A 53757-nucleotide genomic window follows, 5' to 3' on the forward strand; every position below is an offset into this window, starting at 1 on the left:
TAGAGCATCTCCCTTTTAAGGAGAGGGTCCTGGGTTCGAGCCCCAGCCAGGTCACAAAAGTTAAGTCACGTACTTAACTTTTTTTGTTTATATTACTTTCTGATAGATTGCGCACGTGGCGGAATTGGTAGACGCGCCAGCTTGAGGGGCTGGTGGCCATTAGGTCGTGGAAGTTCGAGTCTTCTCGTGCGCACTATAAAGTACTTTCTTCTTTTTTTTCTTGTATAAATCTAGCTTCATTTCTCCCGTACATTTTACAGTAAATCTTTATCTTTAGGCTTCAACTTATTTTAATTGAAATCCTATGAGTGTAGAATGGAAAGGTGTTATGCCAGCAGTTACCACAAAGTTCACCAAAAACGATAAATTAGACCTGGCCATGTTCCAAACCAATATAAAAGCACAATTGGATGCAGGTGTAGAAGGAATTATTCTTGGAGGCACATTGGGAGAGGCTAGTACCCTTAGCCCAGAAGAAAAAAGTATACTGGTAAAAGAAACTTTAAACTTGGCGAAAGGAATAGTTCCTACAATCATAAATATTGCAGAGCAAACTACAAAAGGTGCCATTGAAGCTGCACATATAGCAGAAAAAGATGGTGCACAAGGACTTATGCTACTACCGCCTATGAGATACAAGGCAGATAATAGAGAAACTGTTACTTATTTCTCTGAAATAGCAAAAAATACAGGGCTTCCAATTATGCTTTACAATAATCCCATTGACTATGGTATTGAAATTACTTTGGGTATGTTGGATGAACTAACTTCATACAAAAATATTCAAGCAGTTAAAGAATCCACTAGGGATATTTCCAATGTTACCAGAATTAGAAATAGATTTGGTAACAGATATAGTATTCTTACTGGTGTAGACACGTTAGGAATGGAAAGTCTTTTAATGGGTGCCGATGGTTGGGTAGCTGGTCTTGTTTGTGCTTTTCCGCGTGAGACAGTTGCTATTTACAAATTGATAAAAGCAAATAGAATTGAAGAGGCTCTTAAAATTAATCGTTGGTTTCTGCCATTGTTAGAATTGGATGTAAGTACCAAATTGGTACAGAATATTAAACTGGCAGAAGTACATACCGAAATTGGTACGGAAAACGTAAGGGCACCCAGGTTACCATTGGTAGGAGAAGAAAGGAAAAGAGTTTTAGAAATTATTGAAAAAGGGTTAAAAACAAGACCTTCCCTCCCCGATTATAAATCCATATAGAAACAATACTTTTAATAGCAACAAACCACATACAAAAATGATATCAGGAAAAAATTATATTGGCAATAAACTAGTCAGTTCTAAAAAACCATTTAAAACATTTAATCCAAAAAGCAACACAGAAAATCCTTATGAATTTTATGAGGCTTCCTCAGAAGATATTAACGAAGCCGTTGCTTTGGCATCTAAAGCTTTTTACGAGTACAAGAACATCAGTGGTGCTAAAAAGAGTGATTTTCTAAATACTATCGCTGATGAAATTTTGGCTCTTGGAGATGAATTGATAACCACTTACACACAAGAATCTGGTTTACCTGAAGGTAGAGCCATAGGTGAGCGTGGTAGAACCATGGGGCAGTTACGTCTTTTCGCAAATTTGGTTGCAGATGGTTCATGGGTAGAAGCATCTATTGATACCGCACAACCCAATAGAGAACCACTTCCTAAGGCAGACATTCGCAAAATGATGGTGCCAATAGGTCCAATTGTTGTTTTTGGGGCTAGTAATTTTCCATTAGCTTTCTCTACCGCAGGAGGAGATACAGCTTCAGCATTGGCTTCTGGTTGCCCAGTGATTGTTAAATCGCACCCAATGCATGCTGGCACAGGTGAGTTAGTTTCTTCAGCAATAATAAAAGCTGCCGAAAAAACCGGAATGCCCAACGGGGTTTTTTCCAACCTAAATAGTAGCGGTATTGAAGTAGGTGTTGAACTAACAAAGCATTCAGACATAAAATGTGTTGTTTTCACAGGTAGTTTTAGAGGTGGCAAAGCTTTATTCGATATTGCCAATAGCCGTCCAGAACCTATTCCTGTTTTTGCAGAAATGGGGAGTATTAATCCAGTTCTACTTTTACCTGAAGCTATTAAAAGTAACTCGGAAACCCTTGCGAAAAATCTTGCAGGTTCTATAACATTGGGAGCTGGCCAATTTTGCACCAATCCAGGCCTAATTTTAAGTATAAAAAGCAGCGAGCTAGATAATTTATCCAACGAATTAGCATCTCTACTTCAAGATATGGATGCTTCATGCATGCTCCATCCAAATATTAAACGCACCTATGAACAAAATCAATCTGAAGTAACATCACAAGACCAAATTTCAGTTTTGACTAATTCGTCTGGAGTTTCTGAAATTAATTTTGTGGAACCACAATTGGCAACAGTTGAAGGAAAAGTGTTTTTAAAAAACCCTACCTTACATAAAGAAGTATTTGGTCCTTTTTCATTGATTGTTCAATGTACTGATGAAAATGAGCTTTTACAAGTCGTTAAATGCCTTGAAGGGCAATTAACTGCAACTCTTATGGCCAATGATAACGAACTCTCCAAGTATCCAAAACTTATTAATCATTTACAGGAAAAAGTAGGACGATTAATACATAATGGCATGCCCACTGGTGTAGAAGTATGCCCATCCATGCAGCACGGAGGGCCCTATCCATCGACCACAGATAGTAGGTTCACTTCTGTAGGAACCGGAGCTATAAAACGTTTTGTTAGACCTTTATGTTATCAAAATTGGCCACACGATCTACTCCCGGATGAGCTAAAAAATAGTAATCCTATGGAAATTTATAGAATAGTGAATGGAGAATATTCTCAAGGCAGTGTTTAAAATTTAAATTTGGTATATGAAGAAATTCCTGTTGTTGTTTTTAATTGTATGTGTTGGTTGCAAAAATGAACATTCCAATCAATCAGATTCAGGAGATTCATTGACCCAAGTCATAAATAAATATCAAGACTATAAAGGATACAACGAAAAAGAATATCCATTGGGTCTATATACCAAGGAACATTACCAAAAGAGAGCTGAATTTGCCAAAAGTATTTTAGAAAAACTTACTGGGATTCCAGTTGATGATTTAAATGAAACAGAAAAAATATCGGCAGAGCTTTTAAAATTTGTGCTGCAAAATCAAATCAATTATTATGAATATGAAGAGTATTTAAACCCCTTACTTTCAGATTCGGGATTTCATGTAAGTTTCCCCTATATGGTTAGGCCGCTTACCAACTATGAGCAAACCAAAGAATATTTATCAAAATTAAATGCTATACCAGTTTGTGTTGATCAACAGCTAATAAATATTGCTGCAGGATTAAAAAAAGGGGTATCTCAACCCAAAATTATTTTCAAAGGGTATGAGTCGACTTATAATACTCATATTGTCAATAATTTTGAAGACAGCTTTTTCTATTCTCCCTTTAAAAATTTGCCCGAATCATTGACAACAGAACAAAAGGATTCGGTTCTTTCGGCTGCCAAACTGGCTATTGAAAATAATGTAATTCCTCAATTTAAAAGAATTAAAACATTTTTTGAAGAAGAGTATCTACCTAATACAAGGGAAACCATTGGAGTTTCAGAAACCCCTAATGGCTCCGCATACTATCAAAATAAAATTAATTTTTATACTACAAGCACGACATATACGGCGGATGATATTCATAAAATTGGATTGACTGAAGTAGCTCGTATTAAATCAGAAATGGAAAAAATAATCCATGAGCTAAATTTTAAAGGCAGTTTTTCTGATTTTTTAGAATTCCTAAGAACAGATGAACAATTTTATGCAAAAACCCCAAAAGAGCTATTAATGATTGCAAGGGATATGGCAAAAAGAGTAGATGCCCAACTCCCAAAATTCTTTAAAACACTTCCTAGGAAACCATATGGAGTAGCTCCTGTGCCAGATGCAATAGCACCAAAGTATACTGGGGGGAGATATGTGGGGACCAGTGCAACAAGCACTGACCCAGGTTATTATTGGGTAAACACATATGACTTGCCCAGTAGAACTTTGTATACACTTCCTTCTTTGACCGTTCACGAGGCTGTCCCAGGGCATCATTTGCAGGGTGCTTTAAATTCAGAATTAGGAGATAGTATTCCCCAATTCAGAAAAAATCTCTACTTATCCGCATATGGAGAAGGTTGGGGGCTTTATAGTGAATTTTTAGCAGAAGAAATGGGTATGTACACAACACCATACGAGCATTTTGGTAAACTAACTTATGAGATGTGGAGAGCTTGTAGACTTGTTGTTGATACAGGAATACATGCTAAAGGTTGGACAAGAGAACAAGTTGTTGACTATATGGCTTCTAACTCCGCATTATCACTGCATGAAATAAATACAGAAACAGATAGGTACATTTCTTGGCCTGGGCAAGCTCTTTCCTATAAAATGGGTGAGTTAAAAATTAGGGAACTACGTAAAAAAGCAAAAGAAGAACTAGGTAGTAAATTTGATATTAGAGCATTTCATGAGGTAGTTTTGGAACAAGGCACAGTAACTCTTGCCACCTTAGAGAATAGAATCAACGCCTATATAGCCAAAACAAAAGATGAGTAGCTACACCTTTAGTTGTATTGATGCACATACCTGTGGAAACCCTGTCAGATTAGTGAAAATGGGTGGCCCCAATCTTGTGGGGAAAAGCATGAGTGAAAAAAGACAGCATTTTTTAAAGGAGTATGATTGGATACGAAAAGGATTGATGTTTGAGCCTCGTGGACATGACATGATGAGTGGGAGTATTCTGTACCCGCCATCTAACCCAGAAAATGATTTTGGAGTATTATTTATTGAAACTAGTGGTTGCTTACCTATGTGTGGGCACGGAACCATTGGCACAGTAACTATTGCCTTGGAAGAAGGCCTTATCCATCCTAAAAAGAAAGGAGAACTTCGGATGGAAGCTCCTGCCGGATTGGTGAAAATAAGGTATACCCAAGAAGGAAAAAAAGTAACATCGGTAAGGCTCACTAATGTAAAGTCATATCTGGCACAAGAAAATATTGAAGTTGATTGTCCTGATTTAGGTAAAATTATTGTTGATGTTTCCTATGGGGGGAATTTTTACGCCATTGTAGATGTACAGGAAAATTTTAAGGGCTTGGAACATTATAAAGCGGAACAATTAATTGGTTGGAGCCGGGTACTAAGAGACAACATTAATGCAACGCATTCTTTTACACATCCGGAAGATGAGACCATTAAAGGCCTAAGCCATATTCTATGGACAGGAAAAACCATATCTCCAAATGCTACAGCTCGGAATGCTGTATTTTATGGAGACAAAGCTTTGGACCGTTCCCCATGTGGCACAGGAACCTCAGCACGTATGGCCCAATGGCATGCAAAAGGAATGCTTAAAAAAGATGATGAGTTTATACATGAAAGCATTATTGGGAGTCAATTTATAGGCCGTATTGAGGAAGAAACAACTATTGGAGGAAAAAAGGCTATTGTACCCAGTATTGAAGGTTGGGCAAGAATATATGGTTATAACAACATATTAATTGATGAGGAAGACCCTTATGCTAAAGGGTTCCAAGTAATTTGATGCCAAAGAACATCAAATTATATTGAACTTGTTTCAATATCTCATTAAAGTAAAAATATATGAATAAACATATTATCATTGTAGGAGGTGGAATTGTAGGCTTAAGTTGTGCCTACTACTTATTGAAGGAAGGGTTTGAAATTACTGTTATTGATAAGTCCAATTTAAACGATGGTGCTTCTTATGTAAATGCAGGTTATTTAACCCCCAGTCATATTATTCCTTTAGCATCACCAGGGATGATGGCAAAAGGTATTAAATGGATGTTCAATAGTAGCAGTCCATTTTATATGAAACCAAGATTGGATATGGATTTTATTAAATGGGCATGGAACTTTAATAAATCCTCTTCCAAAGCCAATGTAGAAAAAGCCATTCCTTTGATTAAGGATATTAATCTTTTAAGCAAAGAATTGTATACCGATTTATATGATTCTAGTGAATTGGGTGAATTTCAATTGGATAAAAATGGATTGTTAATGCTCTACAAAACTCAAAAAGAAGGGAGCCATGAAAAAGAAGTTGCCAAAAGAGCAAAGGATATAGGTTTAGAAGTAAAAGAACTAACATTGAAAGAGCTAGACCAACTACAGCCTAATCTAAGTGATGAAATTATTGGAGCGGTACATTATGAGTGTGATGCTCATACAACACCGACGGAGATTATGGAAAAATTGAAAACCTATTTAAAAGCAAAGGGCGTAGTTTTTAAAACCAATGAAAAAGTTATAGATTTTAATTTAAACAACAATTACATAAAAGAAGTAATAACTAACAAAGGCATATATGCTGCAGAAGAGATGGTTTTAGCCTCAGGTTCGTGGAGTCAAAATCTATCCAAAAAATTAAACTTGAATATTTCTGTACAACCTGGAAAGGGATATCGAATTAATGTACCTAGAGAAACCCCTGTAAAACTGCCTGCAGTTTTAATGGAAGCCAAGTGTGCGGTCACACCCATGAGAGGTTTTACTCGTTTTGCAGGCACTATGGAACTTTCTGGTATCAATAATAAAATTAGGAAAGAACGTGTTGAAGCAATCGCAAAGGCAGCAAGTGCCTATTATAAGGATTTAATAATAACCGAAGATGAAAAAGCAGGGGCACAATGTGGCCTCCGGCCAGTTTCCCCAGATGGCTTGCCCTATATTGGTAGAACATCTAAATATAAAAATCTGAGTATCGCCACAGGTCATGCCATGATGGGATGGAGCTTAGGGCCAGCAACAGGAAAATTAATTTCTGAAGTGATTACAAACAAAAAACCATCTATGAACATAGACGGTTTTTATCCAGAACGAAAGTTCTAATTTATAATTCTCTCACTTTTACATTTCTAAACCAGACACCAGCACCATGATCTTGCAATGCCAAATAGCCGCTATTGGTCTTTCCATAGTCAGGATAATCGTTCCATTTACCACTATTCCTTTTGGTGTTCCAATCTTCAGTAAACTTATCAAACTCTACAATCTTAGCGCCATTGAGCCAATGTTCTACTTTTCCATTGTTAAAACTTATTTTGGTAGTGTTCCACTCCCCAACTGGTTTCAAAACTTTTTTGTCATTAGCTAAATGCATGGCATAATTAACGCCTGTTTTTTGCCAGTTCTCTAATGGTTCTGGAAAGCCCACATCATCCAAAATTTGATACTCCGGAGCTGTTTGGTATGGAGAATGATAAATAGTGTCTTCCACAACATGGTAAAAAATACCGCTATTGCCACCTTCACTAATTTTCCATTCCAAGCTCAATTCAAAATTATCATATTGTTTTGTGGAAATAATGTCGCCGCCCATATCACCAGCCTTACCAAAGCATTCTATAACACCATCGGAGATTTTCCAATTATCTGGTAAATGGTCCATATTATAGCCACGCCAAAGCGCAGCATCCATTAAGGAAACCCATTCATTGGATTCTGACACTACTTCTTCAGATACTACATCATCTACTTTTACTTTCTTTGCCACTTTACATGCAAAGACCAATACTGATACACATAAAAGTGTTGTTAGTTTTTTCATTTTTCATTCAATATTATTAATTGGTATGCGGTTAGTCATATTAACATCAATTTATCCAAAAAAAATGGATTTACCTAATGAATTTAATAGCATCATTTTAATAGTACATCTAGCAATATTCTGGTTTTATCACTATTCCAATTTGCAGCGCCAGTCTCTGCAATTACAATATGCCCTTCTTTATTAATTACATAAGTTGTTGGAATCACTTTTGACTCCAATACATCTGGTGCCCTATTTCTAGCAAAATAAACGGGAAAACTATACTTTTTTTTAGCAACAAAATTTTTAACCTTTTCTATTCTATCCTCAGCTACCATAACAAAACTCACTTTATCACCGTAGTCATTATATAATTCTTGTATACTAGGCATTTCGGCCACACAAGGTGGGCACCATGTTGCCCAAAAATTCACAAAAATCACTTTGCCCTTTTCATCCTCAAAACTGATTTTTTTTCCATCCAAATCTGTTAATTGCCATTGGTAAGTGTCCAATGGAACCTGCATTTCTTCCTTTAAAGTAGTCGCACTTCCTGCTAGAAATCTATTTAAATACACTTTTGCTTTAAAACCAATGGGCGTAAAAAGAAAAAGTATTACCCCAAGAATGAGCAATCCATTTACAATTTGTTTCTTTTCCAGTTTCATTACCTTTCAGAAATCAAATCATCAATCAATTTGTGTATTTTACTCCTATCCCAACTAGCAATCTCTTTTTCATAAATTACAATGCCCCCCTTTTTATCGATTAGATAGGATGATGGAACAACCGCAGAATCTATGGGCATTTTATCACCAATAATAAGATAGGTGACAGGAAATGTAAACCCATGCTTTTCCATAAAAGTTTCTACAGGCTCCCTAAGTTCATTGGTAATGATATAGAAATCCACCTTGTTCCCATACGTATTATATAGTTTTTGAATGCTTCTGAGTTCTGCAAAAGAAGGCAGTTTCCAAGAAGCCCAGAGATTGATAAATATAACTTTCCCCTTTGATTGTTCAAAATTGAAGAAATTCCAATCTGCATCTTTCAACCTCCAATCGTAATCTGTAATTTTCTCTCGTTTGTTTTCTGCAATGACTGTAGGGCTAGGTGCAAACAATCTATGCAATAAAACCTTGGCATAGAATCCCAGAGGAGTAACAAAAAAGGACAGGACAAAAGCAATAAGGAGTATGTTAAAAAATGTTTTCCTTTTAAGTTTCATTTAAAATTTAGGTTTCCCCAAAACTAAAAAACTCCCGAAGAATTTCGGGAGTTTTGATTACTTATTTTATACTTAGTCTAAGCTGCGTTCTCTTTCTTGATTACATTAAGAGCAGAACCTTCCTTAAACCATTCTATTTGAGGTTCATTATAGGTATGATTCAACATAATGGTATCCACAGAACCATCCGCATGAATAACTTCTAAAGTTAATTGCTTACCTGGAGCAAATTCATTTAAATCTATAAAGTTGAAGGTATCATCTTCCTGAATTAAATCATAATCCGTTTCATTAGCAAAAGTCAACCCAAGCATTCCCTGCTTTTTAAGATTTGTTTCATGGATACGAGCAAATGATTTTACAATCACAGCAGCCACTCCCAAATGACGAGGCTCCATAGCAGCATGTTCACGAGAAGAACCTTCCCCATAGTTATGGTCACCCACAACAATAGACTTAACCCCTGCTGCTTTATATGCACGAGCGGTATCTGGCACAGGAGCAAATTCTCCAGTTAGTTGATTTTTAACTTTATTGGTTGCCATGCCAAAAGCATTAACAGCACCAATTAAACAGTTGTTAGAGATATTATCCAAATGCCCACGGAAACGCAACCATGGTCCAGCCATAGAAATGTGGTCCGTTGTACATTTTCCAAATGCTTTTATTAACAACTTAGCTCCTTCAATTTTTGACCCTATAGGTTGAAAAGATTCCAATAACTGTAACCTTTCTGAAGTTGGAGAAACAACAACTTGTACCCCACTACCATCTTCCATTGGAGCTACAAAACCTGCATCTTCAACATCAAATCCTTTAGGTGGTAATTCCATTCCCGTTGGTTCTTCCAACATTATTTCCTCCCCATTTTTGTTGATTAGCTTATCGGTTAGAGGGTTAAAGTCCAATCTTCCAGAAATTGCTACTGCCGCAACCATTTCTGGTGATGCTACAAAAGCATGTGTATTAGGGTTACCATCCGCTCTTTTAGAAAAGTTTCTATTAAAAGAGTGAATGATAGTATTTTTCTCTTGTTTGTCTGCCCCTTCTCTAGCCCACTGACCAATACATGGTCCACAGGCATTTGTGAATATTTTAGCATCCAAATCTTCAAAAATCTCTAATAAACCATCTCTTTCAGCAGTAAAACGAACTTGTTCAGAACCAGGGTTAATACCAAATTCGGCCTTGGCTACCAATCCCTTGTCCACTGCTTGTTTTGCCACAGATGCAGCTCTAGATAAATCTTCATACGAAGAATTTGTACAAGAACCTATTAATCCCCAGTCCACTTTTAAAGGCCAATCGTTTGCTTTGGCCTTCTCAGTCATTTCACCAACTTTAGTAGCTAAATCTGGCGTAAATGGTCCATTAATATGTGGTTTTAACTCATCAAGGTTAATTTCGATTACTTGATCAAAATACTGCTCTGGGTTTGCATATACCTCATCATCACCAGTTAAATACGGAGCAATTTTATTTGCTGCATCTGCTACCCCATCTCTTCCCGTAGCACGTAAATAACGCTCCATAGAAGCATCATAGCCAAAGGTTGAAGTAGTTGCTCCTATCTCTGCACCCATATTACAAATGGTTCCTTTCCCTGTAGCTGACATAGATTTGGCACCTTCTCCAAAATATTCAACAATAGCACCTGTACCTCCTTTTACAGTTAAGATACCTGCAACTTTTAAAATAACATCTTTAGGAGCAGACCAACCTGATAATTTACCTGTTAGTTTAACCCCAATTAATTTAGGAAATTTTAGTTCCCAAGCCATTCCTGCCATTACATCCACAGCATCTGCACCACCAACACCAATGGCAACCATACCCAATCCGCCTGCATTTACAGTATGGGAATCCGTACCAATCATCATTCCTCCAGGAAATGCGTAGTTTTCTAATACTACTTGGTGGATAATCCCAGCACCTGGTTTCCAAAAACCGATTCCGTATTTATCTGATACAGAAGCCAAGAAATTAAAAACCTCGCTACTTGTATTTATCGCATTTTGTAAATCTTTATCAGCGCCTATTTTAGCCTGAATCAAGTGATCGCAATGAACGGTAGTTGGCACAGCTACTTTAGATTTCCCTGCTTGCATAAATTGCAACAAGGCCATTTGGGCAGTAGCATCTTGACATGCAATACGGTCTGGCGCAAAATCTACATAATCTTTTCCTCTATTAAAAGCTTTAGTCGCTTTACCGTCCCATAAATGTGAATATAAAATCTTCTCTGAAAGAGTCAAAGGTTTTCCAACCACCTCACGTGCCTTGTCAACTCGCTCAGCCATGTTGGCATATACCTTTTTAATCATATCAATGTCAAATGCCATTATTTAGTCTTTTAAGTTTTGAGTAATTCTACAAATTTAAGAAAATCCGTAGTGCAAATAAAATAATTTGATATGGTAATATGGCAATTTTAAAGAAGAAAAGCTAATAGAATCTTAAAGCAATTTTGTAATAATATCTTCTTCTGATATTCCTTCTGCTTCTGCCTTATAATTTTTAATAATTCTATGTCTTAGGATTCCCATAGCCACAGCTTTAACATCCTCAATATCAGGTGAAAATTTTCCTTGAATGGCCGCATGCGCCTTTGCTCCCAAAACTAAATTTTGTGATGCTCTTGGTCCCGCTCCCCAATCTATATACTGCTTTACAAAATCCGAAGCAGTAGTTAAATTAGGACGGGTACTATTAACTATATTTACAGCATAGGATACCACATTATCTGGCACAGGTATTCTACGTACCAAATGCTGAACATCAATAATCTCTTTTGCATTGAACAAAGATTTCACCTGAACTACATTGTCTGAAGTTGTTTTTTTAACTACTTCTATTTCTTCATCTATAGATGGGTATTTTAGCTCAATAGCAAACATAAAACGATCCAACTGTGCCTCTGGTAAAGGATAGGTTCCTTCTTGCTCTATGGGATTCTGCGTTGCCAAAACAAAATAAGGAAGTTCTAACTTAAATTGTTGGCCAGCAATAGTCACGGCACGTTCTTGCATTGCCTCCAATAAAGCTGCCTGTGTTTTAGGTGGTGTTCTGTTGATTTCGTCCGCAAGGATAATATTGGAAAAAATAGGCCCTTTGATGAATTTAAAATTTCTGTTCTGATCTAAAACCTCACTTCCAAGAATATCACTGGGCATTAAATCTGGAGTAAACTGAATGCGTTTAAAATCTAACCCTAAAGTCTGTGCAATAGTATTTACCATTAAGGTTTTTGCCAAACCCGGTACTCCTATAAGAAGTGAATGACCTCCTGTATAAATGGATAACAATATTTGATCCACTACCTCATTCTGACCAACAATTACCTTAGCTATCTCTTGCTTTAAGGACACATGTTTTTTAACCAGGTTTTCAATAGCAGTAACGTCTGACATATACTATTTCTTTACCCAATTATTAGCAAAATCACAATCCTTGTTAGCATCATTTACACTAATGTAGGTGTCTTTTATATGCTCATCCATCCATTCTTTAATGGTATTGAACTGTTTTTCCCTAAGTGCCAGCTCTTGAATTTTTAGGTAATCTTGAGCAAAATCCGCTTTATGCTCGTCGTATCTATTAGAAATTTTGAGGATTTTATATTTTACTCCTGCTCCCCTTTCATCTTGCTCCATAATAGGTCTGGAAATTTCATTGTCCATTAAATTTCTTACTTGGTTGTACAATGTTGGGTCCATTTTCGTTAATTCAAAGCGAGCGCTAAAATCACTAGGGTTACGCAAGACACCTCCATCAAATTTGGTTTCTTTTTCATCGGAAAAATTAAGTGCAGCCTCCGCAAACGTAAATCTACCATCTAGTACACTTTGACGAATACTATCCAATTCTCTCTTAGCTTCATCAATTGCATTTTGTGGTACTTCTGGGGACATTAATATATGACGAATATCTCTTTCTTGCCCTCTTATTTTTTCCACATATATAATATGATACCCAAAAATGGTTTCAAAAGGTTCAGAAATTTCCCCTTCATTAAGGCTAAATGCAACATCTTTAAATTCTTTTACAAAACCTGTTTCCTTTGTAATGCTATAAAACCCACCATTTGGCTTAGACCCAGGGTCTTGGGTATATAAAATTGCTTTCACCTTAAAACTAGAACCATTGTCTAACACATCTGCTCTAATGGTGTTTAATCTATCTATTACCTTTTGTTTTTCCTCTTCTGTTGCTTTAGGGGTTTTTACAATCTGAGAAATTTCCAATTCTGCACCGATCATTGGCCTTTCATCTTCTGGAATTTTACTAAAAAACTGTCTAATTTCTTCTGGAGTAACCTGAATTTCCCCAACAATTTTTGACTGCATTTTTTCAGAAAGCATTCTCAACTTATTAATTTTATATAGTTCTTCCCTAAAACTTTCAGCATCTTCCTTTTTATAGAACTTAAGTACTTTTTCCATGGAGCCAATTTGTGCTACTAAACCCTGTATTTGTCTATCACTTGTGGCATTCACTTCATCATCAGACACAAGAATACTATCCTGTACAGCTTGATGAGCGTATAAACGGTCTTCCATTAACTTACCCAAAAGACTACAATGGGTAATATCTTCAGTTGACACTCCTTGGCTTTTAAGATCAATCAATGTCTTTTCTATATCAGAATCCAATATTACATAATCCCCAACAACAGATGCAATACCGTCTAATTTTACCTTTTTAAAATTATTGGTGGAGTCTTTTTTAAAATTTCCTTTTTCTTCTACAACCACGTCGTCTGGTTCAACCTGTGTGTCAGGCATTACATTGGTTTCTTGAGAAAAACCAAGAGTGGTACAAAATATCCCCAGGAGATATATGATGGTTTTATTTGTCTTTTTCATATACTTCAAATTCTTTTTCTTTAATAGCTTCATCAATAATTTCGGTTTCCAGTTTCCTTCCGTATTCCAGCTTTCTTCTGTTCAAAAGGACTTGTTTAATAGTGGGTTCTATATATTGCAACGGAGCAATATCATTTACTTCCAAAACATCATTAACCTTTGCCAAATATACCCCTAATGAATCCTGCAATTCAAAAAATTGTGATTTTTTTAAGTATCGCTTCTCGTTTTCATAGGTCAATGGAGGTATCTCATCTATGACTCTGGAAGAAGCTACCCAAAGAGAATCATTAAAATTCAATTTCCTAAATTGTACCCCAATTGAATCCAAATATGTAATATCATCCTCTTCAAAATCCTTTAATTTTTGGACAACTATGTTTTTATCCAAAAACTGTAATGGTAGCTCTATAAACCTAAGTCTTATAATTTTCTCCTTCAACTTAAAATTCTCTTTCTCCTTTTCGTAAAAACTTTGCAGCTCTGATGAGCTAATTGCAGTATCCTGAGCTTGTAAGACCAATGCTTCTTTATAGGCCCTAGTATATAAATCGCTCCTGTAATTATTCACTAAACGATCGTACTCCACTAATTTTTCTTCTGGTAAGTTAATTTTAGCTTTGGTCATCAATAATTGCTTGGCCGCCCAGTTATTAATGTAATTGGTTACAAATGATGCACTATCTGCTTTGGACATATTAGTATTTAATAGTGCTTGCACATCTTCTTTATAAAGATACGTTTCACCAACACGGGCCAAAGGTTCTCTTTCTGGTTCCTTTCTAAAAAAAGAACTACATGATCCCATAAGAACCATCCACATAATGGAAAATAAAGCCAATAGGGAACTATGTCTCTTTCTTTTGAAAAATTGCATCCCGCAAAAATAGCAATTACATTATCTTGCACAAGGGATAAAATAAGGGATTAACACATTTTTAGCACCTAAACAATGCTTAATTTATTAAATTAGTAAGAAATAAGGGGCAAAATGAAATACACTACAGAAATTTTAATAAATCTGCCTAGAGAAGAATTTGTTGAAAAATTGGATAATGCCGATAATATGAAGCACTGGCAACGTGGATTGGTGAAATATGAGTTGTTATCTGGAGAAGCCGGACAGGAAGGCGCAAGAATGAGTTTAAATTATAAAATGGGCAAGAGAGAAATGTCATTAATTGAAACCATTATCAAAAGGGGTTTCCCCAATGAGTTCCATGCAACATACGATACCAAAGGTGTGCACAATATTCAAAAAAATTATTTTGAAGAGGTAGATGAGAATACCACAAAATGGATTTCTGAAAGTGAATTTCAATTCTCTAGCTTTATGATGAAAGCTATGGCATTTCTTATGCCTGGGGCTTTTAAAAAACAATCCTGTAAATATGCCGAAGATTTTAAGAACTTTGCTGAAAAAGGAATATCTGTTTCTAATTCCTAAAAAATAGCAAACTTGAATAGAAAAATAAAATTAATATGGGATTTTAAGGGACCAACTGCAAGCATGACAGCTCTACACCATGAAAAACATTTAAAAGAATATATTAGTTTAGAAAAACTGGAATGCGAACTAACAGGTTGTAATGACTTAAGTGATATGCACAGCATTGCATATATGGTTGTAAATGAACAACAAATGATTACAGTACGAGATTCCCTAAAACCACACAGAGGCGAAGTATATAAGAATTGACCTAACCACACTAAGCTTGAAAAAAACCATATTCTTTCTTTTTGGATTTAGTCTTTTATGGGCATCCTGTAGAACTAGTACTTCAAAAAATCCTTTGGAAACAGTTTTGGCATCCAATGACTTAAGAATTAAAAGGGTTGTGGATAGCATTGCTCAACATGAGGTGCAAATAAGATACACTCAAATTGAACGTAGAGATGATAGTATATTCTTTAAGGACTATGATTTCCAGGTAGACAGCAACAACTATTTTTATCCAGCAAGTACGGTAAAGTTTCCAATTAGTGTATTGGCTCTGGAAAAACTCAATAGAGTTGATTCATTGAACATGAATACCCGTTTTTATGTGGAAGGCGATACTATTGAAACAACCATTTCCAAAGAGATTACCAAAATTTTTGCAGTAAGTGATAATGAAGCCAATAATAGATTGGTAGAATTTTTGGGTCAGAATGAAATCAATCAAAAACTCAATGAAAAAGGAATTCAAGGAGTGCGTATTTCTCATCGTTTATCCACGGACAATGCGTATGATATTACCACCAAACCTTTGGTCATTTATTTAAATGATAGCACTACGGCAACAAGCGATCCCATCATCAACACATCAGCTACCCCATTAGAAATAAAAGGCGTTCTAAAAGGAATAGGATTTATAGATGAAAATATTCTAATTAACAAACCTTTTGATATGAGTCTTAAAAATTACTACCCCATTGATGCCCAGCATGCCACATTAAAGCGTGTGATTTTCCCTGAAAAATATAATGTCGATAAGCAATTTAAAATTAGTGATTCTCAACGTGAGTTTTTATTAACGTCAATGTCAAGCCTACCCAAAGATGTTGGATATGATGTTGGTACTTATTATGACAGTTATGGAAAATTCTTTATTTATGGTGATACCAAAGGGAACATTCCAGATTATATTAAAATTTACAACAAGGTAGGCTATGCTTATGGTACTTTAACTGATTGTGCCTATATAAATGATTCCAAAAACAATGTAGAATTTTTATTAACCACTACCCTTTTGGTGAACAAAAATGGTATTTTTAATGACAACACTTATGAATTTGAAGAAGTTGGCATTCCATTTTTAGCGCAATTAGGCAGGGAATTATATGAACTTGAATTAACCAAATAAACCTATCAACTTGAAAAAAACAATATTATTACTTGCATTTATTCTTCTCATTTCTTGTAATGAAACCAAAAAGGATGACAAAAAAATTAATTTTCCAAAATCAGTAGAAATGGTAAAGAATATTCCCAATAAAGAAAATGTATGGGTTTTTATAATGGCTGGGCAGTCTAACATGGCTGGGCGAGGTATAGTTGCTCCACAGGATACTGTTCCCAATCCTAGAATACTGTCTATTAATCCTAAAGATGAGTTAGTGTTTGCTAAAGAACCTTTACATTTTTATGAGGATAATTTAGTTGGATTGGATTGTGGCCTTTCATTTGGAAAAACACTTTTAAAGCAAATTCCTGATAGCATTTCTTTATTGATTTTACCCACAGCAGTGGGTGGAAGCTCCGTAAGCCAATGGATAAATGATTCCATCCATCGTGATGTTAAATTATTGACCAACTTTAAGAAAAAAGCAGCTCTAGGAAAAAAGTATGGAGAAATTAAATCCATTTTATGGCATCAAGGGGAAAGTGATGCCAATAATCAGGACATTCCCAATTACAAAGACAAACTATCCTCTTTATTCAAAACTTTTAGAACTACTATCGGTAATGATTCTTTGCCAATACTATTGGGTGAATTAGGTGGTTATTCGGAAACTCCAAAAGAATGGGGAGCAATTAATAGAATTATACATGACTTTCCATCCACAGATTCAAATACAAGTGTAGTAAAACTATCAGATTTACCAGACAAGGGTGATAAAATTCACTTTAGTACAGAAAGTTTCAGAACAATGGGACAGCGTTATGCCGAAGCCTATTTAAAAAGTATCGAATAATATGAATAAATTAATTTTTCTACTGTCTCTCTTATTGATGCTATCAAGCTGCAAAACTGATAAAGTAGTAGATATCGCACCAAATTCGGTTGTTCCATCACCTGCACAATTGGCCTATCAAAAAATGGAAATGGTAGGTTTTATTCATTTTACAGTAAACACATATACTGATAAGGAATGGGGGTATGGAGACGAAAATCCATCCATCTTTAATCCAACTGAATTGGATGCCGAACAATGGGTCTTGGCTGCCAAGGCTGGTGGCATGAAAGAGTTGATTCTTACAGCCAAACATCACGATGGTTTTTGCTTATGGCCAAGTGAGTACACTGAGCATAGTGTAAAGAACAGTCCTTACAAGGATGGCAAAGGTGATGTTGTAAAAGAATTTGTGGATGCTTGTCGTAAACATGGTCTTAAAGTTGGACTGTATTTGTCACCTTGGGACAGAAACCATGCAGATTATGGCAAACCAGAATACATTACCTATTATCGTAATCAATTAAAAGAATTATTGACCAACTATGGTGAAATAAATGAAATTTGGTTTGATGGCGCCAATGGCGGGGACGGGCATTATGGTGGAGCCAATGAGGAACGTAAAATAGACCGAAGCACCTATTATGATTGGGAGAACACCTTTTCACTTGTAAAAGAATTACAGCCCAACATCCTAATTTTTTCAGATGCAGGACCGGACATTCGTTGGGTTGGAAATGAACATGGACATGCAGGTGAAACATTTTGGTCCACCATCAATGGAAATGAACTGACTATTGGTGGCGACATGGCCGATTATCTAAATATTGGTGAATCTGGAGGAAACAAATGGCTCATTGGTCAATGTGATGTTTCTATTAGACCAGGATGGTTTTACCATGAGGCACAAGATAGCTTGGTTAAAACTCCAAAAGAATTGGTGGATATCTATTATAAATCTGTTGGCAGAAACGGGGTTTTATTGGTAAATCTTCCGCCAAATAAACAAGGATTAATCAATACAACTGATGTTAAAAATTTAAAGGAGTTCAAAGAAATTATTGATAATACTTTTAAAACCAATTTGGCAAAAAATGCCAAGGTTTTGGCATCTAATTATCGATTGGAGAATGATTATTTTTCTCCTTCCAACATATTGGATTCATACCTTGAAACATATTGGGCAACAAATGATAGAGTTCTTTCAGCAGAATTAATAATTGAAACAGAAAGCTCCATCACTTTTAATAGAATCTTACTACAAGAACCCATTAAATATGGACAGAGAATAGAAAAGTATGAAATACAGGTCGAACAAAATGGTACTTGGGTTTCAATTGCCAATGAAACAACTATAGGCTATAAAAGACTCATTAGAACAGAAATTGTTTCTACAGACCGAATCAAAATAAAGATATTGAAAGCTAATAATATTCCTACTATCTCTAATTTTGAAGTATTTCTTGCCACTGAAGAATAAAAATTCTAATGCTTCGTATAGAGTAACATTTTTAGGAAACAGGCTCTCCGAACAAATCAAAATCAGAAGCTTCATTAATTTTTATATCTACAAATTCACCAGTTTTTAAGTAGTATTTTGTAGCATCTATTAACACCTCATTATCAACATCTGGTGAATCAAATTCGGTACGACCTACAAAGTGGTTTCCTTCTTTTCGGTCAACAATACATGCAAAAGTTTTTCCAATTTTCTCTTGGTTCAATTCCCAAGAAATCTGGGACTGTAGTTCCATTATTTCATTGGCACGCTGTTGTTTTACATTCTCGGGTACATCATCCACCAGATTATAGGCATGGGTATTTTCTTCATGACTATAGGTAAAACAACCTAGGCGCTCAAAGCGCATTTCAGCCACCCAATTTTTAAGTGTTGCAAAATCTTCTTCTGTTTCACCTGGGTACCCAACAATCAAGGTAGTACGTATGGTCATATTTGGGACAGCTACCCTAAAGTCTTGCAATAACTTAGTTGTTTTCGCCTGTGTTGTCCCTCTTCTCATACTCTTTAAAACAGAATCAGAAATATGTTGTAATGGAATATCCAAGTAATTACACACCTTAGTTTCATTTTTCATTACCTCCAACACATCCATTGGGAAACCCGTTGGAAATGCATAATGTAAACGAATCCATTCAATTCCCTCTACCTTAATCAACTCCTGAAGCAATTCAGCCAAGTTCCTTTTCTTGTACAAATCCAATCCATAATAAGTAAGATCCTGCGCAATCAAAATTAGTTCTTTTACACCATTAGCTGCTAATTTTTTAGACTCGGTTACTAATTCTTCAATCGGTTTACTCTTGTGTTTCCCTCGCATTAATGGTATTGCACAAAAAGAACAAGGTCTATCACATCCTTCTGCAATTTTTAAATATGCATAATTCTTTGGAGTAGTGGTTAAACGCTCTCCTATCAATTCGTGCTTATAGTCAGCACCCAATGCTTTTAACAAATTTGGCAATTCACTTGTGCCAAAGTACTCATCCACATTTGGGATTTCTTTTTGCAAATCTGGCTTATAACGCTCACTTAAACAACCCGTTACAAAAACTTTATCTACTTCTCCAGCTTCCTTCTTTTGAACAAAATCCAAAATAGTGTTTACACTTTCCTCTTTGGCGTTATCAATAAAACCACATGTATTAATTACAACCACATTGCCTTCCCCCTCATGAACAACATCCTTTTTATTGGCTTTTAGTTGTCCCATAAGTACTTCAGAATCGTACACATTCTTAGAGCAACCTAGTGTTACAACATTAATTTTGTTCTTTTTTAGTGATTTTGTTCGCATAATTTACCTAAATGGGGTGCAAAATACGACAATCCCTTGCTATACATCGATTTATGTGCATAATTTTTAGTATTCTACGTTAAACCATAGTACATAATTTACAGTCAAATAACTATAAATCTATTACATAGAAACAATGAAAACCCGAATCATAACTTTGTTTATTGTCTCATTTTTTATGCTGACAAGTTGTTCTAAAGACAATGATGAGCAGCAAATAGAAGAAAATTCTACCAATGAGGTCAAACCTATGTACTTTCCACCAAACGCAACAGAATGGGAAACAATACCCATGGATGAATTAGGTTGGAATGAAAGCGCAAAACAACCATTACTTCAATTTTTAGAAGAAAAAAGTACAAAAGGGTTTATTATTCTGGAAAACGGCAGAATTGCTATGGAAGAGTATTTTGGCACATTTACCAAAGATAGTTTATGGTATTGGGCATCAGCAGGAAAAACATTGACATCCTTTACAGTTGGTATTGCCCAAGAAAAAGGATTTTTAAATGTCTCTGATAAATCGTCTGATTACATGGGAGTTGGATGGACGTCACTTGACCCAGAAAAAGAAGATTTGATTACTATAAGGCATCAATTAACTATGACTACTGGCCTCAATGGTATCACGGGAGATTGTAAGACACCGGAATGCTTATTTTATGTAGCTGATGCTGGAACAAGATGGAACTATCATAATGCACCATACACCTTATTACAAAAAGTAGTAAGTGAAGCTACAGATATGAATTTTTCAACATTCTACAATACTGAATTACGAAATAAAATCGGTATGGACGGACTTTGGTTTTCCACAAATGGTAGTAACAACGTTTATTTTAGTACGGTACGTAGTATGGCTCGTTTTGGGCTTCTAAACCTAAACAATGGTAAATGGGATAATGAAACCATTTTAGGTGATGAAACTTACTTGAACGATATGAAAAATACGAGTCAAGCTCTAAACAATTCGTACGGATATCTTTGGTGGCTTAGTGGTAAGGAAAGTTTTATGGTACCAGCATCGCAAACTGTTGCCAATGGTTCTTTAATTCCTAATTCTCCAGCAGATATGTATTCAGGATTAGGGAAAGATGATCAAAAACTATATATAGTACCCAGCAAAAACTTGGTAATTGTACGCTTAGGAGAAGATGCAGGACAGGATTTGGCAGGGCCTTCTAGTTTTGATAATACGTTGTGGGAAAAAATTAATGATTTAATCAACTAACTTTTTCCAAGTACTAATATTTTTTTGGTTCATGCGAACAAATTCGTCTTTATCTTCTGCACTTGCCAATTTTAAAGATTTTTTAGCTGATTGAATAGCTGCTTTATAATTTCCTAAATCCGCCTCCACTAAGGATTTTACTCTATGGAAATAATAGGTATCACCGCCTATCTCCAGTGCTATGTTCAAATATTCCAAAGCGGTAGCAAGTTCTTTTTTTTGTTCTTGCAAATAACGGGCGGCTTCATAATAAGTTTGCGCCGTAGGGTTTTGTTCTATTTGTTTTACTATTTCTTTTTGCATTAAAGAGTCAGTATTTACCAAGATAGGAACAACAACTTTAGTATGCTCCCATAACCATAGCATGTTGGCAGAATTATGTGTAATGGAATCAAAGGCAATTAAAAAGTTCTCCTGAAAACTTTGTGTTTTCTCTGGAGTAATTTTTATTCTAAACATATCTTCCTCTTGGTCATAGGCCTTTCTTCCATCTCCCCAGTGATCTATATTACTATGAAAAACTACTTCCCACATATCCTCATAAGGAAAAGCATATAGCGCATACGTGCCTTTCGGCAACATATTGCCCATTATTTCAACATTTGAAGACACAGTAAATTTTGTAGACTCATTGGCCCCAACGCGCCAAATTCGTCCGTAAGGAACTAGTTCTCCAAATATTTTTCTTCCTCTAACTGCTGGTCTTGAATAGTCCACTTTTATAGAAGCTAGTCCTATATCTTGGGAGGTCCTGCTAAAAGGGCTAGCTTTGGGATGGTTTAGTTGAGCCGAAAGCCCTGAAACCAAAAAAGTAAAAATGATAACTACAAATTTTTTCATTTTTCAATATTAAAAAAGGAATCCACAAACTCGTACTTATTAAAAACTTGTAAATCTTCAATACCTTCCCCTACTCCAATATATTTAACAGGGATTTGAAATTGGTCTGAAATTCCAATAACGACACCGCCTTTTGCTGTACCATCTAACTTGGTTACTGCCAAGGAGGTTACCTCTGTAGCCTTTGTAAATTCTTTGGCCTGTTCAAAAGCGTTTTGACCAGTAGAACCATCCAAAACCAATAAAACATCATGTGGGGCATCATCTACTACCTTATCCATGACACGTTTTATTTTGGTAAGCTCATTCATTAAGTTAATCTTGTTATGTAGTCTACCTGCAGTATCAATAATAACTACATCTGCTTCATTTGTCACAGCGGAACTTAACGTATCAAAAGCTACGGATGCAGGATCACTTCCCATTTTTTGTTTAATGATGGGAACATTTACACGGTCTGCCCATACTTGTAACTGGTCAATAGCAGCAGCTCTAAAGGTATCAGCAGCGCCTAATACCACCTTTAAGCCTTGATTTTTAAATTGATGTGCTAACTTGCCTATAGTAGTGGTCTTACCAGCACCATTAACCCCAACAACCATAATAACATAGGGTTTCTTGTTTTCTGGAATACTAAACTCTGTGTCTTCACCTAAATTAGTTTCTGAAAGTAGGTTTGCAATTTCTTCTCTTAAAATTGTATTAAGTTCTTCGGTACCCATGTATTTGTCTTTTGATACACGAGCTTCAATACGGTCAATAATTTTTAAAGTGGTATTTACTCCAACATCAGAAGTGACCAAAACTTCTTCCAGATTATCTAAGACTTCATCATCTACCTTAGATTTACCTGCTACTGCTTTCCCTAATTTTGAAAAAAAAGTGGTTTTAGATTTCTCTAAGCCTTTATCTAGTGTTTCCTTTTTCTTGGAAGAAAATATATTTTTAAATAAACTCATACCTAGTAATCGATTGGATTCAAAGATAACAAAAGTAATAAGGATTTAATCTTGAATTTTATATCCTATTTAGAGCTACCCCTAGTTCTTTCTTTACTAACAGATTCGGCTAAACCTCTCATATACCCAATAGCAAAAAGATTGCCTAAAGTCATGTATCCAGGTCTTGAATTTTCTTCTCTCGCCATAGTAGGCACATGGTCCGCTCGTATTGCGCCTTTAAAACCAATATCAAAATAGGCACGCATAGCTTCGTACATATCTATATCTCCCTCATCATGAAAGGTTTCAGTAAACTTGGTACTGGGTAATTGACCACTTAGTTCTTCAACATTTCTAAAATGAACAAAGTGAATTTTTCCATCATGCCCCCATCGTCTAATAAGTTCTGGAATATCAGTCCCCATTAATGAAAAATTACCTTGACACATGGTTACTCCGTTATAATCACTAGGCATAATTTTAAGCATTCGGTCAAAGTTATCAACTGTATTCATAATACGCGGTATACCTTGAATACTATGTACTTGTGGGTCATCTGGATGCATAGCCAGTTTCATTCCTATTTGCTCGGCTTCTGGCACTACAGCTTTTAAAAAATACTCTAAACTATCCCACATTTTCTCTTTGGGAAAATCACCATACTTCGTTAATGGTTTATCTTTGACCATATCATAATCAAAAGAAGTCATTAAGGCGCCTCCTCTTCCCGTTCTGTCAGTTGAAGTCCTTGCCCAACTTACAACAGGCATCCAGTTATAACAAATAACATCTACACCTGTTTTTTTAAGGTTTTTCATGAAAGTGATAAAGTTTGCAATTTCTTCATCTCTACCTTCCAGACCCAATTTAGTTTTAGTTCCTAATGATGGTGGACCTTCTACTACATTATAATTTAATCCAACACCTTTCCACTTATCAACTACATTTTTTAATGCTCTATATTCCCATGATTTAGCCTCTGGGTCATCAAAAAGTCTACGGTCTATACCTGCAATAGCTCCATAAGCACCTATTTGCTTAGCAAGCTCAATTAAATGTCTGTGTGCTTCCATGCCCCAGAAATAAGCATTGCTCATTTCCATTCCTGCATCTTTTGCCATTCCATTCAAGTATAAAAAATTACTTGGTTTTTGCTTTTTTGAACTTGAATATGTAGAATGTATACTTCCAACAGAAATAGCGGCCGCCAAAGAGGCGCTCTTCTTTATAAAATCCCTGCGCTCCTCTTTCATACTAATACTATTTTAATCATTAAACTCTACCTTATTGATTCTCTTAAGGTATTAATTTTCTGCATATTAACTATAATGTATAATTTTTTTCATAAAAAAAGCCACTTTCTTTCGAAAGTGGCTTTTCAACCAAAATATCTGGTTAGTTTGTTATTTCTTATTCAACCATTCATTCACCAATTCTGGTGCCATTACTGATTCTACAAAAGTATATGCACCACTCTTAGGTGACTTCACCATTTTTATGGCTTTTGTTAATCTTTTTGAACTCGTTTGTAACGAGGCTACGGTCTTCTTTGCCATGACTTATTATTTTATCTCTTTATGAACTGTCATTCTCTTTAAGATAGGGTTGAATTTTTTTATTTCCATCCTATCTGGAGTATTCTTCTTATTCTTTGTAGTAATGTACCTAGAAGTACCCGGTTGACCAGACTCCTTGTGCTCCGTACACTCTAATATAACCTGAATTCTATTGCCTTTCTTCGCCATAGTTATATATATTATAATTTTAGGATTACTTAATTAATCCTTTTGCTTTTGCTTCTTTTAAAACTGCAGAAATCCCTTTCTTGTTGATGCTCTTTAAAGCTCTTGTAGAAACTTTTAAAGTAACCCAACGATCTTCTTCTGGAATATAAAAACGCTTTTTAGAAAGATTTACATCAAATCTTCTTCTTGTTTTATTGATAGAGAAAGATACGTTGTTTCCAAACATAGCTTTCTTTCCGGTGATTTCACAAACTTTTGACATTACACTACTTTTTGTGTGATTTTAAACAGGGTGCAAATTTATATCTTTTTTACGGGACGGACAAAATTCTTTTTAGAATTTTAATATTTCTTTTTGAAGTAACTCAAATGCCTTATTTACTGACTTTTCTACTATCCTTTCTCTATGATTACCCATGTTAAATTTTTGGGCAAAAACGTCATTAGGAGTAGCTACGGCAATAAAAACTGTCCCTACTTCTTCATCGGAGTCTCCTTTGGTTGGCCCTGCATTACCAGTAGTGGCAATGGCAAAATTCGTTTTTAACAGTTGTTTTACATTTGAAGCCATTGATACAGCAACTTCTTCACTCACCACAGAATGCTTTTTCACCAAATCCTCATTAACCCCTAAAACTTCTATTTTAGTTTGTGTGGCATAACTAACCACACTACCTTTATAATAATTGGAAGCTCCGGGCATTGCAGTAATTCTTTCTGCAATTTTCCCTCCAGTAAAACTTTCGGCGGTAGCTAATGTCATTTTCTTTGATGTCAATAATTTTGCAACAAGTGCTTCGATAGTTTCATCCTCTTCAACTCCATAAATAATATCCCCAATTAGTGTATAAAGCTTATTAACTTCTTTATGGATGGCATCCATAAGCTTTTCTTTATCACTCCCTTTGGCAGTTAAGCGCAATCTTACCCTTCCTAAATTAGGTAAATATGCCAAACTGATAAAAGACGGCAAGCCATCTTCCCAAGGTTCAATTTTTTCTGCAATACCACTTTCTCCCATTCCGTAGGTCATAATGGTCTTATGTACAATATAAGGGCGTTTAAAAGTTTTTTGAATTTTTGGAATGACTTCATTTGTTACAAGGTTTCGCATTTCAAAAGGAACACCAGGAAGCGAAATAAACACGGTTTCGCCATCTCTAATCCACATACCTGGAGCCGTCCCATATGCATTGTGTAATACACTTGCCTTAGAAGGAACCATAGCTTGTTTTCTATTTAAATCTGATATGGATGTATTGGTAATATGTTTTTTAAAAAGTTCTTCAACATGTTTTAGAACCTCAGCATTCTGAACCAAAGAATCATTAAAAAAATCGCATAACGTATGTTTTGTAATATCGTCTTTGGTGGGGCCCAATCCCCCAGTAAGAATAACAATACTAGCTCTTAATCGAGCCTCTTTTAAAGAATTTAAAATATGTTCCTTATTATCTTGTACAGATGTAATTTGATAGACCGAAACTCCAATTCTATTAAGTTCCTTAGCAATGAAGGTTGAATTAGTGTCTACAACTTGACCTATGAGGATTTCATCCCCAATGGTAATGATTTCTGCAAACATTAAATATCAAAATCTTTTTTAAGCTCCGAAATTACTTGCAGGACATCTTTTTTAAGAAGAGGAAATTTTTCTACTACAATATTTTCATTCTCTGGGTCCTTTCCCAAAGTTTCAATTTCCAAAGCGACAGCACGCGTTTGTTCCATTCCCAACAAATCTACGTTGGGCTTTATTTTATGTGCCAATTTATAGATATTTTCATAATCTTTCTTCTCAATAGCAACTTCCAAATCTTCCAAATCAACAGGAACTTCCTCTAAAAAAACAGAGATTACAGATATAATAAAATCTGTATCTCCTTCTGCCATTTCATTTATTTTATCTAAACTGTAAATCATTACTTAATTTTAATTGTAAACATTTCTTCTCCATCCAACTTTCCTGAAAGATAATCATTTGTACTTATCTTACCAACTCCCGCGGGAGTCCCAGTAAAAACAACATCTCCTTTTTTTAACATAAAATAGGTTGATACATGAGCTATTAATTCATCTATTTTCCAGAGCATCAGACTTGTATTCCCTTTTTGCACAACTTCATTGTTCTTCAACAAAGAAAAATCCAAATTGTTTAAATTTTTAAAATTAGTTTTGGGCAACCACTTACCTATTACAGCAGCACCATCAAAACCCTTTGCTTTTTCCCAAGGCAATCCCTTTGATTTTAATTGTGACTGCAAATCCCTTGCCGTAAAATCTATTCCAAGTCCTACCTCATCATAATAGGTATGCGCAAATTTCTCATCAATATGTTTTCCAACCTTTTTTATTTTGACAAGCACCTCTACCTCATAGTGCACATCATTGGAAAACTCAGGTATATAAAAATCCTGTTCTTTTGGTAATACAGCGGAATCCGGTTTTATAAATACAACTGGCTCTGTAGGTCTTTCGTTTGCCAATTCGTTAATATGATCTACATAATTTCTACCTATACAGATTATTTTCATTATTTCTACCTTAACCCAATTTGTTATTTAACTTGCTCAACTTTATTTGTGTTAATACTTTCTTTGTGTACAAAGGAAAATCAGCATTTAATATCCATCCAAAGTAACCTGGTTCATTTTCTAAAACTTCATGGACTTTTTTTCCTTTATGTTTTCCAAATGAAAAGATTTCTTCTCCATCCTTGTCCAATGCAATAAACCCGGCAAAATCTACAAATTGTCTTCTGGTAGTAAACTCCGATAGCTTTTTTATATTGTTTTCCAATTCTGGATAGCGGTCTAATTGAGATAATAAAACCTCATAAGTAGCTATTGTATCAGCTTCCGCGCTATGGGCATCAGTAAGGTCCTTATCACAATAAAATTTATATGCCGCCTCTAGTGTGCGCTTCTCCATTTTATGAAAAATGGTCTGTACATCTACAGAAACTGCATTTTTCATATCAAAATCTATATCTGCTCTTAACATTTCTTCAGCCAAAAGGGGAATATCAAATCGATCTGAGTTATATCCACCTAAATCACTCCCCTTAATCATCGTATATATTTCCTTGGAAAGCTCTTTAAACGTTGGTTCATTGGCCACTTTCTCATTGGAAATTCCATGAATGGCAATAACTTCAGCCGGAATATTCATTTCCGGGTTTACCAACCATGTTCTACTTTCCTTATTTCCGTTTGGAAATACTTTTAATATGGAAATTTCAACTATTCTATCTTTTGCCACATTGGTTCCGGTAGTTTCCAAATCAAAAAAACAAATGGGTCTTGTGAGTTTTAACTCCATATTTATAAGTTCTACTAAAATTTAATTTGATATACTTAGGTGTTTAAATTTCCCTATTCTCATCCCAAGCCTCTAAATAATCGGCCACGGATTTAATAAACATACCCCCCATAGCACCATTTACCACTCGGTGATCATAACTATGGGAAAGGAACATCTTACTTCTGATTCCAATAAAATCACCCTCATTGGTTTCAATTACAGATGGCATTTTCCTAATAGCACCCAAAGCTAAAATCCCAACTTGTGGTTGATTTATAATAGGTGTTCCAAAAACACTGCCAAAGGAACCTACATTAGTTACGGTATAGGTGCCATCTTTAACCTCATCTGGTTTTAATTCATTGTTCTTTGCCCTATAAGCCAAGTCATTTACAGCTTTTGCCATTCCTACCAAATTTAATTGGTCTGCATTTTTTATGACAGGAACAATAAGATTACCATCTGGTAAGGCAGCCGCCATTCCTATATTGATATTCTTCTTTTTTATGATAGTATCCCCATCTAGGCATATATTCAGCATAGGGTACATTTTTAATGCCTTTGCAATGGCCTCTATGAAAATTGGTGTGAAAGTGAGTTTTTCACCTTCTCTTTTCTCAAAAGTATTTTTTACCTTATTGCGCCAGTTTACAATTTTAGTGACATCAACCTCTATAAAACTTTGAACATGGGCAGAAGTGGACACGCTGTCTGACATATGCTGGGCAATTAACTTGCCCATTCTTGTCATAGGTACAACCTCATCCTCTTTTCCAATATAAGCCGGTGGAACATAAACCGATTTAGGTATACTTTCTACCTTAAGGGCCTCCATCTTCGTAATTGGAGTTTTGGGCAATCCATTGGAAATTTCTGGTGCAGCCTTATTGGGTTTTCTATTTTCAATATATTCCAATATATCACTTTTCGTTACCCTATCTTCTTTTCCAGATCCTTTAATTGTATTCAATTCGGCAATTGTAATGCCTTCTTGTTTGGCAATATTCTTAACCAAAGGAGAATAAAATCTATCTGTACCACTATAATCTTGCACAGGAACAGCTGCAGCTTCCTTTGCTTCAACAATAACCTGTTCCAATTCTTCAATAGTTTCTTCTGGAATAGGAATTTCCAATTCTTCATCCTCTTCTACTTCATCTGTATTGCCTTCTCCCTTAACTTCTATTATTGCAACGGTATCACCTACATTGACTACATCATCAACATTAAAAAGTTTTTCTATCAATACCCCCTCTACTTCGCTTGGAACGTCCGAATCTACTTTGTCCGTGGCAATTTCAAAAACTGCCTCATCCATTTCTATTGTATCCCCAACATCTTTTAACCACGCAGTTAAGGTTGCTTCCGCAACACTTTCCCCCATTTGTGGCAACTTTAATTCAAACTTTGACATATTCTTGTTTATTCCTTTTTAGTCTACAGTGCTTTTATTGAATTTTCAAACGGAATTCTATTCATAATACTTCTTCCCAAAGTAACTTCATCCGCATACTCCAATTCATCACCCACAGCTATTCCTCTTGCAATCGTAGAGGTTTTCATATCCATATCTTCCAATTGCTTATAAATATAAAAATTTGTGGTGTCTCCTTCCATGGTAGAACTTAATGCAAGTATCAGTTCTTTTATCTCTCCTTTTTTTGCTTTTTTCACCAAGGATTCAATGGTTAAATCTTGCGGGCCAATCCCTTCCATTGGGGAAATTTTTCCACCAAGAACATGGTAAAGCCCTTTATATTGACCTGTATTTTCAATTGCCATTACATCTCTAATATCTTCTACTACGCATACCAAACTACTATCTCTTTTATGATTGGAGCAAATCTCACACAGAGCAACATCGGATATATTATGGCAACTTGTACAGAATTTAATATCGTTCCGCAAAATTTGTATTGAGTTGGCCAACCTTGTACTCTGCTCTTTGGGTTGCTTTAACAAATGTAAAACCAACCTTAGAGCCGTTCGCTTACCAATACCTGGTAATTGAGACATTTCATAAACCGCATTTTCCAATAATTTGGATGAAAATTCCATAAGCGCAAAATTACGATTTTAGATTTATGTTTTAAGTTTTTGTACTTTGCATCTGAAATTTATTTTTATGACTCCAGCGCACATTCTGTTATTGATAGGCGGCTATTTTCTTTTGTTATTACTAATTTCCCATTTTACTGGAAAGAACGATTCTAACATCGATTTCTTTAAGGCTGGCAAACAATCTCCATGGTATTTGGTCGCTTTTGGAATGATAGGAGCCTCATTATCTGGGGTGACTTTTATCTCTGTTCCTGGTTGGGTGCAAAGTTCCCAATTTAGTTATATGCAAGTTGTGTTTGGGTACTTGTTCGGTTATTTTGTTATAGCCTATGTTCTCTTGCCCATATACTATAAATTAAATGTAACATCTATATATGAATACCTAGAGCAACGTTTTGGCATAGTAAGTTATAAAACTGGAGCGTTCTTTTTCTTTATATCCAGAGTCTTAGGCGCTTCTTTTAGGCTTTTTCTTGTAGCCATTGTGTTACAGCAATTTGTGTTTGATGCTTGGAACGTTCCTTTTGAAGTCACGGTAACACTCTCCATTCTATTAATATGGATTTATACTTTTAGAGGTGGCATTAAGACTATTGTTTGGACCGATACCTTACAAACCCTTTTTATGTTAATGGCGGTGGGACTATCCATTTACTTTATCAATCAAAAATTGGATTGGAGTTTTACTGAGTTTTTGGCTTCAGAAGAATTAAAACAATACAATAAAATTTTATTTACCGATAATTTCTTTTCCAAAAATCATTTTTTTAAATCCTTTATCGGTGGCATATTCATCACAATTTGCATGACAGGATTAGATCAAGACATGATGCAAAAGAACCTTACCTGCAAAAGTTTAAAGGATGCGCAAAAAAATATGGTTTCCTTTAGTTTGGTATTGGTAGTTGTGAATTTTATCTTTTTACTTCTTGGAGCATTGTTATTTATTTATGCCGAAAGATTCCAAATTGCAACTCCGTTAATGGACGGCACTCCAAAATCTGACCTTTTATTCCCTGAAATAGCCCTAAACAGCGGCTTGGGCATGACAGTGGCCATTACCTTTATGCTAGGCCTTATTGCTGCGGCATACAGCAGTGCGGATAGTGCATTAACATCGCTCACTACATCTTTTTGTGTGGACTTCTTGGAGATTGAAAAGAAAGAGGAAACAAAAAGAAAAAAACTAAGGAAAAATACGCACATAGCTATGAGTGTACTCTTAGTGATTGTCGTAATTATTTTTAAACATGTATTGGACAGAAATGTAATTGATGGGTTATTGACCGTTGCAACCTACACTTATGGGCCCCTTCTAGGTCTTTTTGCCTTTGGTATTTTTACCAAGCACAAAATCCACGACCAATATATATGGATTGTGGCTCTGGTCTCTGTCGCCATAATTTACAGCATTGCTAAAATCCCAGCTGACTATTTAGGAGGGTATGTTGTTGGCTACGAATTGCTTCCTATAAATGGTATGTTAACGTTTTTTGGAATGTTTTTAATACGTAAAAAGTAATCCTTTTCTTTTTAAAAATAAAGAGGTTTATATTATGAAGAATTTTAGTATTGATTTGTTGCCAACAAAACCAAAGTGCAAGCCTCTAAAACTTCTATATTATTTTTTCCTAACAGTTCATAAAGGTTCCTGTTTTCAGTACCTGGATTAAAAATTACTCTTTTTGGAGCCAATTCAATTATGGTATAATAAAACTCTTCTTGTCTTTTTGGATTCATATATAAAGTTATGGTATGAATGTCTTGAAATTCTTGCAAATTAACCTTAACTTGCACCCCGAAAGTTTCCCCTTCTTTCATACCAAATGCCTCTGTCTTTATGTTATTCTCAACTAGTCGTTTTATGGCAAGATTGCTATATCGATTTGATTTTAAAGAAGCACCGAAGACAAGTGTTTTTTTCATATGTTAATTTAGATGTTAAAGTATGTTAAGTACTGTAACGAATATTAAAAAATATCGTCTATTCATAATAACAAAAATTTAATCATTGTAGTGTTATATTTTTTTATAGTTAATGGTTAGTGTTTAGTATAGCATGTCAATGAGAGAAACCCGGAGCTTTGCTTCGGGTTTTGTTTTTGTATTAGTTCCCTAAAATCCCCAATCCTTTCATAGACAAATGTGAATATTGTTAATTTAAGTTAAAAAAGAAAAGGGGGCGTAACATATTCCAATTTCCATCGTCCTATATCCAACATCAATTAATTCAATCAAAAAACGAAAAAATGAAAAAAGTAACTCTACTTTTTGTACTATTTTGCTATGGTACAATTTTAGCAAACAACTTCCCAGATCCAACAGATTTAAAAATTGGAACTGTTACTGGAAAGGTAATAGACAACCTAGCACAGCAACCTGTAGCTTATGCCGCTATTGTTATTAAATCTGAGGATGGTTCTGAAACCTTAACAGGGGGAATTACAACGGATGACGGTTCTTTTGAAGTAAAAGACCTGCCAGAGGGCAGCCTTATTTTGGAGGTCCAATTTATAGGATACAAAACACACTCCCAGCCTATTACAATATCTAAAAATAATAGAAAATTAAATGTTGGAACTATTATATTGGAGGAAGAAACACAGGAACTTACAGGTGTAGAAGTTGTAGCAGAACGTACCACAATAGAACAAAAGATAGACCGGAAAGTAATTAACGTGGGTAAGGATCTTACTACGGCCGGAGCAACTGCATCAGACATTATGAATAATATTCCTTCTGTAAATGTGGATTCCCAAACAGGGGATTTAACATTAAGAGGAAACTCCAATGTTAGGGTTATGGTAGATGGTAAACTATCTAATGTTCCTGTAGCTCAATTGCTAAAGCAGATTCCATCTACTTCTATTAAATCTATAGAGTTAATAACAAACCCTTCCGCTAAATATAATCCTGAAGGTATGAGTGGTATCATTAACATAGTGCTCCATAAAAATGCCAATATAGGTTTTAATGGAAACATTAATACAGGTCTAAGCAAAGGAAAAAATGCAAGATTCAATAGCTCCATTGATTTAAATTATAGAAATGGGAAATTCAATGTTTACGGTAATTATGGGAACAATATTGGGAAACAAAGCAATTTTGGGTTTATTAAAAGGTTGGATGAGAATTCAGAACAGTTGTTCGATTTCTTTAACAACAACAAATCTCATTTATATAAAGTAGGATTGGATTTTTACTTAGATGATAACAACACTATTTCATTTTTTACTAATCAGAACATGTACGATGGTAAAGGTAGTGGTGATACTGACGTTCTTTATTATAATGACCCTGTTAGAAATACAACACAGCTTTTTAATAACATAAATGACAATCTAAGTGAGCAATATAATTTTGATTATAAGCATGATTTTAAAAAAGATGGGCACAATATTGAGCTAGAAGTGGACTATAACCATTTTTACAGTAATGAGGATGCCCATTTTAGTTCTACTGGTGCAGCACGTTTTCCAGATTATCAAGATTTTGTAAATACAGATAGAACACAGACCATTGCCAATTTGGATTATGTTAACCCAATAGATTCTATTTCTAAATTAGAATTGGGAGTAGAGGCCCGTATTTTTGAAACTGATGTGGATTATGCTTCTACTGGATTATCCTTTAACTCCAATGGAATTTTAAGGCCGACACCAGACACTGATTTTGTGTATGCCATGGACATATACTCAGCTTATGCCACATTTGGGCAAACTCATGGAAAATTGTCTTACCAAGCAGGAGTGAGAGTTGAAAATGTAGAAGTAAAAGCAGACACAAACCAAGTACGGTCCTTTACGGATAAATACACACAAGTATATCCGTCAGCATTTTTGACCTATGCTGCAAGTGATAAAAATCAATTTCAATTGAGTTACAGCAAAAGAGTAGATAGACCAGGCTTGCAACAGGTAAACCCCATTAGACAATGGTCAACACCACTTATTTCTTCTTTTGGAAATGAAACCTTGGTGCCACAATTCACCAATTCCTATGAAATGAACTATACCAGACGATTGGAGAAAGGAAGTATTACCTCTGGTATTTTTTATAGAAAAATTTCTGATGAAATCAACAGAGCGGTTTATATAGACCGATTGGATTTCAATAAAACCATTTTGACTTATGATAATTTTGATGATACATCTGCTTATGGGTTAGAAGTATCTGGTAGTTATAGGCCCTCAAAATGGTGGAGCATTAATGGCAGTTTTGATTTGTTCTCACAAACACAACGAGGAATTACTGAAAGCTTGACTGTAGCTGATAATGCAACAGCCACGGAAGATGATATTGCAATTGAAAAAACGGAAGTGGATAATGTATCCTGGAACATGAGAATGAACAATAGTTTTACGTTATCCAAGAAATTAACTCTGCAACTGTTTGGTTTTTATAGGGGTGCAAACCAAAACCTTCAGTTTGAGATAGACCCAATGTATTTTGTAAATATGGGTGCCAGATATTCTTTTGCCCAAGGAAAAGGAACTATTAGCGTTAATTTAAACGATGTCTTTAATACCATGCGCTTTGCTTTTGATGCAGAAAGACCTTATGCGCAACAAGGACAGTTTAATTGGGAAAGTAGAAATCTGTACATAGGCACGTCTTATAGGTTCGGTAGTGGAAAAAATAGGGCTGCACAAAGAAAAAGAAGAGACAGCAATACTAAGCAAGGTGGTGGTGGTATCATATAATTTTGATGAGTTTAATTTCTAGGATTTGGTTGGTTATACCTAGAATTTGACTTATCATAAAAAAACCCGAGGCATATGCCTCGGGTTTTTAAATTTTAGTTTAATCGGTTCTTTTTCAAAACTTAAGGGATTATTCGTTTTCAATAATTTTTTTTGCATATGGCATATAAGCATTCCCAAACTCTTTAGCCATAGTATCTGGGAAAACATGGAAGTCTCCATTCTTTAATGCAATAATAATACTTTCTGAAACTACGGTTGCAGGCTCCGCAATGGCAGCCATTCCCGCTTCTGCACCCATATCTGTATCTATAGGACCAGGGTGCACACTTACCACCTGTATGTTCTTAGGCTCCAAACATTCCTTTAAACTTTGTGTAAAAGAATAACTGGCAGCTTTTGATGCCGAATATGTACTAAAAGTTTTACCCCCAATAATGGATGCAATAGAATTGAGCTGCACAAATGCACCACCTCCATTCTTTTCTATAATGGGTGTAAAAGCTTGAGCCATTCTCATAAATCCAAAAACATTAACGTCGAGTTCTTTTTTAAAAGCTGTTTCCAGATTAGCATCTAACGGACTTGTTAAAGTTAATACTCCAGCACTATTAACCACAATATTTACATCTTCTGTTTGCTCAGCTAGTGCAATAATACTTTCTGGTATGGTAAGATTTAGAAAAACAGTAACAACTTTGCTTCCATATTTCTCCTTTAAATCTTTGGTAGATTCTATATCTCTAACAGCGAGATATACTTTTGTTGCCCCATGAGCAATAAAGGAATTTACAATTTCCTTGCCAATACCACGGTTTGCACCAGTGATTAACGCTATTTTATTAGAAAGTAAAAAAGTCATATCCCACTACCACCTAATAATAGCACTGCCCCAAGTAAAACCGCTACCAAAGGCAGCCAATACCACCAAATCTCCTTCTCTTATTTTTCCTTGCTCCCAAGCTTCAGTCAAAGCAATAGGTATGGAGGCTGCAGTAGTGTTGCCATACTTCATAATATTATTAAAAACTTGGCCGTTCCCCAATCCAAATTTCTTTTGTATAAATTGGGAAATACGCAAATTGGCTTGGTGCGGTATCAACATATCAATATCACTTACCTTTAAATTATTGGTATCTAAACCTTCTTTTATTACCTCACTAAAACGTACCACGGCATTTTTAAAGACAAACTGTCCGTTCATAACAGGGTAATAAGATTCATCATTGGGGTCATTCTCCTCAAGAATATCTGTTACCCAACGTTTTCCCATTCCTGGCGCAATCAAAGCAAGCTGTTCAGCATGCTGTCCTTCTGAATGTAAATGTGTAGACAATATTCCTTTACTAGTGTCTTCTTCCCTACTCAACACAGCGGCACCAGCTCCATCGCCAAATATCACAGAAACACCTCTGCCACGCGTGGTCATATCCATACCATAGGAATGTAATTCTGATCCAATGACCAATATATTTTTATACATGCCACTTTTAATGTACTGATCCGCCACAGAGATACCATATACAAAACCAGAACATTGGTTTCTAACATCCAATGCTCCAACGGTTTTAATACCCAAGTCTCGCTGTACCAATACGCCAGGGCCAGGAAAATAATAATCTGGACTTAGGGTAGCAAAAACAATAAAGTCAATCTCATCTTTATCTATACCGGCACGTTCAATGGCAATCTTTGCAGCTTTTACACCCATTGTTGTAGTAGTATCCTCTCCTCCTTTTACTACATGCCTACGTTCTTTTATTCCTGTTCGTTCCTGTATCCATGCGTCATTGGTATCCATCACCTTAGATAAATCGTCATTGGTTACTATATTATCTGGCACATAATAACCCAGCCCCGTAATTTTTGAATTGTACATTATATGGTTTTATTATTTTTAGAATCGTTTGAATGCGAAATATAAGAAGAAATCAAAGCCAAGATACAAAAAACGTAAAAAGTGTCAGTTTGTCACTATTGCACACTATGGTATTTTTTTTGACTACCTAATACCATTAACATAAAAAATATATTGAAGTATGGCTACAGGTAAAATTAATGTTTCCGTTGAGAACATATTTCCCTTAATAAAGAAGTTCCTTTATAGTGACCACGAAATTTTTCTTCGTGAGCTTATTTCCAATGGTACGGATGCTACCCTAAAATTGAAGCACCTTACATCTATTGGTGAGGCCAAAGTTGAATATGGCAATCCTAGATTAGAGGTTAAAATAGATAAAGAAGGCAAAAAGTTGCATGTTATTGACCAAGGTATTGGGATGACAGCCGAGGAGGTTAAAAAATATATAAACGAATTGGCTTTCTCTGGAGCTGAGGAGTTCTTAAATAAATATGATGACGGTGCCAAAGATTCTGGCATTATTGGTCATTTTGGTCTTGGTTTTTATTCTGCCTTTATGGTAGCAGAAAAAGTAGAGATAATTACCAAAAGTTATAAAGATGAGCCTGCAGCTCATTGGTCATGTGATGGTTCTCCCAATTTTTCTCTAAAGAAGTCTAATAAAAAAGATAGGGGTACAGAAATTATTCTTCATATAGCAGAAGACTCTACAGAGTTTTTGGAAGAAAGTAGAATAAGTGGGCTATTGAGCAAGTATAACAAGTTTATGCCCATCCCTATTAAGTTTGGAACTAAAACTGAAACTTTACCAAAACCAGAAGGTGCAAAAGAAGAAGACCCAGCTCCAACAAAGGAAGTAGATAATATTATAAATAATCCTAACCCAGCATGGACAAAACAGCCTGCGGATCTTAAAGAGGAGGATTATAAAGGGTTTTATAGGGAACTTTACCCAATGCAGTTTGAGGAGCCTCTTTTTAACATTCACCTTAATGTGGATTATCCTTTTAACCTAACGGGGATTCTTTATTTTCCAAAGTTGACAAATGACCTCAACATACAGAAGGATAGGATTCAGCTTTATCAAAATCAGGTTTTTGTGACCGATAATGTAGAAGGAATTGTACCAGAATTTTTAACCATGTTACGTGGTGTAATAGATTCTCCAGATATTCCTTTAAATGTTTCTCGTTCATATTTACAGGCGGATGGTGCTGTTAAAAAAATATCATCTTATATAAGTAGAAAAGTTGCAGATAAATTATCTTCTTTGTTCAAAAACAATCGGGAAGATTTTGAAGCAAAATGGAATGATATTAAGCTCGTTATAGAGTATGGAATGCTTTCTGATGATAAGTTCTTTGAAAAGGCTGACAAATTTGCACTCTATCCAACAGTAGATGGTAAGTTCTTTACTTTCGAGGAACTTCAAGAAAAAATAAAGGACAACCAGACTGATAAGGATGAGAAATTGGTAGTTCTTTATGCATCGGACAAAGAAGCTCAACACAGTTATATTGAAGCTGCCAAGGCAAAAGGGTTTGAAGTCTTATTGTTGGATTCGCCAATTATATCGCACCTAATGCAAAAATTAGAGACTTCTAAAGAGAAACTATCTTTTGCACGTGTAGATGCGGACCATTTGGATAACCTAATTAAAAAAGAGGATACACAAATTTCTAAATTGTCCGATGAGGAAAAAGAAAGTCTTAAAATCAATTTAGAAGAAGCTATCAAAGAAAAAGGCTATACTATACAATTAGAAGCTATGGATAGTGCTGCATCTCCTTTTATTATTACAGAACCAGAGTTTATGCGTAGAATGAAAGAAATGCAACAAACTGGTGGTGGAGGCGGTATGTTTGGCATGGGCAATATGCCAGAGATGTACAATCTTATCGTAAATACAAACCATGAATTGGTAGGCGAAATTCTAGGCACAAAAACAGCTAAGAAAAGAGAACGATTAATCAATCAATCCTTAGATTTGGCACGTTTATCTAAAGGGCTTCTAAAAGGTGAGGAACTCACCAACTTTATAAAAAGAAGCTACGAAATGATAAAATAATTATAATAGTATAGATAAAAAGGTCAACATTCATTTGTTGACCTTTTTGTTTTTATATTTAGGCATGGACTACCCTTGGCATCTATATTTAATGGCAGTTATCTATATGGTTTCTGGTATTTTTCATTTTGCCAAACCAAGGGCATATATGAGAATAATGCCCAGATATCTTCCCAACCATAAACTCTTGGTCTATTTAAGCGGTGCAGCAGAACTTCTTTTGGGTATAGGATTATGTTTTCTATCACAAAAAATTTATCTATTTACGGTATTATTGTTATGCTAGCAATATTCCTCCTAGTACATATTTATATGTTGCAAGAAGAGAAAGCCTCATTGGGGATACCAAAATGGGTTTTAGTACTAAGAATACTTCTTCAATTTTTGCTTGTTTATTGGGCATATTTTTATTTGGCACTTTAAAAATTTAACATAATAAATTTGAGTTATTATCACTTTTTTTATAAAATTTATACACAACCAACTCCTGATAGACATTTTATTAATCATATACTCAAAATAATTGTGAATATTTTGAATATTCCTTATTTAAGTATTGGTTGAAAGTTATTATCGGTTATTCTCCCCAAATATCCTATAAAATCTGTTGAACTCCCTTTTCTAGGGTTTCTCTAAAAAATAAATTATGCGCTATGAAATTAACAGTAATAAATCCTGCAGGAAATTTTGATCCTTGGAGCAAAAAATTAAAAAAAGAATTAGACAATATTAATCTCAATGAACCATTGGGAAGCTCTTTGTTGTTTGAAAATGAAAGCATTAGACTTTGGAATATATCATTAAAACCAGGAGAAAGGCTTCCTTTTAGAATCCAAAGAACCAATTACAATTGGATATGTTTAACAGGCGGAATTGCCATTTCTAGATTTAAAGATGGTAAAATATGCTTGGTACAGTTTGATAAAGAAGATGTGGATTATTGGGAATTTGTGAATAATGAATTGATTTGCGACCTAGAAAACATTGGGGAAGATGATATAAGCATTAACCTAATTGAATACGTTCCTTCCTTAAATACAGTTAACATTCCTAAACATTTATAAATTCAACACCTATACATATGATTTTTCTATCTTTATGTTATGAAAGTCATTTCAACCAATATAGGGCAGTCCACCACATTTATGTGGAATGGAAAAGAAGAACAGACCGGCATTTTTAAATATCCTGTTGACCAATCCCTATTTCTCACCAAAAAGGATGTAAAAAATGATACTTTAATAGACCGTGTTCACCATGGTGGTGAAAATAAGGCTTGTTATTTATTCTCAACAAGTTATTATCCCTATTGGCAAGAAAAGTATCCAGACCTAGAATGGAATTGGGGCATGTTTGGTGAAAACCTTACTATGGAAGGGTTAGATGAATCTATAATAAGTGTTGGAGATATATATAGATTAGGAACAGCATTGGTGCAAATTTCGCAACCAAGGGAACCATGTTATAAACTTGGAGTTAGGTTTGGTGATCAAAAAATCCTAAAAGAATTTATAGAACATGGTCATCCAGGAACCTACCTTAAAATTTTGGAAGAGGGCGAGGTAAAAATTGGTGATACCATGGAACTTGTGGAGCAAAACCAAAATGGTTTAACAACCCAGCAACTATACCAAGTAATACTACAAAAGGAAAAAAATAAAAATCTATTGCACATGGCTTTGGAAAATATGGCCGTTCCTGAATATAAAAGAAAAAGGCTAAAAAAGTATACCCCATAAAAAAAGGGGGCTACCCAACCCCCTTTTCTCCTGAAATAAAATTAACTTAACTTAAAAATAAACTAACTTAATCAACAATGACTTCTTTGTAGTATGTGTCATTGCTGTCTTTTACCACAACCATATAATTGTCGTTTAATGCATTTTCAAAATTGAAAGCTTTTTCTATCAATATCTCGTCTTTCAATGTTTCATTAAAAACTACTCTATTGTTACTATCATATACTTTAATTTCAACTGATTCTTTATCAAGATTTAGAAGGTTAACATAAACCATATTTTCTTTAGTTCTAAAAATTGGTTTCAAATTTTCTATAACTTCTAAAACAGTTACCAAACCATTTTCAATATCAATAGAATACTTAATTACTTTTAAAGAATTTTCTACTTTAAGAGTATAAAACCCATTGTCAAGTTTGCTTACATTAAATTTCTTATCATAACTTTCCTCAGTCACTGTTTCAAAATAGATTACTATATCTTTCGTATCTAAAAGCTTAACCGATGTTTCTTTGGATTGGGTATCCATGTGAAAAACCAAACTTTTGGCATCTGTAGTAGCCTTTAAAGAATGATTAAGTTCTTTTGCCATGCCCGCTACTGTAGTGAACATAATGGCAATAATCGCAGTAATTTTCAAAATTGTTTTCATAACATTTAAGATTTAAAATTTATAAATCATTTATAGTACAAACTTACAGCTGACATCTAACCCATACTACCTCACATTTTTCCTATTTATGTACTATTTTACCCTAAAACAACGTTAATATATTGTTAAGTGGTAATTAAGCATCTATTTTGGTTAATTTTGTAAATATTTCCTGTAAATGGCTTAACTAACTTTATACTATCAATTAAAAAAACATGATAAAACAAAAGCCTACTTTTGAATCTATAGAGCCAGATTTTGGTCACTCTTTTACATATCAAAAATTTGATGAGGATAAGGAGAATAATAACAATACTTGGCACTTTCATCCAGAATTAGAATTAGTCTATGTTAATGGTGGTACAGGAAAACGTCAAATTGGAAGCCACATGTCTTTTTATACCAATGGAGATTTAATTCTTATTGGTTCTAACCTGCCACATTGTGGTTTTACAGATAAACTCACTGGTAATAAAAGTGAGAGTGTAGTCCAAATGAAAGAGGATTTTTTAGGAAATGGTTTTTTTAACATTCCTGAAATGAAAAAAATACATAATCTCTTTGAAGTAGCCAAAGGCGGGGTTGCCTTCTATGGCAAGACCAAAACTATTATTGGAGAAAAAATAGAAATATTAGAATATCAAACAGATTTTCAAAGATTGTTGTCCATTTTAAATATTTTAAATGAATTGGGAAACTCTCAAGAGTTTAAGGTCTTAAACGCGGAAGGCTTTTCTTTGGAAACAGAAGTTAAAGACAATAATAGAATTAATGTTGTCTTCAATTTTGTGAAAACAAATTTTAAAGAAGAAATTACTTTAGATGAGATTTCTAATTTGGTAAGTATGACAGTGCCTTCTTTCTGCCGTTATTTTAAAAAAATAACCAATAAAACATTTACACAGTTTGTTAACGAATATAGGTTGGTCCATGCATCCAAATTATTGGCAGAAAAACCTATTAGTATAACAGAAGTTTGTTTTGAAAGCGGATTCAACAATTTCTCACATTTTAATAAATCTTTTAAGGCATTTACAGGGCATAGCCCATCTGAATATAGAAATCAGCTAAAAACAGTTTTACAATAGTGGAACGTTTGTTTACTGAAGAAATAAAACTAAAACTTCCTGATAGTGATATTAGCTATTTCCCAAGGTTTTTTAGTGTTGAAAAAGCTGATTATTATTTTCAAAAATTAAAAACTACAGTTCCTTGGCAACAAGATAATATTTTTGTTTATGGAAAAACCTACCCACAGCCTAGGCTAACAGCTCTATTTGGAAACAATGAAAAACCCTATTCTTACTCTAACATTACAATGCAACCTCATGAGTTTAGTGGTGTACTTTTTAAAATAAAACAACAAATAGAAAACAATATTAAAAAATCTTTCACAACGTGTTTGCTTAATTTATATAGAAATGGAAAGGATAGCAATGGGTGGCATGCAGATGATGAAAAAGAACTAGGAGAAAACCCAATTATTGCATCTGTCTCTTTTGGATATAATCGTTATTTTCATTTAAAACATAAAACAAACACATCTTTAAAACATAAAATATTATTGGAACATGGAAGTCTTTTATTAATGCAAGGTACTACCCAGCATCATTGGTTACATCAACTTCCAAAAACAACGAAGCAAATTGGAGAAAGAATAAACCTAACTTTTAGAGTAATCCAATAAAATTATTTGAAAAGGTCATTAAGGACTTTAGCCAAACGTACTCCACCTATTTGTAACTGCTTTTCAACTGTCCCCCAATATTTATAACTGTATTTATAACCTACTTTTTCTCCTACCTCAACAGAATCATACAATTCATTTGCCAGTTCCTGGGACTCTTCTACCCAATCAAAAATAGTTCCTTGCTGCATAGTTTTCTGCTCTTCACGGGACAATTTTGGAAGCTTATTGGCAAGTTCAGTATAGCTTAGTCCATAATCATCAATCATATTGGAATCCCAAAGTCGATGCAAATTAGTACCCCTGCCAAACCATTCTAACTGAAGGTCATTACCTCCTTTATCCTCTAAACGCCCCACATGCATAGGTTGATGTAGGTCTCCTACTAAATGAATTAGCATTTTTAAGTAAAAAATCTTGTCGTCCCTAGTACTATTTTCATCTTTTACTATTTCAGTACATTTTTGAATACCAATCATAATATCTCCATATTGGCTGGGTTCTACATCGGTATACTTTTTATCGGCAGGAAAATTAACATAATGCCATGCCGAATATTTGGAAAAACTTCTGTCTGCCTTAATTTCATCTGCAAAATTAGCAACAGAGGCCAAACTTTCCGTACCCAACAATTTTTTAAGTTCCCGCTTGGTTTTACTCTTTATATATTCTTGTGCCACTTCACCGATTACTCTATGTCCCGTTTTGGACCATACCATATCATTTGCAAAAGAAAATTGTACACACATAAAAAACAAAAGACAGGCTTTTTTCATAACAAAAGAGTTTTTTCAAAAATAAAAAAATGAACAGTAGGTTATAGTACTAATTCAATAATTTAATCCCCATTTTATTCTTAATGTCCCAAATACACTTAAGCAATAAAATTTGGGATTTTTTTAACGCTTTAAAGGCTTAAATTTGAATCACCAACTTATCAAAAAAACTATGGCGAGAATCTTACGCTGCCTTTTCTTTTTAACTGTTACTATTTCTTGTTATGGGCAAGAAAACAAAAAGTTCACTGTAAAATACATTTCAGAGAGTATAGATATAGATGGTATTCTTGATGAATCCATATGGGAAAGTGCTGAAAGCGCCCATGATTTTCATCAATATTTTCCATCAGATTCTATTCTGTCTCAACTTCCAACAGATATAAAAATGCTTTATACAGATGAAGTATTGTATATAGGAATTACAGTTAAAACAGAAAGCAATGATTTTATAATAACATCCCTTCAAAGGGATTATAGAGCAGGCGGAACAGACAGTGTTAGTTTGCTCTTTGATACTTTTAATGATGGCACCAATGCTTTTCTATTTGGTATAAACCCCTATGGTGTCCGCAGGGAAGCTTTAGTATCCAACGGAGGAGCAGATATAAGGGGGTTTACCACTTCATGGGATGTTAAATGGCGAGGAGAATCTAAAATTTATGACGGGTATTATACTTCAGAAATTGCTATACCCTTAACTTCATTCAAATTCAAGGAAGGTGAGACCAAATGGCGTTTTAACAGCTATAAATTTGATATGCACCTGAACGAACGTAGTACATGGATGCACATTCCACAGAACCAGATAATCATCAATCTTGCCTTTATGGGCGATATGTATTTTGAAAAACCTTTGGGGAAATCACGAACTCCACTGGCAATTATACCTTATGTTAATACTATATCTGCAAAAGATTTTGATACAAATAACAACCTTACAGATATTAATTTTGGGGGTGATGCCAAAGTGGCCATAGGGAATGGTATGAACCTGGACCTCACCATAAATCCTGATTTTTCAAATGTTGAGGTAGACAATATTGTAACCAACCTAACTAGGTTTGAGGTTTCTTTACCAGAACGGCGTCAATTCTTTATAGATAACAATGACCTTTTTGGCACCTTTGGGGATAATCGAGATGGTAACCCATTTTTTTCAAGAAGAATTGGTCTAACAAAAAACAAGGATGATGAAACCATTGAGAATGGAATTATTGGTGGTGTTAGATTAAGTGGAAAGTTAAACCAAGATTGGAGAATAGGACTGTTGAACATACAGACCGAGGAGGATTTGGAAAATGAAGTTGCCAGTAACAACAACACTGTATTTGCCCTCCAGAAAAAAATGTTCTCCCGATCCAACCTAAGCTTCATTTTTGTGAACAGAGAAACATTTAAAGACTACGATTTTCTTGATGAAACGGACAGGTACAACAGGGTTGTTGGTTTGGATTATAATCTAGCATCACAGGACAATACATGGGTAGGAAAGTTCTACGCACACAAATCCTTTGCTCATGATATTGGGGATGATGATGGTTCTGCTGGAATGGAATTAATGTATAACTCAAGAAACTTAAATTTAAGGTTAAAAGGAAATTACGTTGGGAATGATTTTAGGTCTGATCTTGGTTTTGTAAGAAGGACTGATATGTTAGTTATGAGACCGCGCATAGAATACGTATTCTGGCCCAAAAAAGGAAAATTAAACTCCCATGGTTTTAGGTTTAGCCCAAACTATTTATGGAAACCTACCCTAGATTATAAAAATACGGACTACACCTTATTTTCAGCGTGGGAAGCTAAATTTAAAAACCAAACTGAATTATCTGCGAAAATGTTTAACAGATATACTTTTTTAACGGATACTTTTGACCCGACTAGTACGGATGGTGCAATACCGCTGCCAGCAGATCAAGGCTACCATTACACAAGTTTTCAATTGGAATTCATGTCCGATCGCAGGAAAACCTTTTCATATTCGCTAAAACCAGATTTCGGAAAATTCTATAACGGCAATCGTCTATCCATGGAAGGGCTATTTAATTTTAGGTTTCAACCAAAAGTCTCTTTGTCATTGGCACTTAACTATAATAAAATAGATTTGCCCGATCCCTATCCCAGTGCTGATCTATGGCTCCTGAGTCCACGAATAAATATTACGTTCAATAAATCGGTCTTTTGGTCCACTCTTATACAGTACAGTAATCAAGATGATAATTTGGGCTTCAATTCCAGATTGCAATGGCGTTTTGCTCCATTGTCTGATTTGTTCATTGTTTACAACGACAATTATTTTGTAAACACCTTTAGTCCCAAGTACCGATCTATCAATCTTAAATTTACCTACTGGCTAAATATTTAATATGAAATTCCAAATGTTATGTTCCGATTTGGACGGAACACTATTGTCTACAAAAGATAATGTTTCAGATTTTACCATTTCAGAAATTTCAAGAATAAAAGAATTCACACAAATTGTTCTGGTTTCTGCAAGAATGCCAAAATCCATGACGTATTTACAAGAAAGATTGGGAATCATGAACGAACCCATAATTTGCTATAATGGGGCACTTGTTATGGATGGTGAAAACGAACTAGCGTCAACATTTATGGACATGGAATATGTGGAAAAAGTCTATGATTTAGCTAAAAAAAATCAAGTTAAATTAGGACTTTATTATAAAGATGAATGGTATGTAGAGGAAGATTCCGAACGGGTGCAAAAAGAGATAAAATATACACATGCAGTTCCAAAATTTAGAAATACAAAAAACACTCTAGAAGATTGGAAGCAAAGAGAAATTGGAGCTCATAAAATCATGTTGATGGGTACAAAGGAAAGCTCAGATTTATTATTTCCAATTCTTCAAAAAAAACTAGGGCTATATCTACATCTATATCGTTCTAATGATACTTTAATTGAAGTTGCCCCGATATCTGTATCCAAATTATCTGCCATAAAATTACTATTGCCCAATAAAGATGCCCTTAAAAAAGTAATTGCATTTGGTGATAATTACAATGATATGGAAATGTTGAAACATGTGGGTTGTGGCGTGGCCGTTACCAATGGAAGAGAAGAGCTTAAGGCTATTGCAGATTATGTAACCCTATCCAATACAGAACATGGAGTTGCCCATTATATTAAAGAACACCTCTAATTTACCTATATTTGGAAAGGACCTAAATTCCCTTTTAAATGAATCAACCTTTTATTACTGATGACACCGTTGTTTTTGGCTTACTTACCCTCTGCTTAGGTTTTATATTTTACACATCTTCAATAAACATAGGTTTTTGGAAAAAATTCTATTCCATTGTTCCTGCCGTCTTAATGTGCTACCTATTACCTGCTATTTTGGCAAGTTTGGGTGTCATTTCTGATGACATTTCCAAATTGTATTTTATGGCAAGTAGGTACTTGCTCCCAGCTGCGCTAATTTTAATGACCTTGAGCATAGATTTAAAAGCAATTAAAAGCTTAGGATCTAAGGCTTTAATTATGTTTTTAACAGGTTCCTTTGGTATTATAATAGGAGGACCTATTGCAATTTTGATAGTTTCCATTTTTTCTCCTGAAACTGTTGGTGGCAATGATTTTGACGCCATTTGGAGAGGGCTATCTACTATTGCAGGAAGCTGGATTGGCGGCGGTGCTAACCAAGCTGCCATGTTAGAGATTTTTCAGTACAACCCTGAAAAATATGGGGGAATGGTTTTGGTAGATATTGTAGTTGCCAATATATGGATGGCAATCCTCCTTCTAGGAATTGGTAAAACAAAGAGGATAGATAAATGGCTAAAGGCAGATACATCTGCTATAGAAACATTAAAGATTAAAGTGTCAGAATTCACCGAAAAAATTACAAGGGTACCAACATTAAAAGATTATATGATGATGCTTTTCTTTGCCTTTACAGGGGTTGGGATTGCACATTTCTTTGGTGGACATATCAGTAATTTTCTCACCACTACTTTTGATGCCGTGAGTGACAAGAAGAGCTTTTTATCCTTTTTGGGGTCTGGTTTCTTTTGGATGGTTGTTTTAGCTACAGCCATAGGAATTGCATTATCATTTACTAAGGCCAAAAATTATGAAGGAGCTGGTGCCAGTAAAATTGGCGGTATGTTTATTTATATTTTAGTAGCAACCATTGGTATGAAAATGGATTTGGGAAGAGTATTGGAAAATCCTGGATTAATATTAATAGGACTTATTTGGATTGTAATACACGCAGGGCTTATGATATTGGTTGCCAAGGTCATAAAAGCACCTTATTTCTTTTTAACTGTTGGAAGTCAGGCCAACGTTGGTGGTGCTGCGTCTGCCCCTGTGGTCGCTGCGGAATTTCACTCATCACTTACATCCGTAGGTGTCCTATTGGCCGTTCTAGGATATGTCGTAGGAACTGGGGGAGCCCTGTTATGTGCCTATCTCATGGAAATTGCATCAAAAGTTTAGTATTTCCGCAAACTTTAATGATATTTGCCGCTCTAAATATGTAAAATGAAGAAGATTTTATTTTTGATAGTTTTTAGTGCCATCCTAATGGCTTGTGGCAGTGACACAGAAAATACCATGACGGTTACCGGAAACATTAAAGGGTTAAAAAAAGGAGTGCTGTATTTGCAAAAAGTACCAGATTCAACTGTAGTAACAATTGATTCTATACAAATTGCTGGCGATGGTAATTTTACCTTTAAAACAGAATTGGAAAGTCCAGAAATTTTTTATCTCTATCTAAATAAAGAAGATAATAATGATATTAATGACAGAATCACCTTCTTTGGTGAGCCAGGTATAATTACCATAAATACAGCTTGGAATACTTTTGATACCAAGGCGAAAATTACTGGTTCCCAATCTCATGAAAAATTAGAAGAATACAGAAAAGTAATGTCTAGATACACCATGAAAAACTTGGAAATACTTCAAGCTGCTTATGACCCAGAGATTCCTAAAGATTCTTTGGTGATGGATTCTATAAAAAAAGCGAGTGATAGAAATATTCTTGGAGGATACCTGTATTCTATCAATTTTGCCATAAACAACAAAGACTCTTATATAGCCCCATATATTGCTATAAAAGAAATTCCAGATGCCAACAAAAAGTATTTGGATTCTATATACAATTCATTAACGCCTGAAGTTATAAACTCCAAATATGGTAAAGAATTAACGGCTTATCTAGAACGCATAAAATAAGCTAAGCTTCTCCGTTAAATATAAAAAAAGCATCCACAACATGGATGCTTTTTTTATATTTAAAGTTCTTGATTGATTGTTAAGACAGCTTGTTCAGCTTCTCTATAAGGCCTGTTGCCTTTTCTTCCAGCTCCACACGGACTTTTTTAAGATGCGCCTGTCTATTGTCCACATCTTTCTTATTCACTTTCGCCATTAAGTCATCAAAAATTTTAATTGCACCATCTATAATACTGGAACCTTCTTTTGAATCAGGTTTTTTTGAAGTTGCTTCCCATACGTAAACAGCCTCAATAATATCTCCTAACACAAAATTGATATCTTTTTTTAAATCTCTTATGCTTGCCATAATTCTATTTTTTACAAAAATACTCTTTATTGATTAAATAGTAACTTCTAATAATTTAGCACTATTTGTTTTAAATGATATTTCATTGGTGTTTGCAGGAATTAAAATAGTTTCCCCTTTCTTAATATTGGCTTCCCCCATTCCATTTTCAATAACAACATTGCCATCCACACACATATAAATGGTAAAAGAATCCCTACTAGTAATATCTTGCTTCATGTCCTTAGAAAGATTAATATAATTAGTTTTAAAATAAGGACAATCTACCATGGAGTTCACTTTATCTGCCTCGGCAGAATATTCGACCTTAAAATCATCTTTCTTGGTATAGTCAATGGCATCTATGGCCATTTCCGTATGTAGCTCTCTAAGGTTTCCATTTTTATCTCTACGATTAAAATCAAAAACACGATAGGTAACATCTGAGGTCTGTTGAATTTCAGCTAAAAGAACTCCTGCACCAATTGCATGAATTTTCCCTGTATTGATAAAAAAAGTATCTCCCTCTTTTACTGTTTCATAATTCAACAAATCCAACAAAGTATTATCCTCCATACTTTCTAAGTACTCTTCTTTTGTAACATTTTTATTAAACCCAACTATGAGATTTGCACCTTCATCAGCATTCATGATGTACCACATTTCTGTTTTTCCAAAAGAATCATGACGTTCTTTTGCCAATTCATCATTGGGATGCAATTGAATTGAAAGATCCTGTTTTGCATCAATAAATTTTATGAGAATGGGAAATTCCTTTCCAAAACGTTTTACAACACTTTTGCCTAACAATTCTTCAGCATTTTTATCAATTAAATCTTGAAGCGATGTGCCAGCCAGCTCCCCATTGGAAACAATTGAAATATCTCCTTTTACTGTTGACAGCTCCCAACTTTCCCCAGTTATATCATTCTCAATTGGTTTTCCCAGTACATCTTTAAGTTTTGTACCTCCCCACAATCTTTCTTTTAGGATTGGGTTAAATTTCAATGGATATAATTTCATTTTTCTTTTTGAAGTTTTAATATTGATTCTAACCTGGATAGGTTACATAATTTCGTTGTGTTTCATATAATACTACTTCCAACTCTTTTGAAACGTCTATGTGAGGTCTTAATTTATTCCAAATAACCATAGCTATGTTTTCTGCCGTTGGATTCAAATTCTTAAATTCTGGAACCTCAATATTCAAATTCTTATGGTCAAAAGCATCTTCAATTTCATCCCTAATAAGGGTTTTTAAAATTTTCATATCCATTACAAAACCAGTTTCAGCATCAATCTCACCTGTTACACTAACAACAAGTTCATAATTATGTCCATGAAAATTTGGGTTACTACATTTTCCAAAAATCATTGCATTTTTTTCGTTGCTCCAATCTGGTCTGTACAACCTGTGGGCTGCATTAAAATGTGCTTTTCTACTGACTTTTACTTTCATGATTACAGCTTATTTTTTATGAAAATACTCGTAAAATTTTTGAAAGATAATTTTAAACCAAACCGTATAATTTTCTGGAAATAAGGCCATGTCTTTTTTAATTTCCTCTGGATGCATCCATTTCCAATCCTCTACTTCTTCTAGGTTTACTTTTGGTTCATCATCATATAAGCCTATCATAACATGATCAAACTCATGCTCAGTAAGACCATTATCAAAAGGTGCTTTATAAGTAAAAGAAAATGCTTCTTCTAGTTCCACCTGAAATCCCATTTCTTCCTGAAGCCTTCTTTTACCAGCTTCTACATTAGATTCCCCTTCACGTTGATGACTACAACAAGTATTGGTCCATAACAAAGGAGAATGGTATTTATCAGCTGCACGTTGCTGCAACATTATTTCACCTTGATTATTCAATATAAAAACAGAAAAAGCTCTGTGTAGCATTGCTTTTTCATGAGCCTCCATTTTGGGCATAGTACCAATTTGCTCATCATTTTTATTAACCAAAATCACGTTTTCCTCTTCCATTCAACAAAAATACGAGGTTTGATTAATTTTAACAGTTATACCAATCATAAAAAAAGCACTTTTATTAAAAAGTGCCACTATAACTATTAAAGATTAAATCAATTTAGAAGAAACGCGGAGACTTTAGATTCTCTAGTGCCTTTATAAAATCGTATCTAAAAATAACTTCAAAAGACCCGTCATTAAAAATAGCTTGGCCCAACTCAGTTATTTCCCTGTCATATGCAATACCAATGAATAGTTGGTCTGTTGCATGAAATCCTGCCAAACCACTAAATGCCGCATCCCAACGATAAGCACCACCTAGAACAAATTTATCATTTAGCATAAAGTTAGCAGACAAATCCAATTGTAATGGGGCGCCTTGTGTAACCTTGGTCAATATGGTTGGTTTGAATTTTAAAAAGTTGTTTAGTTCAAAAACGTATCCCGTTATAAAGTAAAAATTCATTTGTTCAGCTGCCGTTGATAAAGAGGATTCATCAAAATGTGAAGTCTCCAACAATCTAGGAACAGAAAGTCCGGCATAAAAATTATTTGTATGATAATAAACTCCAACTCCAATATTGGGAGAGAATTTATTTTGAATATCCTGTTGTAAAGTTGGGTCTGGACTAAATTGATTTAATTCAGAAAACCTAATATCCAATAAATGTGCACTAGCTTTTAAGCCAAAGCTTAATTTAGCCTCCCGTGATGTATGTATGGTGTATGAAAAATCTATATCAAAATAAGTTTCGGATGTAGGTCCAATAGCATCATTAACTATTGAAAGTCCCATTCCCATTCCTCGATAGCCTACAGGTGTATGTATGTTCAAAGTCTGCGTTTTAGGTGCTCCATCTAATCCAAGCCATTGAGACCTATGCAAGGCAGCTATACTTAAATGGCCCCTAGAACCGGCATAACCTGGATTAATACTAACCGTATTATACATATATTGGGTATACTGGGCATCTTGTTGGGCTGACATGGATATAGTCATCAACAAAGAGGCATAGAAGAATAAGATATGATATAACTTTTTATATGAAATATTTTTTTTGTTGAAAACTGACATTTTTCTTTTATCTATTTATGTATATATATCCTGAAATGGATTGCATACTACCTGATGAATCTTCATAGTCCAGTACATAGAAATACGTTCCAACAGGAAGTTTATTGTCTTGATTCACAGTTATCCTACCTTCAGAAGTACCATCAAATACGTTTCCTTGTGAATTGTATGCCTTTGTCTGGTAAACTGAAACGCCCCATCTATTAAATATGGTAATAGTATTGTTTGGATAATTTTCTAATCCATTTATTACCAATACATCATGTATTCCATCTCCGTTTGGTGTCACTACATTAAATACTTCTATTTCTTCGTCTGTTGGACCTAAATCTGGGTCTAAATAATTTGGAATACCATCTCCATTAGAATCATCATTAATATAGTTGCCATCTCCGTCCAAATCTTCATCAATAGTTTCAATACCATCACCATCATCATCAGAGTCCCTATAATCAGATTCAGAATCAGAATCTGTGTTTGGTAAGTTGTTAATTGGGTCATCTATTTCGTCATTTACATCCAAATCAATAGTTGTACTTCCTTCAAAACCATCATCCAAACCATCATTATCCTTATCAGACCCTATAATAGATACATCTGCAATACCATCTTGATTAAAATCATGAGCTTCAATTACATCCAATATATTATCATTATCACTATCCTCATCAATGTAGTCTGGTAAACCATCACCATCAGTATCTTCAGGAAGCAATCCAACATTGCCATTGCTTTCATAAGCGTCATCTAAACCATTACTATTGCTATCTAATCCGCTTGGAGGGATATAACCTGATGTAGTCTGAGCCTCAACATTATCTGGGATTCCATCATTATCACTATCTACATCCATATAATCTGGAAAACCATCTCCATCTGTATCTGTTGGATTAGTTGATGGGTCATTGTCATTGTCCAAATTAAGGTCTTCAAAACTATCAAGGATACCATCATCATCAGCATCCAAATCACTAACCAAAACATCATTGTCTAAAATAAGCCCTACCGCCATATCTGAAATATCTCCTACAGTCCCAGAAACTACAGTACTAATTGCTATTGTAAACTCTTCGTTTCCTTCAACAATTGTATCATCAATGGTTGGCACTGCCACTGTTGCTGTTGTATCACCAGCTAATATTGTAACCGTTACATCTGTAGTTATATAATCAGTTGCATCTGCTGTACCATTAGTAAGAGTAAATGTTAGTGTAATATCTTCTGAACATCTTGCTTGACTTAATGTAATTGGAAAAATAATATTTTGACCTTCAATAGCAGATGCATCTCCTATACTGATGTCAGGAATTGTATCATCTACTGTAATGGTCTGGGTTACATTAATACTGTTACCTGCGGCATCTGTCACACTATACGTTCTGGTGATTACCCCTGGGTTACTGCCC

At 34.8% G+C, this 53757-nt stretch carries 53 protein-coding genes, 1 tRNA gene and 1 pseudogene; 24 read left to right on the forward strand and 31 right to left on the reverse strand.

Going from position 1 to position 53757, the window contains the following annotated elements; all coding sequences use genetic code 11:
- The first annotated feature begins 109 nt into the window (after positions 1 to 109).
- From AC000W_RS13780 to AC000W_RS13805, 6 genes are all read left to right on the forward strand, one after another.
- Positions 110 to 193, forward strand: a tRNA-Leu gene (locus AC000W_RS13780).
- Between the two features lie 111 nt (positions 194 to 304).
- On the forward strand, positions 305 to 1219 hold the full coding sequence (locus AC000W_RS13785) for a dihydrodipicolinate synthase family protein (protein ID WP_474749112.1): 915 nt from the start codon (positions 305 to 307) through the stop codon (positions 1217 to 1219).
- A 37-nt stretch (positions 1220 to 1256) separates the two neighbouring features.
- Positions 1257 to 2837 carry an aldehyde dehydrogenase (NADP(+)) gene (locus AC000W_RS13790; protein WP_474749113.1) on the forward strand — a complete coding sequence of 527 codons (1581 nt, stop codon included), beginning with the start codon at positions 1257 to 1259 and terminating at the stop codon, positions 2835 to 2837.
- A 16-nt stretch (positions 2838 to 2853) separates the two neighbouring features.
- Positions 2854 to 4581 (forward strand): DUF885 domain-containing protein, encoded by a 1728-nt coding sequence (locus AC000W_RS13795; RefSeq protein ID WP_474749114.1) that lies wholly within the window; start codon positions 2854 to 2856, stop codon positions 4579 to 4581.
- A complete protein-coding gene (locus AC000W_RS13800) occupies positions 4574 to 5575 on the forward strand; it encodes a 4-hydroxyproline epimerase (RefSeq protein ID WP_474749116.1) in 1002 nt (333 codons plus the stop codon). Before AC000W_RS13795 ends, AC000W_RS13800 begins: the two co-directional genes overlap by 8 nt.
- Positions 5576 to 5634: 59 nt before the next feature.
- Positions 5635 to 6885: an NAD(P)/FAD-dependent oxidoreductase gene (locus tag AC000W_RS13805; RefSeq protein WP_474749117.1), complete on the forward strand. Its 1251-nt coding sequence runs from the start codon at positions 5635 to 5637 to the stop codon at positions 6883 to 6885.
- Position 6886: 1 nt separating this feature from the next.
- Here AC000W_RS13805 and AC000W_RS13810 read toward each other — a convergent pair whose 3' ends face one another.
- The 7 genes from AC000W_RS13810 to AC000W_RS13840 all read right to left on the reverse strand — a co-directional run bounded on the left by AC000W_RS13810 (position 6887) and on the right by AC000W_RS13840 (position 14489).
- Positions 6887 to 7603, reverse strand: coding sequence for a 3-keto-disaccharide hydrolase (locus AC000W_RS13810; RefSeq protein ID WP_474749119.1), 717 nt, complete (start codon positions 7601 to 7603; stop codon positions 6887 to 6889).
- Positions 7604 to 7695: 92 nt separating this feature from the next.
- Positions 7696 to 8253 carry a redoxin family protein gene (locus tag AC000W_RS13815; protein WP_474749120.1) on the reverse strand — a complete coding sequence of 186 codons (558 nt, stop codon included), beginning with the start codon at positions 8251 to 8253 and terminating at the stop codon, positions 7696 to 7698.
- Positions 8253 to 8816, reverse strand: a complete 564-nt coding sequence (locus AC000W_RS13820; protein ID WP_474749122.1) for a TlpA family protein disulfide reductase — start codon at positions 8814 to 8816, stop codon at positions 8253 to 8255. Before AC000W_RS13820 ends, AC000W_RS13815 begins: the two co-directional genes overlap by 1 nt.
- A gap of 77 nt (positions 8817 to 8893) precedes the next feature.
- A complete protein-coding gene (locus AC000W_RS13825) occupies positions 8894 to 11158 on the reverse strand; it encodes an aconitate hydratase (RefSeq protein WP_474749124.1) in 2265 nt (754 codons plus the stop codon).
- A 114-nt stretch (positions 11159 to 11272) separates the two neighbouring features.
- Positions 11273 to 12226, reverse strand: a complete 954-nt coding sequence (locus tag AC000W_RS13830) for an AAA family ATPase (RefSeq protein ID WP_474749125.1) — start codon at positions 12224 to 12226, stop codon at positions 11273 to 11275.
- Positions 12227 to 12229: 3 nt separating this feature from the next.
- A complete protein-coding gene (locus tag AC000W_RS13835; protein WP_474749127.1) occupies positions 12230 to 13681 on the reverse strand; it encodes a peptidylprolyl isomerase in 1452 nt (483 codons plus the stop codon).
- Positions 13665 to 14489 (reverse strand): peptidyl-prolyl cis-trans isomerase, encoded by an 825-nt coding sequence (locus tag AC000W_RS13840; RefSeq protein ID WP_476658684.1) that lies wholly within the window; start codon positions 14487 to 14489, stop codon positions 13665 to 13667. Before AC000W_RS13840 ends, AC000W_RS13835 begins: the two co-directional genes overlap by 17 nt.
- A 183-nt stretch (positions 14490 to 14672) precedes the next feature.
- Between AC000W_RS13840 and AC000W_RS13845 the strand changes: the two genes are divergently transcribed.
- Genes AC000W_RS13845 through AC000W_RS13865 form a run of 5 tightly spaced genes read left to right on the forward strand, consistent with a single transcriptional unit; the run spans position 14673 to position 18818 of the window.
- Positions 14673 to 15128: an SRPBCC family protein gene (locus AC000W_RS13845; protein WP_474749129.1), complete on the forward strand. Its 456-nt coding sequence runs from the start codon at positions 14673 to 14675 to the stop codon at positions 15126 to 15128.
- Between the two features lie 12 nt (positions 15129 to 15140).
- Entirely contained in the window at positions 15141 to 15380 is a 240-nt protein-coding gene (locus AC000W_RS13850; protein WP_474749131.1) for a hypothetical protein, read from the forward strand.
- Between the two features lie 16 nt (positions 15381 to 15396).
- Entirely contained in the window at positions 15397 to 16527 is a 1131-nt protein-coding gene (locus AC000W_RS13855) for a serine hydrolase (RefSeq protein WP_474749132.1), read from the forward strand.
- 10 nt (positions 16528 to 16537) lie between these two features.
- Positions 16538 to 17359, forward strand: coding sequence for a sialate O-acetylesterase (locus tag AC000W_RS13860; RefSeq protein WP_474749134.1), 822 nt, complete (start codon positions 16538 to 16540; stop codon positions 17357 to 17359).
- A gap of 1 nt (position 17360) precedes the next feature.
- Positions 17361 to 18818, forward strand: coding sequence for an alpha-L-fucosidase (locus AC000W_RS13865; protein ID WP_474749135.1), 1458 nt, complete (start codon positions 17361 to 17363; stop codon positions 18816 to 18818).
- 31 nt (positions 18819 to 18849) lie between these two features.
- Here AC000W_RS13865 and rimO read toward each other — a convergent pair whose 3' ends face one another.
- Positions 18850 to 20154: a 30S ribosomal protein S12 methylthiotransferase RimO gene (gene rimO, locus AC000W_RS13870; protein ID WP_474749136.1), complete on the reverse strand. Its 1305-nt coding sequence runs from the start codon at positions 20152 to 20154 to the stop codon at positions 18850 to 18852.
- A gap of 136 nt (positions 20155 to 20290) precedes the next feature.
- On the opposite strand from rimO, the gene AC000W_RS13875 reads away from it, so the two are divergent.
- Entirely contained in the window at positions 20291 to 21385 is a 1095-nt protein-coding gene (locus AC000W_RS13875; protein ID WP_474749138.1) for a serine hydrolase domain-containing protein, read from the forward strand.
- Here the strand turns inward: AC000W_RS13875 and AC000W_RS13880 are convergent.
- The 12 genes from AC000W_RS13880 to recR all read right to left on the reverse strand — a co-directional run bounded on the left by AC000W_RS13880 (position 21374) and on the right by recR (position 30272).
- Complete coding sequence (locus AC000W_RS13880; RefSeq protein ID WP_474749139.1) at positions 21374 to 22225, reverse strand: DUF2911 domain-containing protein; 852 nt, start codon at positions 22223 to 22225, stop codon at positions 21374 to 21376. The genes AC000W_RS13875 and AC000W_RS13880 overlap by 12 nt on opposite strands.
- Positions 22222 to 23184, reverse strand: a complete 963-nt coding sequence (gene ftsY, locus AC000W_RS13885) for a signal recognition particle-docking protein FtsY (protein WP_474749140.1) — start codon at positions 23182 to 23184, stop codon at positions 22222 to 22224. The genes AC000W_RS13880 and ftsY overlap by 4 nt, the downstream gene beginning before the upstream one ends.
- Before the next feature lie 65 nt (positions 23185 to 23249).
- Positions 23250 to 24419 carry a mannonate dehydratase gene (locus tag AC000W_RS13890; RefSeq protein WP_474749142.1) on the reverse strand — a complete coding sequence of 390 codons (1170 nt, stop codon included), beginning with the start codon at positions 24417 to 24419 and terminating at the stop codon, positions 23250 to 23252.
- 150 nt (positions 24420 to 24569) lie between these two features.
- Positions 24570 to 24722 (reverse strand): DUF4295 domain-containing protein, encoded by a 153-nt coding sequence (locus AC000W_RS13895; RefSeq protein ID WP_474749143.1) that lies wholly within the window; start codon positions 24720 to 24722, stop codon positions 24570 to 24572.
- Between the two features lie 6 nt (positions 24723 to 24728).
- Complete coding sequence (gene rpmG / locus AC000W_RS13900) at positions 24729 to 24911, reverse strand: 50S ribosomal protein L33 (protein WP_007648529.1); 183 nt, start codon at positions 24909 to 24911, stop codon at positions 24729 to 24731.
- Positions 24912 to 24936: 25 nt separating this feature from the next.
- The gene (gene rpmB, locus AC000W_RS13905) at positions 24937 to 25173 is read right to left on the reverse strand and encodes a 50S ribosomal protein L28 (RefSeq protein ID WP_474749145.1); all 237 of its coding nucleotides are present in this window, start codon (positions 25171 to 25173) and stop codon (positions 24937 to 24939) included.
- A gap of 72 nt (positions 25174 to 25245) precedes the next feature.
- Positions 25246 to 26496: a competence/damage-inducible protein A gene (locus AC000W_RS13910; protein WP_474749146.1), complete on the reverse strand. Its 1251-nt coding sequence runs from the start codon at positions 26494 to 26496 to the stop codon at positions 25246 to 25248.
- The gene (locus AC000W_RS13915) at positions 26496 to 26834 is read right to left on the reverse strand and encodes an Hpt domain-containing protein (RefSeq protein WP_474749148.1); all 339 of its coding nucleotides are present in this window, start codon (positions 26832 to 26834) and stop codon (positions 26496 to 26498) included. The genes AC000W_RS13910 and AC000W_RS13915 overlap by 1 nt, the downstream gene beginning before the upstream one ends.
- Positions 26834 to 27445 (reverse strand): fumarylacetoacetate hydrolase family protein, encoded by a 612-nt coding sequence (locus AC000W_RS13920; RefSeq protein ID WP_474749149.1) that lies wholly within the window; start codon positions 27443 to 27445, stop codon positions 26834 to 26836. Before AC000W_RS13920 ends, AC000W_RS13915 begins: the two co-directional genes overlap by 1 nt.
- 10 nt (positions 27446 to 27455) lie before the next feature.
- On the reverse strand, positions 27456 to 28232 hold the full coding sequence (locus tag AC000W_RS13925) for an exonuclease domain-containing protein (protein ID WP_474749150.1): 777 nt from the start codon (positions 28230 to 28232) through the stop codon (positions 27456 to 27458).
- A gap of 43 nt (positions 28233 to 28275) precedes the next feature.
- Positions 28276 to 29628 (reverse strand): dihydrolipoamide acetyltransferase family protein, encoded by a 1353-nt coding sequence (locus tag AC000W_RS13930; RefSeq protein WP_474749152.1) that lies wholly within the window; start codon positions 29626 to 29628, stop codon positions 28276 to 28278.
- 23 nt (positions 29629 to 29651) lie between these two features.
- On the reverse strand, positions 29652 to 30272 hold the full coding sequence (recR, locus tag AC000W_RS13935) for a recombination mediator RecR (RefSeq protein WP_474749153.1): 621 nt from the start codon (positions 30270 to 30272) through the stop codon (positions 29652 to 29654).
- Between the two features lie 67 nt (positions 30273 to 30339).
- Between recR and AC000W_RS13940 the strand changes: the two genes are divergently transcribed.
- Positions 30340 to 31797: a sodium:solute symporter gene (locus tag AC000W_RS13940; protein ID WP_474749155.1), complete on the forward strand. Its 1458-nt coding sequence runs from the start codon at positions 30340 to 30342 to the stop codon at positions 31795 to 31797.
- A 44-nt stretch (positions 31798 to 31841) separates the two neighbouring features.
- On the opposite strand, the gene AC000W_RS13945 is transcribed toward AC000W_RS13940, so the two are convergent.
- A complete protein-coding gene (locus AC000W_RS13945; RefSeq protein ID WP_474749156.1) occupies positions 31842 to 32201 on the reverse strand; it encodes a CoA-binding protein in 360 nt (119 codons plus the stop codon).
- A 323-nt stretch (positions 32202 to 32524) separates the two neighbouring features.
- Between AC000W_RS13945 and AC000W_RS13950 the strand changes: the two genes are divergently transcribed.
- Entirely contained in the window at positions 32525 to 34978 is a 2454-nt protein-coding gene (locus AC000W_RS13950) for a TonB-dependent receptor (protein WP_474749157.1), read from the forward strand.
- 130 nt (positions 34979 to 35108) lie between these two features.
- Here the strand turns inward: AC000W_RS13950 and AC000W_RS13955 are convergent, their stop codons facing one another.
- Together AC000W_RS13955 and AC000W_RS13960 are read right to left on the reverse strand one after the other, a co-directional pair.
- Positions 35109 to 35840, reverse strand: coding sequence for an SDR family oxidoreductase (locus AC000W_RS13955; RefSeq protein ID WP_474749159.1), 732 nt, complete (start codon positions 35838 to 35840; stop codon positions 35109 to 35111).
- Between the two features lie 6 nt (positions 35841 to 35846).
- Positions 35847 to 36857: a 3-oxoacyl-ACP synthase III family protein gene (locus AC000W_RS13960; RefSeq protein WP_474749160.1), complete on the reverse strand. Its 1011-nt coding sequence runs from the start codon at positions 36855 to 36857 to the stop codon at positions 35847 to 35849.
- Positions 36858 to 37017: 160 nt separating this feature from the next.
- On the opposite strand from AC000W_RS13960, the gene htpG reads away from it, so the two are divergent.
- From htpG to AC000W_RS13980, 4 genes and pseudogenes are all read left to right on the forward strand, one after another.
- The gene (htpG, locus tag AC000W_RS13965) at positions 37018 to 38907 is read left to right on the forward strand and encodes a molecular chaperone HtpG (protein WP_474749161.1); all 1890 of its coding nucleotides are present in this window, start codon (positions 37018 to 37020) and stop codon (positions 38905 to 38907) included.
- 64 nt (positions 38908 to 38971) lie between these two features.
- Positions 38972 to 39330, forward strand: a pseudogene (locus AC000W_RS13970) (DoxX family protein).
- A 230-nt stretch (positions 39331 to 39560) separates the two neighbouring features.
- Positions 39561 to 39971, forward strand: coding sequence for a hypothetical protein (locus tag AC000W_RS13975; protein ID WP_474749162.1), 411 nt, complete (start codon positions 39561 to 39563; stop codon positions 39969 to 39971).
- Between the two features lie 39 nt (positions 39972 to 40010).
- The gene (locus tag AC000W_RS13980; RefSeq protein ID WP_474749164.1) at positions 40011 to 40646 is read left to right on the forward strand and encodes an MOSC domain-containing protein; all 636 of its coding nucleotides are present in this window, start codon (positions 40011 to 40013) and stop codon (positions 40644 to 40646) included.
- 67 nt (positions 40647 to 40713) lie between these two features.
- Here the strand turns inward: AC000W_RS13980 and AC000W_RS13985 are convergent, their stop codons facing one another.
- Positions 40714 to 41298, reverse strand: coding sequence for a hypothetical protein (locus AC000W_RS13985; RefSeq protein ID WP_474749165.1), 585 nt, complete (start codon positions 41296 to 41298; stop codon positions 40714 to 40716).
- 215 nt (positions 41299 to 41513) lie between these two features.
- Here AC000W_RS13985 and AC000W_RS13990 point away from each other — a divergent pair, with 215 nt between their 5' ends.
- The gene (locus tag AC000W_RS13990) at positions 41514 to 42386 is read left to right on the forward strand and encodes an AraC family transcriptional regulator (RefSeq protein ID WP_474749167.1); all 873 of its coding nucleotides are present in this window, start codon (positions 41514 to 41516) and stop codon (positions 42384 to 42386) included.
- Positions 42386 to 42985 (forward strand): alpha-ketoglutarate-dependent dioxygenase AlkB family protein, encoded by a 600-nt coding sequence (locus tag AC000W_RS13995; RefSeq protein ID WP_474749168.1) that lies wholly within the window; start codon positions 42386 to 42388, stop codon positions 42983 to 42985. The genes AC000W_RS13990 and AC000W_RS13995 overlap by 1 nt, the downstream gene beginning before the upstream one ends.
- Before the next feature lie 2 nt (positions 42986 to 42987).
- Here the strand turns inward: AC000W_RS13995 and AC000W_RS14000 are convergent, their stop codons facing one another.
- Entirely contained in the window at positions 42988 to 43761 is a 774-nt protein-coding gene (locus AC000W_RS14000) for a S1/P1 nuclease (RefSeq protein WP_474749169.1), read from the reverse strand.
- A gap of 172 nt (positions 43762 to 43933) precedes the next feature.
- Here AC000W_RS14000 and AC000W_RS14005 point away from each other — a divergent pair, with 172 nt between their 5' ends.
- From AC000W_RS14005 to AC000W_RS14020, 4 genes are read left to right on the forward strand one after another with little or no spacing between them, the layout of a single operon-like run.
- Positions 43934 to 46129: a DUF5916 domain-containing protein gene (locus AC000W_RS14005; RefSeq protein WP_474749171.1), complete on the forward strand. Its 2196-nt coding sequence runs from the start codon at positions 43934 to 43936 to the stop codon at positions 46127 to 46129.
- 1 nt (position 46130) lies between these two features.
- Entirely contained in the window at positions 46131 to 46928 is a 798-nt protein-coding gene (locus tag AC000W_RS14010) for an HAD family hydrolase (RefSeq protein WP_474749172.1), read from the forward strand.
- 38 nt (positions 46929 to 46966) lie between these two features.
- Positions 46967 to 48229 (forward strand): DUF819 family protein, encoded by a 1263-nt coding sequence (locus AC000W_RS14015; RefSeq protein WP_474749173.1) that lies wholly within the window; start codon positions 46967 to 46969, stop codon positions 48227 to 48229.
- 45 nt (positions 48230 to 48274) lie between these two features.
- Entirely contained in the window at positions 48275 to 48973 is a 699-nt protein-coding gene (locus AC000W_RS14020) for a DUF4369 domain-containing protein (RefSeq protein WP_474749175.1), read from the forward strand.
- A gap of 79 nt (positions 48974 to 49052) precedes the next feature.
- Here the strand turns inward: AC000W_RS14020 and AC000W_RS14025 are convergent, their stop codons facing one another.
- The 6 genes from AC000W_RS14025 to AC000W_RS14050 all read right to left on the reverse strand — a co-directional run.
- The gene (locus tag AC000W_RS14025; protein WP_474749176.1) at positions 49053 to 49322 is read right to left on the reverse strand and encodes a hypothetical protein; all 270 of its coding nucleotides are present in this window, start codon (positions 49320 to 49322) and stop codon (positions 49053 to 49055) included.
- Positions 49323 to 49355: 33 nt separating this feature from the next.
- The gene (locus AC000W_RS14030) at positions 49356 to 50324 is read right to left on the reverse strand and encodes a type I phosphomannose isomerase catalytic subunit (protein ID WP_474749177.1); all 969 of its coding nucleotides are present in this window, start codon (positions 50322 to 50324) and stop codon (positions 49356 to 49358) included.
- Between the two features lie 28 nt (positions 50325 to 50352).
- Complete coding sequence (locus AC000W_RS14035; RefSeq protein ID WP_474749179.1) at positions 50353 to 50760, reverse strand: 6-pyruvoyl trahydropterin synthase family protein; 408 nt, start codon at positions 50758 to 50760, stop codon at positions 50353 to 50355.
- A gap of 9 nt (positions 50761 to 50769) precedes the next feature.
- The gene (gene idi / locus AC000W_RS14040) at positions 50770 to 51291 is read right to left on the reverse strand and encodes an isopentenyl-diphosphate Delta-isomerase (RefSeq protein WP_474749180.1); all 522 of its coding nucleotides are present in this window, start codon (positions 51289 to 51291) and stop codon (positions 50770 to 50772) included.
- A gap of 103 nt (positions 51292 to 51394) precedes the next feature.
- Positions 51395 to 52351, reverse strand: coding sequence for a PorP/SprF family type IX secretion system membrane protein (locus AC000W_RS14045; RefSeq protein ID WP_474749181.1), 957 nt, complete (start codon positions 52349 to 52351; stop codon positions 51395 to 51397).
- 7 nt (positions 52352 to 52358) lie between these two features.
- Positions 52359 to 53757, reverse strand: a 1399-nt coding sequence (locus tag AC000W_RS14050) for a T9SS type B sorting domain-containing protein (RefSeq protein ID WP_474749183.1), incomplete at its 5' end; no start/stop codon positions are given.

The sequence above is a fragment of the Saonia sp. genome, from assembly GCF_056326165.1.

What these genes read in the sequence shown, in the direction of transcription:
- AC000W_RS13785 (WP_474749112.1), top strand. Translation starts at nt 305, where the DNA reads ATGAGTGTAGAATGGAAAGGTGTTATGCCAGCAGTTACCACAAAGTTC.
- AC000W_RS13790 (WP_474749113.1), top strand. Translation starts at nt 1,257, where the DNA reads ATGATATCAGGAAAAAATTATATTGGCAATAAACTAGTCAGTTCTAAA.
- AC000W_RS13795 (WP_474749114.1), top strand. Translation starts at nt 2,854, where the DNA reads ATGAAGAAATTCCTGTTGTTGTTTTTAATTGTATGTGTTGGTTGCAAA.
- AC000W_RS13800 (WP_474749116.1), top strand. Translation starts at nt 4,574, where the DNA reads ATGAGTAGCTACACCTTTAGTTGTATTGATGCACATACCTGTGGAAAC.
- AC000W_RS13805 (WP_474749117.1), top strand. Translation starts at nt 5,635, where the DNA reads ATGAATAAACATATTATCATTGTAGGAGGTGGAATTGTAGGCTTAAGT.
- AC000W_RS13810 (WP_474749119.1), bottom strand. Translation starts at nt 7,603, where the DNA reads ATGAAAAAACTAACAACACTTTTATGTGTATCAGTATTGGTCTTTGCA.
- AC000W_RS13815 (WP_474749120.1), bottom strand. Translation starts at nt 8,253, where the DNA reads ATGAAACTGGAAAAGAAACAAATTGTAAATGGATTGCTCATTCTTGGG.
- AC000W_RS13820 (WP_474749122.1), bottom strand. Translation starts at nt 8,816, where the DNA reads ATGAAACTTAAAAGGAAAACATTTTTTAACATACTCCTTATTGCTTTT.
- AC000W_RS13825 (WP_474749124.1), bottom strand. Translation starts at nt 11,158, where the DNA reads ATGGCATTTGACATTGATATGATTAAAAAGGTATATGCCAACATGGCT.
- AC000W_RS13830 (WP_474749125.1), bottom strand. Translation starts at nt 12,226, where the DNA reads ATGTCAGACGTTACTGCTATTGAAAACCTGGTTAAAAAACATGTGTCC.
- AC000W_RS13835 (WP_474749127.1), bottom strand. Translation starts at nt 13,681, where the DNA reads ATGAAAAAGACAAATAAAACCATCATATATCTCCTGGGGATATTTTGT.
- AC000W_RS13840 (WP_476658684.1), bottom strand. Translation starts at nt 14,489, where the DNA reads ATGGGATCATGTAGTTCTTTTTTTAGAAAGGAACCAGAAAGAGAACCT.
- AC000W_RS13845 (WP_474749129.1), top strand. Translation starts at nt 14,673, where the DNA reads ATGAAATACACTACAGAAATTTTAATAAATCTGCCTAGAGAAGAATTT.
- AC000W_RS13865 (WP_474749135.1), top strand. Translation starts at nt 17,361, where the DNA reads ATGAATAAATTAATTTTTCTACTGTCTCTCTTATTGATGCTATCAAGC.
- rimO (WP_474749136.1), bottom strand. Translation starts at nt 20,154, where the DNA reads ATGCGAACAAAATCACTAAAAAAGAACAAAATTAATGTTGTAACACTA.
- AC000W_RS13875 (WP_474749138.1), top strand. Translation starts at nt 20,291, where the DNA reads ATGAAAACCCGAATCATAACTTTGTTTATTGTCTCATTTTTTATGCTG.
- AC000W_RS13880 (WP_474749139.1), bottom strand. Translation starts at nt 22,225, where the DNA reads ATGAAAAAATTTGTAGTTATCATTTTTACTTTTTTGGTTTCAGGGCTT.
- ftsY (WP_474749140.1), bottom strand. Translation starts at nt 23,184, where the DNA reads ATGAGTTTATTTAAAAATATATTTTCTTCCAAGAAAAAGGAAACACTA.
- AC000W_RS13890 (WP_474749142.1), bottom strand. Translation starts at nt 24,419, where the DNA reads ATGAAAGAGGAGCGCAGGGATTTTATAAAGAAGAGCGCCTCTTTGGCG.
- AC000W_RS13895 (WP_474749143.1), bottom strand. Translation starts at nt 24,722, where the DNA reads ATGGCAAAGAAGACCGTAGCCTCGTTACAAACGAGTTCAAAAAGATTA.
- rpmG (WP_007648529.1), bottom strand. Translation starts at nt 24,911, where the DNA reads ATGGCGAAGAAAGGCAATAGAATTCAGGTTATATTAGAGTGTACGGAG.
- rpmB (WP_474749145.1), bottom strand. Translation starts at nt 25,173, where the DNA reads ATGTCAAAAGTTTGTGAAATCACCGGAAAGAAAGCTATGTTTGGAAAC.
- AC000W_RS13910 (WP_474749146.1), bottom strand. Translation starts at nt 26,496, where the DNA reads ATGTTTGCAGAAATCATTACCATTGGGGATGAAATCCTCATAGGTCAA.
- AC000W_RS13915 (WP_474749148.1), bottom strand. Translation starts at nt 26,834, where the DNA reads ATGATTTACAGTTTAGATAAAATAAATGAAATGGCAGAAGGAGATACA.
- AC000W_RS13920 (WP_474749149.1), bottom strand. Translation starts at nt 27,445, where the DNA reads ATGAAAATAATCTGTATAGGTAGAAATTATGTAGATCATATTAACGAA.
- AC000W_RS13925 (WP_474749150.1), bottom strand. Translation starts at nt 28,232, where the DNA reads ATGGAGTTAAAACTCACAAGACCCATTTGTTTTTTTGATTTGGAAACT.
- AC000W_RS13930 (WP_474749152.1), bottom strand. Translation starts at nt 29,628, where the DNA reads ATGTCAAAGTTTGAATTAAAGTTGCCACAAATGGGGGAAAGTGTTGCG.
- recR (WP_474749153.1), bottom strand. Translation starts at nt 30,272, where the DNA reads ATGGAATTTTCATCCAAATTATTGGAAAATGCGGTTTATGAAATGTCT.
- AC000W_RS13940 (WP_474749155.1), top strand. Translation starts at nt 30,340, where the DNA reads ATGACTCCAGCGCACATTCTGTTATTGATAGGCGGCTATTTTCTTTTG.
- AC000W_RS13945 (WP_474749156.1), bottom strand. Translation starts at nt 32,201, where the DNA reads ATGAAAAAAACACTTGTCTTCGGTGCTTCTTTAAAATCAAATCGATAT.
- AC000W_RS13950 (WP_474749157.1), top strand. Translation starts at nt 32,525, where the DNA reads ATGAAAAAAGTAACTCTACTTTTTGTACTATTTTGCTATGGTACAATT.
- AC000W_RS13955 (WP_474749159.1), bottom strand. Translation starts at nt 35,840, where the DNA reads ATGACTTTTTTACTTTCTAATAAAATAGCGTTAATCACTGGTGCAAAC.
- AC000W_RS13960 (WP_474749160.1), bottom strand. Translation starts at nt 36,857, where the DNA reads ATGTACAATTCAAAAATTACGGGGCTGGGTTATTATGTGCCAGATAAT.
- htpG (WP_474749161.1), top strand. Translation starts at nt 37,018, where the DNA reads ATGGCTACAGGTAAAATTAATGTTTCCGTTGAGAACATATTTCCCTTA.
- AC000W_RS13975 (WP_474749162.1), top strand. Translation starts at nt 39,561, where the DNA reads ATGAAATTAACAGTAATAAATCCTGCAGGAAATTTTGATCCTTGGAGC.
- AC000W_RS13980 (WP_474749164.1), top strand. Translation starts at nt 40,011, where the DNA reads ATGAAAGTCATTTCAACCAATATAGGGCAGTCCACCACATTTATGTGG.
- AC000W_RS13985 (WP_474749165.1), bottom strand. Translation starts at nt 41,298, where the DNA reads ATGAAAACAATTTTGAAAATTACTGCGATTATTGCCATTATGTTCACT.
- AC000W_RS13990 (WP_474749167.1), top strand. Translation starts at nt 41,514, where the DNA reads ATGATAAAACAAAAGCCTACTTTTGAATCTATAGAGCCAGATTTTGGT.
- AC000W_RS14000 (WP_474749169.1), bottom strand. Translation starts at nt 43,761, where the DNA reads ATGAAAAAAGCCTGTCTTTTGTTTTTTATGTGTGTACAATTTTCTTTT.
- AC000W_RS14005 (WP_474749171.1), top strand. Translation starts at nt 43,934, where the DNA reads ATGGCGAGAATCTTACGCTGCCTTTTCTTTTTAACTGTTACTATTTCT.
- AC000W_RS14010 (WP_474749172.1), top strand. Translation starts at nt 46,131, where the DNA reads ATGAAATTCCAAATGTTATGTTCCGATTTGGACGGAACACTATTGTCT.
- AC000W_RS14015 (WP_474749173.1), top strand. Translation starts at nt 46,967, where the DNA reads ATGAATCAACCTTTTATTACTGATGACACCGTTGTTTTTGGCTTACTT.
- AC000W_RS14020 (WP_474749175.1), top strand. Translation starts at nt 48,275, where the DNA reads ATGAAGAAGATTTTATTTTTGATAGTTTTTAGTGCCATCCTAATGGCT.
- AC000W_RS14025 (WP_474749176.1), bottom strand. Translation starts at nt 49,322, where the DNA reads ATGGCAAGCATAAGAGATTTAAAAAAAGATATCAATTTTGTGTTAGGA.
- AC000W_RS14030 (WP_474749177.1), bottom strand. Translation starts at nt 50,324, where the DNA reads ATGAAATTATATCCATTGAAATTTAACCCAATCCTAAAAGAAAGATTG.
- AC000W_RS14035 (WP_474749179.1), bottom strand. Translation starts at nt 50,760, where the DNA reads ATGAAAGTAAAAGTCAGTAGAAAAGCACATTTTAATGCAGCCCACAGG.
- idi (WP_474749180.1), bottom strand. Translation starts at nt 51,291, where the DNA reads ATGGAAGAGGAAAACGTGATTTTGGTTAATAAAAATGATGAGCAAATT.
- AC000W_RS14045 (WP_474749181.1), bottom strand. Translation starts at nt 52,351, where the DNA reads ATGTCAGTTTTCAACAAAAAAAATATTTCATATAAAAAGTTATATCAT.